The sequence below is a fragment of the Pseudoalteromonas sp. NSLLW218 genome, from assembly GCF_015864775.1.
Lineage (GTDB): Bacteria > Pseudomonadota > Gammaproteobacteria > Enterobacterales > Alteromonadaceae > Pseudoalteromonas.
The window spans coordinates 287,416-345,086 of record NZ_JADYWO010000001.1 but is presented as its reverse complement, the minus strand read 5'-3'; the positions used below and the strand labels follow the sequence as shown (position 1 = coordinate 345,086).

General features: G+C 39.6%; 58 protein-coding genes and 1 other RNA gene (2 of these 59 only partly in view). 25 read left to right on the top strand and 34 right to left on the bottom strand.

What is annotated here, in order from left to right:
• The 3 genes from I6E80_RS01550 to queG form a co-directional block, all read left to right on the top strand.
• A protein-coding gene (locus I6E80_RS01550; protein ID WP_197184606.1) for a glycerophosphodiester phosphodiesterase family protein crosses the window boundary here: on the top strand, positions 1-455 show its 3' portion. It extends 250 nt beyond the left edge of the window; only the last 455 of its 705 coding nucleotides appear in the window; the start codon falls outside the window, past its left edge; the stop codon is at positions 453-455.
• A gap of 45 nt (positions 456-500) precedes the next feature.
• Positions 501-1,721 carry a methyl-accepting chemotaxis protein gene (locus I6E80_RS01545; RefSeq protein ID WP_197184605.1) on the top strand — a complete coding sequence of 407 codons (1,221 nt, stop codon included), beginning with the start codon at positions 501-503 and terminating at the stop codon, positions 1,719-1,721.
• Between the two features lie 66 nt (positions 1,722-1,787).
• Positions 1,788-2,921, top strand: a complete 1,134-nt coding sequence (gene queG / locus I6E80_RS01540; protein ID WP_197184604.1) for a tRNA epoxyqueuosine(34) reductase QueG — start codon at positions 1,788-1,790, stop codon at positions 2,919-2,921.
• A 46-nt stretch (positions 2,922-2,967) separates the two neighbouring features.
• On the opposite strand, the gene I6E80_RS01535 is transcribed toward queG, so the two are convergent.
• From I6E80_RS01535 to I6E80_RS01525, 3 genes are all read right to left on the bottom strand, one after another.
• Positions 2,968-4,095: a PleD family two-component system response regulator gene (locus I6E80_RS01535; protein ID WP_170071702.1), complete on the bottom strand. Its 1,128-nt coding sequence runs from the start codon at positions 4,093-4,095 to the stop codon at positions 2,968-2,970.
• Between the two features lie 54 nt (positions 4,096-4,149).
• Positions 4,150-6,144: an ATP-binding protein gene (locus I6E80_RS01530; protein WP_197184603.1), complete on the bottom strand. Its 1,995-nt coding sequence runs from the start codon at positions 6,142-6,144 to the stop codon at positions 4,150-4,152.
• Between the two features lie 119 nt (positions 6,145-6,263).
• The gene (locus tag I6E80_RS01525) at positions 6,264-6,752 is read right to left on the bottom strand and encodes a GNAT family N-acetyltransferase (protein WP_170071700.1); all 489 of its coding nucleotides are present in this window, start codon (positions 6,750-6,752) and stop codon (positions 6,264-6,266) included.
• 81 nt (positions 6,753-6,833) lie between these two features.
• Here I6E80_RS01525 and I6E80_RS01520 point away from each other — a divergent pair, with 81 nt between their 5' ends.
• The 6 genes from I6E80_RS01520 (at position 6,834) to I6E80_RS01495 (ending at position 12,290) form a co-directional block, all read left to right on the top strand.
• Complete coding sequence (locus I6E80_RS01520; protein WP_170071699.1) at positions 6,834-7,409, top strand: glutathione peroxidase; 576 nt, start codon at positions 6,834-6,836, stop codon at positions 7,407-7,409.
• A gap of 86 nt (positions 7,410-7,495) precedes the next feature.
• Positions 7,496-7,777, top strand: a complete 282-nt coding sequence (locus tag I6E80_RS01515) for a peptidylprolyl isomerase (RefSeq protein ID WP_002958009.1) — start codon at positions 7,496-7,498, stop codon at positions 7,775-7,777.
• Between the two features lie 64 nt (positions 7,778-7,841).
• Entirely contained in the window at positions 7,842-8,420 is a 579-nt protein-coding gene (locus I6E80_RS01510) for a glutathione S-transferase family protein (RefSeq protein WP_197184602.1), read from the top strand.
• 17 nt (positions 8,421-8,437) lie between these two features.
• Entirely contained in the window at positions 8,438-8,788 is a 351-nt protein-coding gene (locus I6E80_RS01505) for a DUF2750 domain-containing protein (protein ID WP_024599302.1), read from the top strand.
• Between the two features lie 99 nt (positions 8,789-8,887).
• Positions 8,888-9,568, top strand: coding sequence for a hypothetical protein (locus I6E80_RS01500; protein ID WP_024599301.1), 681 nt, complete (start codon positions 8,888-8,890; stop codon positions 9,566-9,568).
• A 148-nt stretch (positions 9,569-9,716) separates the two neighbouring features.
• Entirely contained in the window at positions 9,717-12,290 is a 2,574-nt protein-coding gene (locus I6E80_RS01495) for a M1 family metallopeptidase (RefSeq protein WP_197184601.1), read from the top strand.
• Positions 12,291-12,365: 75 nt separating this feature from the next.
• Here I6E80_RS01495 and I6E80_RS01490 read toward each other — a convergent pair whose 3' ends face one another.
• Positions 12,366-12,731 (bottom strand): hypothetical protein, encoded by a 366-nt coding sequence (locus I6E80_RS01490; RefSeq protein WP_007579906.1) that lies wholly within the window; start codon positions 12,729-12,731, stop codon positions 12,366-12,368.
• A gap of 76 nt (positions 12,732-12,807) precedes the next feature.
• A complete protein-coding gene (locus tag I6E80_RS01485) occupies positions 12,808-13,683 on the bottom strand; it encodes a hypothetical protein (RefSeq protein ID WP_170071697.1) in 876 nt (291 codons plus the stop codon).
• 157 nt (positions 13,684-13,840) lie between these two features.
• On the opposite strand from I6E80_RS01485, the gene I6E80_RS01480 reads away from it, so the two are divergent.
• The 3 genes from I6E80_RS01480 to yjjG all read left to right on the top strand — a co-directional run bounded on the left by I6E80_RS01480 (position 13,841) and on the right by yjjG (position 16,036).
• Positions 13,841-14,740: a phosphoribulokinase gene (locus I6E80_RS01480; protein ID WP_024599298.1), complete on the top strand. Its 900-nt coding sequence runs from the start codon at positions 13,841-13,843 to the stop codon at positions 14,738-14,740.
• 62 nt (positions 14,741-14,802) lie between these two features.
• Positions 14,803-15,348, top strand: a complete 546-nt coding sequence (yjjX, locus tag I6E80_RS01475; RefSeq protein WP_170071696.1) for an inosine/xanthosine triphosphatase — start codon at positions 14,803-14,805, stop codon at positions 15,346-15,348.
• A gap of 13 nt (positions 15,349-15,361) precedes the next feature.
• Complete coding sequence (gene yjjG / locus I6E80_RS01470; protein WP_197184600.1) at positions 15,362-16,036, top strand: pyrimidine 5'-nucleotidase; 675 nt, start codon at positions 15,362-15,364, stop codon at positions 16,034-16,036.
• 81 nt (positions 16,037-16,117) lie between these two features.
• Here yjjG and lpxC read toward each other — a convergent pair whose 3' ends face one another.
• The 16 genes from lpxC to mraZ form a co-directional block, all read right to left on the bottom strand.
• A complete protein-coding gene (lpxC, locus tag I6E80_RS01465; RefSeq protein ID WP_024599295.1) occupies positions 16,118-17,029 on the bottom strand; it encodes a UDP-3-O-acyl-N-acetylglucosamine deacetylase in 912 nt (303 codons plus the stop codon).
• A 106-nt stretch (positions 17,030-17,135) separates the two neighbouring features.
• Entirely contained in the window at positions 17,136-18,383 is a 1,248-nt protein-coding gene (ftsZ, locus tag I6E80_RS01460; protein WP_024599294.1) for a cell division protein FtsZ, read from the bottom strand.
• Between the two features lie 21 nt (positions 18,384-18,404).
• Positions 18,405-19,637, bottom strand: a complete 1,233-nt coding sequence (ftsA, locus tag I6E80_RS01455; protein ID WP_007582937.1) for a cell division protein FtsA — start codon at positions 19,635-19,637, stop codon at positions 18,405-18,407.
• A complete protein-coding gene (locus tag I6E80_RS01450) occupies positions 19,634-20,413 on the bottom strand; it encodes a cell division protein FtsQ/DivIB (RefSeq protein ID WP_197184599.1) in 780 nt (259 codons plus the stop codon). Before I6E80_RS01450 ends, ftsA begins: the two co-directional genes overlap by 4 nt.
• A gap of 1 nt (position 20,414) precedes the next feature.
• Positions 20,415-21,335 carry a D-alanine--D-alanine ligase gene (locus I6E80_RS01445; RefSeq protein WP_076923701.1) on the bottom strand — a complete coding sequence of 307 codons (921 nt, stop codon included), beginning with the start codon at positions 21,333-21,335 and terminating at the stop codon, positions 20,415-20,417.
• Positions 21,332-22,783: a UDP-N-acetylmuramate--L-alanine ligase gene (murC, locus tag I6E80_RS01440; RefSeq protein ID WP_024599291.1), complete on the bottom strand. Its 1,452-nt coding sequence runs from the start codon at positions 22,781-22,783 to the stop codon at positions 21,332-21,334. Before murC ends, I6E80_RS01445 begins: the two co-directional genes overlap by 4 nt.
• Positions 22,784-23,860, bottom strand: a complete 1,077-nt coding sequence (gene murG / locus I6E80_RS01435; RefSeq protein ID WP_197184598.1) for an undecaprenyldiphospho-muramoylpentapeptide beta-N-acetylglucosaminyltransferase — start codon at positions 23,858-23,860, stop codon at positions 22,784-22,786. It lies immediately after the preceding gene.
• Positions 23,857-25,032: a cell division protein FtsW gene (gene ftsW / locus I6E80_RS01430; RefSeq protein WP_024599289.1), complete on the bottom strand. Its 1,176-nt coding sequence runs from the start codon at positions 25,030-25,032 to the stop codon at positions 23,857-23,859. The genes murG and ftsW overlap by 4 nt, the downstream gene beginning before the upstream one ends.
• The gene (murD, locus tag I6E80_RS01425) at positions 25,029-26,363 is read right to left on the bottom strand and encodes a UDP-N-acetylmuramoyl-L-alanine--D-glutamate ligase (RefSeq protein WP_197184597.1); all 1,335 of its coding nucleotides are present in this window, start codon (positions 26,361-26,363) and stop codon (positions 25,029-25,031) included. Before murD ends, ftsW begins: the two co-directional genes overlap by 4 nt.
• Positions 26,364-27,446 (bottom strand): phospho-N-acetylmuramoyl-pentapeptide-transferase, encoded by a 1,083-nt coding sequence (gene mraY, locus I6E80_RS01420; protein ID WP_024599287.1) that lies wholly within the window; start codon positions 27,444-27,446, stop codon positions 26,364-26,366.
• Positions 27,446-28,828, bottom strand: coding sequence for a UDP-N-acetylmuramoyl-tripeptide--D-alanyl-D-alanine ligase (gene murF, locus I6E80_RS01415; RefSeq protein ID WP_197184596.1), 1,383 nt, complete (start codon positions 28,826-28,828; stop codon positions 27,446-27,448). The genes mraY and murF overlap by 1 nt, the downstream gene beginning before the upstream one ends.
• The gene (murE, locus tag I6E80_RS01410) at positions 28,825-30,303 is read right to left on the bottom strand and encodes a UDP-N-acetylmuramoyl-L-alanyl-D-glutamate--2,6-diaminopimelate ligase (RefSeq protein ID WP_197184595.1); all 1,479 of its coding nucleotides are present in this window, start codon (positions 30,301-30,303) and stop codon (positions 28,825-28,827) included. Before murE ends, murF begins: the two co-directional genes overlap by 4 nt.
• The gene (locus tag I6E80_RS01405) at positions 30,296-32,113 is read right to left on the bottom strand and encodes a penicillin-binding transpeptidase domain-containing protein (RefSeq protein WP_170071690.1); all 1,818 of its coding nucleotides are present in this window, start codon (positions 32,111-32,113) and stop codon (positions 30,296-30,298) included. The genes murE and I6E80_RS01405 overlap by 8 nt, the downstream gene beginning before the upstream one ends.
• Positions 32,110-32,436 (bottom strand): cell division protein FtsL, encoded by a 327-nt coding sequence (ftsL, locus tag I6E80_RS01400; RefSeq protein WP_007582915.1) that lies wholly within the window; start codon positions 32,434-32,436, stop codon positions 32,110-32,112. The genes I6E80_RS01405 and ftsL overlap by 4 nt, the downstream gene beginning before the upstream one ends.
• Positions 32,433-33,371, bottom strand: coding sequence for a 16S rRNA (cytosine(1402)-N(4))-methyltransferase RsmH (rsmH, locus tag I6E80_RS01395; RefSeq protein ID WP_076923708.1), 939 nt, complete (start codon positions 33,369-33,371; stop codon positions 32,433-32,435). Before rsmH ends, ftsL begins: the two co-directional genes overlap by 4 nt.
• Positions 33,372-33,399: 28 nt before the next feature.
• Positions 33,400-33,858 (bottom strand): division/cell wall cluster transcriptional repressor MraZ, encoded by a 459-nt coding sequence (mraZ, locus tag I6E80_RS01390; protein WP_007582904.1) that lies wholly within the window; start codon positions 33,856-33,858, stop codon positions 33,400-33,402.
• A gap of 498 nt (positions 33,859-34,356) precedes the next feature.
• Between mraZ and I6E80_RS01385 the strand changes: the two genes are divergently transcribed.
• Genes I6E80_RS01385 through I6E80_RS01375 form a run of 3 tightly spaced genes read left to right on the top strand, consistent with a single transcriptional unit; the run spans position 34,357 to position 35,401 of the window.
• A complete protein-coding gene (locus tag I6E80_RS01385; RefSeq protein WP_010554292.1) occupies positions 34,357-34,695 on the top strand; it encodes a hypothetical protein in 339 nt (112 codons plus the stop codon).
• Positions 34,696-34,701: 6 nt separating this feature from the next.
• Positions 34,702-35,148, top strand: a complete 447-nt coding sequence (locus I6E80_RS01380; protein ID WP_024590208.1) for a hypothetical protein — start codon at positions 34,702-34,704, stop codon at positions 35,146-35,148.
• Between the two features lie 10 nt (positions 35,149-35,158).
• Positions 35,159-35,401 (top strand): hypothetical protein, encoded by a 243-nt coding sequence (locus tag I6E80_RS01375; RefSeq protein ID WP_024599282.1) that lies wholly within the window; start codon positions 35,159-35,161, stop codon positions 35,399-35,401.
• Between the two features lie 3 nt (positions 35,402-35,404).
• Here I6E80_RS01375 and I6E80_RS01370 read toward each other — a convergent pair whose 3' ends face one another.
• Complete coding sequence (locus I6E80_RS01370; protein WP_197184594.1) at positions 35,405-36,379, bottom strand: glutathione S-transferase family protein; 975 nt, start codon at positions 36,377-36,379, stop codon at positions 35,405-35,407.
• A gap of 21 nt (positions 36,380-36,400) precedes the next feature.
• Positions 36,401-37,243 carry a pirin family protein gene (locus tag I6E80_RS01365; protein ID WP_197184593.1) on the bottom strand — a complete coding sequence of 281 codons (843 nt, stop codon included), beginning with the start codon at positions 37,241-37,243 and terminating at the stop codon, positions 36,401-36,403.
• Between the two features lie 201 nt (positions 37,244-37,444).
• On the opposite strand from I6E80_RS01365, the gene I6E80_RS01360 reads away from it, so the two are divergent.
• Complete coding sequence (locus I6E80_RS01360) at positions 37,445-40,549, top strand: EAL domain-containing protein (protein ID WP_197184592.1); 3,105 nt, start codon at positions 37,445-37,447, stop codon at positions 40,547-40,549.
• Positions 40,550-40,638: 89 nt separating this feature from the next.
• Positions 40,639-41,526, top strand: coding sequence for a LysR family transcriptional regulator (locus I6E80_RS01355; protein WP_197184591.1), 888 nt, complete (start codon positions 40,639-40,641; stop codon positions 41,524-41,526).
• Between the two features lie 3 nt (positions 41,527-41,529).
• Here the strand turns inward: I6E80_RS01355 and I6E80_RS01350 are convergent, their stop codons facing one another.
• Complete coding sequence (locus I6E80_RS01350) at positions 41,530-42,483, bottom strand: YihY/virulence factor BrkB family protein (RefSeq protein ID WP_024599277.1); 954 nt, start codon at positions 42,481-42,483, stop codon at positions 41,530-41,532.
• Positions 42,484-42,600: 117 nt separating this feature from the next.
• On the opposite strand from I6E80_RS01350, the gene I6E80_RS01345 reads away from it, so the two are divergent.
• Positions 42,601-43,680, top strand: coding sequence for a mechanosensitive ion channel family protein (locus tag I6E80_RS01345; RefSeq protein ID WP_197184590.1), 1,080 nt, complete (start codon positions 42,601-42,603; stop codon positions 43,678-43,680).
• Between the two features lie 75 nt (positions 43,681-43,755).
• Here the strand turns inward: I6E80_RS01345 and rnpB are convergent.
• Together rnpB and rsmI are read right to left on the bottom strand one after the other, a co-directional pair.
• Positions 43,756-44,121, bottom strand: an RNA gene (gene rnpB, locus I6E80_RS01340) — RNase P RNA component class A.
• 41 nt (positions 44,122-44,162) lie between these two features.
• The gene (gene rsmI / locus I6E80_RS01335; protein WP_010554279.1) at positions 44,163-45,020 is read right to left on the bottom strand and encodes a 16S rRNA (cytidine(1402)-2'-O)-methyltransferase; all 858 of its coding nucleotides are present in this window, start codon (positions 45,018-45,020) and stop codon (positions 44,163-44,165) included.
• A 62-nt stretch (positions 45,021-45,082) separates the two neighbouring features.
• Here rsmI and I6E80_RS01330 point away from each other — a divergent pair, with 62 nt between their 5' ends.
• The 4 genes from I6E80_RS01330 to dolP are packed head-to-tail and all read left to right on the top strand — an operon-like array spanning position 45,083 to position 48,541.
• The gene (locus I6E80_RS01330; protein ID WP_197184589.1) at positions 45,083-46,960 is read left to right on the top strand and encodes a penicillin-binding protein activator; all 1,878 of its coding nucleotides are present in this window, start codon (positions 45,083-45,085) and stop codon (positions 46,958-46,960) included.
• Positions 46,961-46,984: 24 nt separating this feature from the next.
• Positions 46,985-47,356, top strand: coding sequence for a YraN family protein (locus I6E80_RS01325; RefSeq protein ID WP_024599272.1), 372 nt, complete (start codon positions 46,985-46,987; stop codon positions 47,354-47,356).
• 32 nt (positions 47,357-47,388) lie between these two features.
• A complete protein-coding gene (locus I6E80_RS01320; protein ID WP_002957968.1) occupies positions 47,389-47,982 on the top strand; it encodes an SIS domain-containing protein in 594 nt (197 codons plus the stop codon).
• Complete coding sequence (dolP, locus tag I6E80_RS01315; RefSeq protein WP_197184588.1) at positions 47,975-48,541, top strand: division/outer membrane stress-associated lipid-binding lipoprotein; 567 nt, start codon at positions 47,975-47,977, stop codon at positions 48,539-48,541. Before I6E80_RS01320 ends, dolP begins: the two co-directional genes overlap by 8 nt.
• A 58-nt stretch (positions 48,542-48,599) precedes the next feature.
• Here dolP and I6E80_RS01310 read toward each other — a convergent pair whose 3' ends face one another.
• The 8 genes from I6E80_RS01310 to zapE all read right to left on the bottom strand — a co-directional run bounded on the left by I6E80_RS01310 (position 48,600) and on the right by zapE (position 55,130).
• Positions 48,600-49,037 (bottom strand): ClpXP protease specificity-enhancing factor, encoded by a 438-nt coding sequence (locus tag I6E80_RS01310; protein ID WP_076923713.1) that lies wholly within the window; start codon positions 49,035-49,037, stop codon positions 48,600-48,602.
• Complete coding sequence (gene sspA / locus I6E80_RS01305; protein ID WP_002957965.1) at positions 49,037-49,663, bottom strand: stringent starvation protein SspA; 627 nt, start codon at positions 49,661-49,663, stop codon at positions 49,037-49,039. The genes I6E80_RS01310 and sspA overlap by 1 nt, the downstream gene beginning before the upstream one ends.
• A gap of 80 nt (positions 49,664-49,743) precedes the next feature.
• A complete protein-coding gene (locus tag I6E80_RS01300; RefSeq protein ID WP_024599270.1) occupies positions 49,744-50,493 on the bottom strand; it encodes a cytochrome c1 in 750 nt (249 codons plus the stop codon).
• On the bottom strand, positions 50,490-51,755 hold the full coding sequence (locus I6E80_RS01295) for a cytochrome b N-terminal domain-containing protein (protein ID WP_007378320.1): 1,266 nt from the start codon (positions 51,753-51,755) through the stop codon (positions 50,490-50,492). The genes I6E80_RS01300 and I6E80_RS01295 overlap by 4 nt, the downstream gene beginning before the upstream one ends.
• Positions 51,755-52,345: a ubiquinol-cytochrome c reductase iron-sulfur subunit gene (gene petA, locus I6E80_RS01290; RefSeq protein ID WP_024599269.1), complete on the bottom strand. Its 591-nt coding sequence runs from the start codon at positions 52,343-52,345 to the stop codon at positions 51,755-51,757. The genes I6E80_RS01295 and petA overlap by 1 nt, the downstream gene beginning before the upstream one ends.
• 581 nt (positions 52,346-52,926) lie before the next feature.
• Positions 52,927-53,319, bottom strand: coding sequence for a 30S ribosomal protein S9 (gene rpsI / locus I6E80_RS01285; RefSeq protein ID WP_024599268.1), 393 nt, complete (start codon positions 53,317-53,319; stop codon positions 52,927-52,929).
• Between the two features lie 8 nt (positions 53,320-53,327).
• Complete coding sequence (gene rplM, locus I6E80_RS01280; protein ID WP_007378318.1) at positions 53,328-53,756, bottom strand: 50S ribosomal protein L13; 429 nt, start codon at positions 53,754-53,756, stop codon at positions 53,328-53,330.
• Between the two features lie 285 nt (positions 53,757-54,041).
• Positions 54,042-55,130, bottom strand: coding sequence for a cell division protein ZapE (gene zapE / locus I6E80_RS01275; RefSeq protein WP_076923714.1), 1,089 nt, complete (start codon positions 55,128-55,130; stop codon positions 54,042-54,044).
• A gap of 135 nt (positions 55,131-55,265) precedes the next feature.
• On the opposite strand from zapE, the gene I6E80_RS01270 reads away from it, so the two are divergent.
• The 3 genes from I6E80_RS01270 to I6E80_RS01260 form a co-directional block, all read left to right on the top strand.
• Positions 55,266-55,709 carry a YhcB family protein gene (locus I6E80_RS01270; RefSeq protein WP_197184587.1) on the top strand — a complete coding sequence of 148 codons (444 nt, stop codon included), beginning with the start codon at positions 55,266-55,268 and terminating at the stop codon, positions 55,707-55,709.
• Between the two features lie 131 nt (positions 55,710-55,840).
• Complete coding sequence (locus tag I6E80_RS01265) at positions 55,841-57,193, top strand: Do family serine endopeptidase (RefSeq protein ID WP_197184586.1); 1,353 nt, start codon at positions 55,841-55,843, stop codon at positions 57,191-57,193.
• Positions 57,194-57,295: 102 nt separating this feature from the next.
• A protein-coding gene (locus I6E80_RS01260) for a trypsin-like peptidase domain-containing protein (RefSeq protein ID WP_170071682.1) crosses the window boundary here: on the top strand, positions 57,296-57,671 show its 5' portion. It continues 707 nt past the right edge of the window; 376 of the gene's 1,083 nt are visible here — the first part of the coding sequence; it begins with the start codon at positions 57,296-57,298; its stop codon lies beyond the right edge, outside the window.

Genomic DNA, 57,671 nt, shown 5'->3' with positions numbered 1-57,671 from the left:
AACAGTTATTTGATTGGAATAATAATAAATCTTTATTGAATATTGAGCTTAAACATACGTTTGAACTGGAGAGGTTTGCAGTTCAACTTGAGAGAAACATTAAAGCTAACAAAATATCGAAAGCCAATATTTTAGTATCATCGTTTGATCATCATCAACTACAGTGGCTTAAAAACAGGCTACCATGGCTTAAAATAGGCGCCCTTACTTCTTCTATTCCAATTAACTATGCAAAGTTTGCAAGTGACTTAAACGCTTATAGCGTGCATGCAGATAAAATCTTTATAAATAAGGCTTTTGCAGATGATGCAAAAAAAAGAGGCCTAAAGATTTATGCTTATACGGTCGATAGAGAACAAGATATAGCGCTAATGCTTGAGTATGGCATAGACGGAATTTTTACAAATTACCCAGCGCGAACCAAAGCTTACTTGTTGTCGTTACAAAAAAGCTAACTTACATCTCCCTAACTAAAATAAAAATCGTAGGGTTTAAGCATAATGAGTAGTTTTATGAAGATTTATAACTATATAGAGCAAACATTCTTTTTTACGTTAACGCGTAAAATAGTCGGTAATTTAAGTTTTGTATTATTGTTCCAAGCAATTACGTTATTTTGGCTGCATCAGAGCTTAAGCGAACAACAGCAAAGTACAGGGCTATTTTGGCTGCTTACGCTTGTTATTATATCTGGTTTTATTTTTACTCTTTTTTATATGCGTTTTTTAATTGTTCGCCCTGTTAGTGCTATGCGCGATACTTTGATAAAAATAAATCAGCAAGATGCAGATTTAGCAGCAAAGCTTCCCCACTTTTCATATGACGAATTTAAAGATTTAAGCACGCAGTACAATATGTTTACTGCCCATTTAAGTGAGTTACTCAGCACAACATACAACAGCGCTCAAGCCAGCGCACACAGTAATACACAAGTCACCCAATCAATGCAAAATACTGAGCAATCAAGTGAGCAACAAATACAATTAAGCCACAGTATTATTAACGCCAGTATGCAAATAACCCAAAGCTTACAAAACATTGTGAATAATACAGATAACGTGCATAACGTTAATAATGAGCACCTTAACTTCGTAAAACTCTCTGCATCAGAGCTCGCTGCTTTAGTGGAACAGGTTAAACTTATTACTAATATGCTGGGTAGCTTTTCAAATACAATTGCGGGACTGAAAGAAAACAGTGAAAACATTCGTAGTATTTTAAAAATGGTTGAAGAGTTTTCTGATCAAACTAACTTATTAGCCCTTAATGCCGCAATAGAAGCAGCTAGAGCGGGTGAAGCTGGTAGAGGGTTTGCCGTAGTTGCAGACGAAGTGCGTACACTTTCAATAAAAGTGAGTGGCGCAACTAGGCAAATAAGTGACTTTATTACTCAAATGAATGATTTAGTAAACGAGACGAATAAAGAGTCAGAGCAATTAATTACCCACTCCAATAACGCACAAAGCTCAATTAATGCCACTTGTGATGGTTTTACTAAAATGCTGAGTGAATTTGAGCACAACCAACAACAGTTACAACAAATAGCTAACGCGGTGCATATGCTTGAAGATACTCAAACCGATACTCACCAATCGGTAGAACAAATTGTAGCGCTAGGTGAGCAAGCTAAACTGCAAATAGATACAGCCCTTAGCGATTGCCAACAATCTCAACAGTTAAGCTTACAAACCCAACAACAGTTAAAGCGCTTTGTGCGCTAAGAAGCGTTTTCGGGCTCAGAGAAATATGGTAAATTACGCAGCTATTAATTTAAGTGTGTGAAGTGTGTGAGCAACCCTACCCCAGACTATGAAAAATTAGCCCTGCAAATAAAAACCTGGGGGCAAGAGCTTGGTTTTAGCGAAGTAGGTATTACTGATATTGACCTATCTAAGTACGAAGCCCAACTGCAACGTTGGCTTGATGCTGGCTACCATGGCTCGATGGATTATATGGCTGCTCACGGTATGAAACGCGCTCGCCCTGCTGAATTAGTACCAGGTACGCAGCGTGTAGTCTCTGTAAAAATGAACTACCTCCCACCTGATGCAGGCTTTGCGAAAACCTTAAAAAATAAAGAAAAAGCATACATCAGCCGCTATGCTCTGGGTCGTGATTACCATAAATTAATGCGTAATCGTTTAAAAAAACTAGGTCAAAAAATAGAACAAGAAATTGGCGAATATGGCTTTAGGCCTTTTGTCGATTCAGCTCCTGTACTTGAACGTCAACTCGCCGAAAAAGCCGGTTTAGGTTGGCGTGGTAAGCATTCGTTGTTAATTAATCAAGAAGCGGGATCGTGGTTTTTTTTAGGCGAGCTATTTATTGATTTACCCCTACCAATAGATGCAGAGAACACCTTTGAGGGATGCGGTAAATGCGTTGCTTGTATTACGCTTTGCCCAACAGGTGCAATTGTAGAGCCTTACGTTGTTGATGCACGTAAATGCATATCGTACTTAACGATAGAACACCAAGGACCCATACCCGAACAATACCGAACTTTATTAGGCAACCGCATTTATGGCTGTGATGATTGCCAGTTGGTATGCCCTTGGAATCGTTATGGACAAATAACGGATGAAAATGACTTTCATCCCCGTACTCAATTAAAAAATAAAGATTTACTTGCGCTGTTTGCTTGGGATGAGCCTACATTTTTAAAAAATACCGAAGGCAGCCCTATTCGTCGCATAGGTCACGAACGTTGGTTACGTAATATAGCGGTCGGTTTAGGTAATGCAGAGTTTAGTCCGGCTATTATTCATGCCTTACAGGATAAAAGCCAAATATGCAGCGAGCTTGTTTTAGAACATATTGAATGGGCGCTTACTCAACAAAACGATAAGCAACGATTACAAATTCGTAAAACAGCCAGATTAATCAGAATAGTAGAAAAAGGCTTACCCAGAGATGCATAATGCAGTTGGTGTAAGCCTTAAAGTAACATTATTTAATTAAGTATATTTAGCTCTTTAAAAGCAATGACAGATCTTGCTCAATTTCAGCAAAAGCTGCTTTTACCTGTATGACAGACTCTTCTCTGGCTACTGAGTTTTGGATAGTTTCATCTACTTTTTTATAAATAAACACCTCCTGGTCTTCATCTAATCCCATTGTTGGGATACGCTCTTCAAGCTCTTCTTGTAACTGTTTAAACACTTTTTCGTTGTTTTGACGGTTGTCATTCAATAAGCTAATTAAGCCATGAAACTTACTATGGACTGTACTTGCTACGGCATTAAGTTTTGCTTGTTGTGCTTCAAGCATTTTCTTAGTCGTGATGGCGCGTAGTTGCTGCTCGGTTACACTGACAATAAAACACACGTGATCGCGTATACGCCCGTGCTTATCGGGGTCGTGATCAGGCATATTTAAAATAAGTAAGCTAATCAATTCATAGTTAACTAAAATTCGATGCGAAAATTCATGTAAGCGACCTTTGTTTTTAAGCATTTCAAATAGCTCCACCACAATAGGTGAGCACACGCCATTTAGTGCAAAATGACTAATTTCATTATTTTCTCTAAACTCAACATTACTTTGTAAATCAAAAGACTGCAGGCAATCAATCAACGCTTTGCCTAGTTCTTGAGGATCGTTAATAAAGCCTATATTTTCAACGTAGTTAACTATTTGCCCCATCTCACTGCTGTTAGCCATGGCATTAAATGCAGTAGATGTAGCATCTTCAACTTGCTTTTCAAGGCTTTGTTTTTCAACGAGTACTTGGTTTAAATTTTTAAGCTTTGATTTAAGTTCGTCATGCCCAAAGGGTTTTACAATGTAATCTTCTGCGCCAACCGAGTAGCCTTCCATTCGCTCTTCAACTGTGCCTCGAGCAGATACAAACATAACAATTATGTGTGCTGTATTTGGATTTGCTTTAAGTGCCTTACATACTTCATAACCATTCATTTGCGGCATACTTACATCGAGTAATATAACCTGAGGCATATAACCTTCAACCATGTTTAAACACTCAGGGCCACTCGTTGCTACTTGTAATTCAAAATCAAGTTCCTCTAAAATTTCCTCAATAATTTCAAGGTTAAAGGGTTCGTCATCAACGGCAAGTATTTTAGTTAAGGCCATAATTTATCATCCATTCAAATTCTCAAAAAAGTTACTTGGCTTGCCAAAAAACAATTAATTACTGTGCTGTATTAATTGATCTTCAGCCAAATGCTCGTCTAGATTTATTTCTAGTGGCACTTGTATAGATATAGTGGCACCACCATTTTCGTTGTTACGTGCAGTGATCTCACCTTGGTGTAAAGATACAAACTCTCTACACAAGGCAAGACCGAGTCCTGTACCACCAGCACCGCTATTTGTTTTACTGCTTTGTACAAACTTAGTAAAAATATGCTCTAGTTCATCTTCAGGTATACCGACCCCATTATCGGTAACCTCTATAGTAGCAAGCTTATTATCTGACTCTAAATTTACCCGTATTTTACTTTTTGGTTCGCTAAATTTAAGTGCATTACCTAATACGTTTCGAAGTAACTGATTTATTTGCTCTTCATCACATTGCACAATTACAGGTAATGGCTGCGCGGTAAATACAATCTCAATTTCTTTTTCCATTGCCGTACCAGATACATCATCAATACTTGTTTTAATGATGTTCGATAAATTATATGGACGAGGATTAAATGGAAACTTACCCACATCTAGCTTAGATAGGTCGAGTAAATTATTTAGTAGCGACAGTAAACGCTCGCCACTACTCTCTATGCGAGATAGGTATTTAATGAGTTTTTCTTTTGCAAAATCTCCAGCATCTAATTTACTTAGACCAAAACGAGAAAAGCTTAAAATAGAGTGCATTGGTGTACGAAGTTCATGCGACATATTTGCTAAAAACTCTGATTTACTTAAGTTTGCAGCCTCAGCCACATTTTTAGCGTGCTCGAGTTGTGAAGTACGTGCTCTTACTTGCTCTTCAAGGATATCTTTTGCTTCAAGTAGTAAGTCTTCCTTTTGCTTGAGATGAGTTACATTTTTAAATATTACGGCAAGTGCTATTTCGCCATGGTGATCTATCTCATTAAAAGATCCCACCAACGGTATATATCCCCCTGCTGTTTTAGATAAACGTAAGTCGCAGCTAAATTGGCGATTACTATTTAATGTCGAAATTTTATCTTTAATACCTAACGTTGAATCATCATCTAAAAAGTTAAATACTGACTTACCTTCGAGTTCATTAAACGGTAAATTAAATAGTTTTAAACAAGCATCATTAGCTTCTATTACCCTACCGCATTTCTCAAACAACATAATTGCATCGGGCGTATGCTTATAAATAACCTGGAGTAGACTGTCTTTTTCAATCAGGGCATCAACTGTATCTTGTAGCCTTTCAACAAGTTCTGCGTTATGGCGTTTTAATAACTCTGTTTGCCATAATTTATGTATTGATTGTAATAGTGAGCTGTCGTTCAGTGGCTTAATAAGTACGTCTTCCACACCTTGACGAATAGCTTCAATCATCGAAACTTGATCGGGACGTGAGGTAAATAGTAAGCAGCGACAATGTGGTTGCGTTACTTTTAAGTTTGAAAAAATTTCTAAACCTGTTCCGTCATCTAAAACAAAATCGCTTATCAGTATATCGATTTGCTTTTCTTTAGTAATTTCTAAAGCTTCTGCGGAGGTGGTTGCTGTATGAGTCTCTATATGAGCGCCGATTAAGCTATTTTTCATTTTTTCGAGGCGTTCAGGAACATGATCGACGAGTAAAATAGCGGGTAATTGCAAAATATGATTAGAGCCTAATTCTAGTAGGCTCTCTAAAAGAGAAGTAATTTCTTTATTAGAAAAAAACGGGTAGATCACTGTTGCGTCAGGCGCAGCATGATTTAGCTCACTAAATGCAGTTAGTTGCTCACCACTTTCAGCTTTTGGAGCAAGTAACATAAAACGCTCTTGCGCTACTTCACTAACAAGGGGTTTTATAGAATCAACAGGCACACCATGGGCAACAACAACTAAGTCGTAGTCGCCTATATTGGTATACATGTCTAGCATGCTGAAATGAATTAATTCGACTTCACATCCTATTAATTCTAAAAGCACTTTCACACGCATTGCGATGACACTGCTACTATCAACAATTAATATTTTTCGAATCATCAAGCTACACTTCAAATTAATAAACTTAATATGTTAATAGCGTAGTCTATTTTTATTTAATTGGCATAAACCCTTCGTCTTATTTTGTAAAAAAATATTACAACATTATGAAAAATAATTTATTCCAGATGTTTTCCAAAAATAGTAAGGCTGTACGCCTTATCATCCATTATTGCAACACTTGGCAACTCGCCCCATATTGCAAAATCAAAATGTTTAAACAATTTAACACTCGGTAAGTTATGACTAAAAATAAAACCGAGTAATACCTTAATATTTAGTTGCTTAGCTTGTGTTTGGGCAAATATCATTAACTTTTTACCAAGCCCTTTACCTTGTGCTTTACTGGTAATATAAATGCTCATTTCTACTGTGCCATCGTAAGCAGGACGGCCATAAAACGATTTATAGCTCACCCAAGCAAGTACTTGGTTATTTTCGCAATAAACGTAAATAGGCCTTTTATCGTTATGGCTATTAAACCAGTCACGTTTTTCGTCAACGGTCACTTCTTCGGTATCTGCAGTTACCATTCGCCCTGCAATAGTTTCGTTGTAAATGGCTACAATTTCTTTAAGGTCATTAATAGTTGCTAAACGGATTGTCATAGGTCATTTGAGGGTTGATCAATTTGTTCCATATTAGCGTATGATTATCCAATCAAACAATCGTAAATTTTAGGTAATGTAATGCTAAAAAAAATTATAATAGGATTAATGGCTTTATTTATTAATGCTTCACTCCAAGCTGAAACATCATCAACTATTAACCAAACCTCTGCCCAAGACTGTCAAGATTTTACTAATGTAGATATGCGAAAGCTTCGCTCAAAAGAATCGATTAACTTGTGCAAATTCAAAAATAAGCCTTTATTGATAGTAAACACGGCGAGTAATTGTGGGTTTACGCCTCAATTTAAAGGCCTTGAAGCATTATATCAACAATACAAAGATCAAGGTTTAGTCGTATTAGGGTTCCCCTCTGATGACTTTTTTCAAGAAGAAGATAATGAAAAAGAAACAGCAAAAGTATGCTTTGTAAACTATGGTGTAACTTTTCCCATGTTTGCCACCAGCAAAGTTCGTGGTAGCGAAGCAAATCCAATTTTTAAATATTTGAATGAGCAAACTAGCTCTCCAAATTGGAACTTTTATAAATACTTAGTGTCTGCTGATCGTAAAACAATTTTACGGTTTAACAGTAAAGTGGCACCTAACTCAGAGCAAATGATTACTGCAATTGAAACTGTGTTTTCTAATAAATAAGTTTATACTGGTACAATTAGTTGAAACTAACTAGAATGACATTTCAATTCGGTTAAAAAAACACCACATTATATTCGGGAGATTTTATGACAGTAGCAAGCGCACGACACATACTTGTAGACAGTGAAGCACAATGCTTAGACTTAAAAACAAAAATTGAGCAAGGCGAAGACTTTGCTGAATTAGCAAAAGCACATTCTAATTGTCCTTCAGGTCAAGATGGCGGTGCTCTTGGTGAGTTTGGCCCTGGTATGATGGTTCCAGAGTTTGATAAAGTTGTATTTTCTGCGCCAATTAATCAAGTACAAGGCCCTGTACAAACTCAATTTGGTTATCATTTACTTGAAGTTACTAGCCGTTCAGAATAAATTTAACTGTACTGTAAGTAACATTTGATAAAAGCCGCTTATGCGGCTTTTTTATGGAGTAATTATGCAATTAATTGGTTCTGTACCTTCACCTTACGTACGCCGAATTAGAATTTGGGCGCAAGAAAACGACTGCAAGCTAGAACTTGTAAGTTTAGACATATTTTCTGATCAAGACCGCCCTACCATGGCCAGTAAAAACCCGGCTCGAAAAATCCCGATTTTGGTAGATGGTGACTTAACACTTAGCGACTCTAATTCTATATTGCGTTATTTACTTGAAAAAACAGGTCAGCCAAAACTAACGTGGCCTCAAGAGCACTTACTTACAACTATAAATGCCTGTAACGATTCGTTAGTAGAAATGGTTTTATGTAAACGTTCTGGATTTGACACCAAAAGCGATAAATTATTTTTTAATCTGCAAAACGAACGTATTGAGCAAACATTGAGCTTTTTGAATTCTCATTTAAGCGATGAAGAATTTAAAGGCTGTGAATACCTCAACATCAGTTTATACTGCCTGCTTGATTGGATTTGCTTTCGCGAATTGGCTGACTTTAGTCAGCATTCAGCGCTTGTTGCTTTTCATAAGCAATATGATGAGCGCCAAGCAGCAATAGACACTAATCCTCGTCACTAATTTAAAAGGGTAAACACATGAGCGATATCGAAATTGAATCACAACTAGTTAGCTTCGTAGAAAAAGTACGTGTTAGCGAAGTAATTTGGGCACTTGGTGCAGAAGATAATGGCTTTGTAGTGTGCGATTCTAACCAATTTGACGAAACTGACGTACTACTGCTTTGGGAAAGTGAAGCAGCAGCTAAAGCACAGTGTAAAGAAGAGTGGAAAGATTACAGCCCAGTAGAAATCAACCTTGATGAATTTTTAGATGCATGGGTTGAAGACTTAAATGAAGATAATGCACTTGTTGGTATTAACTGGAATGATGACCAAGTATGTGCAGAAATTGAGCCTACAGGTTTAGCTCGCGCATTGAGTGAATAATACTTTATACGCTTTGCGTTAAAAGCGAATAAAACCCGACTAGCATCTATTGCTAGTTGGGTATAAAATAAAACACATCATTATTTTCAAGGTATTACGTTGAAAACCCATCTTGGTCGCCGCCCCTTTTCCGCCATGGAATTGCACACCCTTTATAATGGATATATATACGGTGATTTTAAAGTTGCACGAGAGCAACCAAAACACTGGCACTTTTGGCTCCCTTTAATTGCATATTATAGCGGTGCTTATAGCGATGAGATTGGTTACTTAACGCTTGATGATCTGTCTCTTGAAAAAAATGTCTTATGTTTTAATTTTTATACCCACGGTAAAATTAAACCTCGTTTAGTTCCAGTACATCAAGCTCTTATAAATGCTGGATTTAATGAATATATAACATTCATCAAATCGCAAAACCAACACCGATTAATGTTCGACTTACCCGCTAAAACTGGCAGGTACAGTGAAAAAGTACGTATTTGGTTTTCAGGTGAAGGTGAGCGAGCCGGTTACCTGCAAAAATGTGATATACCAAACGTAGATCAACTCGGTATGAAAACAGCAATAAGCAGTCTTCGTCTTAACTTTGAGCAACAAGTGCGTATATACGCCCTGCAAGCTAACTCTAAAGACACATTTAATTATTTAATGGGCTTTAACGAGTATCCACATGATGTGTTTAGCGATACTCACTTATTAAATACCGTTGTCCAACAAATACGTATTATTAACTCACACCTGCATTGGCAGCGTTTTATAACACGCGAAAGCCACTGACAAACTTTGTTACTATTTCCCTTTAAAGTCACCGTTATAATCAATTACTCTATTTAAAAAAACTGTTAGGATATCTAACCCCCTAATTATATGAGCATAAAAAAGCCTATTTAGGGTAGTTTCTAACAACAACAATCTAGGGATCACTATGTTTCTTAAAAGCCTCTTAACAGTGAGCGTTGCTTTGGCAATGGGTGCTGCAAACGCTAACGAATTCGTTATTGAAAAACTCGCAAAACCAAGTTCACAACAGGTCTCGTTAACACTCGACCCGAGCCAAGATACATTCACAGGGATGACTGAGATTTCCCTAGAAGTACTAAAGCCAACAAAATATATTGAGTTAAATGGCGTAGCTTACGCTGTTAAAATGGCGCAACTGCTTGGTGATGAAAACTGTGATTTAAACAATGAAATGCTTAAAACAGGTAAAGTTAAATTTAGCTGTGATGAACAAATTCAACCAGGTAAATACACACTTAAAGTTGATTTTTCAGCGCCATATAACCGTCAAAGTGTTGGTTTATACAAAACATTAGACCAAGGCACACCTTACTTATTTACTCAATTTGAAATGAGTGATGCACGCCGTGCATTTCCTGTTTTTGACGAGCCAAGTTACAAAATTCCATTTCAGTTAACGATTACTGCGCCTACATCACAAAAAGTATATTCAAATACGCCAGAACTAAAAACAACGGTTGATGGCGATATGACCACACACTTTTTTGATAAAACACCGCCAATCCCTTCATACCTAGTGGCAATGGCCGTTGGCCCATTTGAAGAATTAGAAATTAAAGGCATGCCAATTCCTGGTCGTGTAATTACGCCACAAGGTAAAATTCACTTAGCCCAATACGCAAAAGAAAATATGCCAAAAGTACTAGGCGCACTTGAAGCGTATTTTGGTATTCCTTACGTTTACAAAAAATTAGACTCAGTAGCGGTACCAGAATTTCCATTTGGCGCAATGGAAAACTCAGGCTTAGTTACCTACAGAGAAGATATTTTATTGGTTGATTTAGCTGCCGCAACACGTAGTAAAAAACAACGTAATGTATCTATTATTGCTCACGAACTTGCTCACCAATGGTACGGTAACTTAGTAACCATGAAATGGTGGAATGACTTATGGTTAAACGAAGCGTTTGCTAGCTGGATGGCTGCAAAAATTACTAAGCAGCTTAACCCTGAGTTTGAATCGCACCTAGACTTGCCACAAAATAACGTGATGGCACTTGATGCACGTTTAAGCACTAAGCCTATTCGTAAGCCAATTAAAACCGAAGCCGACATTATGGATGGTTTAGGTCTTGCTTACAGTAAAGGCAGCTCAGTACTTGCTATGGTTGAAAACTGGATTGGCGAAGATGCATTTCAAAAAGGTATTCAAAGCTACTTAAAAGAGTTTTCGTACAAAAATGCTGAAGCGGCTGATTTATGGGAAGCACTAGGCAAAGCATCAAACAAAGATGTAGCAAGCGTTTTAAAATCGTTTATTGAGCAATCCTCTTTCCCACTAGTTAAAGTGACTCAACAAGGTAGCAAAGTAACTATTTCACAAAGCCGCTTTGTAAATGCAGGTGTGGATGCGCCAGAGCAGCTATGGAATGTACCGGTTGCAATTAAGTATGGTGCTGGCGATAAAGTAAAAACAGCAAACGTATTACTTAATAAACAAAGCCAAACGCTAGACTTAGACTTTGAACCAGAGTGGATTTATCCTGACCAAGGTGCATTAGGCTACTACCGCTGGGTAATGGATGACGCACAATTTAGCGCACTTGTTAAAAAGGCGCCAAGCGTACTGAGTGACCGTGAACGCTTAGCGTTGTTATCGGCTACTGATGCACTACTTGACGCTGGTGTTATATCTGCTGCTAAGTTAATGCAAACACTTGAAGTGTTCGTAAGCGATAGCCACCCTCGCGTAGCAAATACCGCACTAGGTTACTTAGTATCGCAACAACGTACTTTTAAAGACGATAGCAATAAAGACCTATGGCCTGAATTTATTCGTAATGCAGTAACGCCTGCAGCTAAAAAATATGGCCTAGAAGCTAAAGCGGGAGAAGATGGAGCTATTGCACAACTTCGTGCAGCCGTTGTATCACGCTTAGGTTTTGATGGTGAAGATCAAAACGTCATCAAAAAGGCAAAAGAACAAACACAAGTTTATTTAAATGATCCACAAAAAGTAGATCCTTATTTAGCGGGTACGTACTTAACTCTTGCTGCTTTTCATGGTGACAAAGCGCTGCTTGATCAGTTCATGACAACGTTTAAAACCACAAAAGATCCACAAGTACGCACTAACATGCTTGCTGCAATGGGCTTTTTTGGCAAACCTGAGTTACAAAAAGCGGTATTAGCTTATAGCTTAACGGATGAAGTAACGGCATCTGACATGCGCACTATTTTGTCAGGTCAAAGTTATACAGATGAGCGCCAAGCGTTATTTATTGACTGGGTTTACAATAACTACGATAAAGTAACAGCAAGCTTACCGCCGTTCTTTATTCCTAACTTACCGTACTTTACAACTGCAAGCTGTAATGCAGAAAGCCTAGCTAAAACAAAAGTATTTTTTAACGAAAAAGTAGCTGATGTAGCAGGTTACGCTCGTACATTAAGTAAGCTTGAAGAAAGCACAAACGATTGTATTGCGCTTAAAACACGCGAACTTGAATCGGTTAATAGCTTCTTAAAAAGTAAGTAACTCTTAGTTATTAAGCTATAAAAATACAAAAGCCGCTGAATATAAATTCAGCGGCTTTTTACGTTTTATATAAAATTAGTTACCAATAATCATAGTTAGCTTGGCTATAAAGTCTTTTGCTGCTTGCTCAGAATTTATTTTAAATGCCACGCCATAGTGAATAGGTTGGGCGCTTTTAAAAATACGCGTAGGAAAGCGTGTCATCTCGCTGCTATGAAAGTACCCTTGAGCACGCGTTACGCCATCAATATCACTAAAATCATCACTAAACACTTCAAATGCGGGGCGAATTACTATTTTACCCTTGCCACTTTCGCTGTGGGTATAAAATGCTTCTTTAGAGTTTACTAACATGTACTCTGCAATATTTTTAATCTTAAAATTACTTCTACACTGTAATTTAATAAGCTGTTCTGTCAGCTCGTCTGCACTATAAGCCACGTGTAATCCCTATTAGTTAAATTTACGCATTAGATTAACGCATACACACAATAAAATCTGAATTTATTTGTCTACTTTACTTCGTTATATCACATACAAAAGCGAGTTTTTCATTGTTGAAACTCATTCTTGTTATATTTGTTTCGCAGTAAGTGCTTAAATTAAGCCATTGCGATACTTCGTCACTGCCCTCAAGCTTGCGTTGATAAACGCGGTTCTTAATTGCGTAAGCGATAGTTGCATCATCTTTCAAAATAAAATCTTGTACTTGAGCCGGCAATCTTAGTAAGTCTTCAACTTGTTTATCTTGTGGATTAAAACTCGCTAAAATGTGTTGCTCGTTTTTAGTGTAACTAAATAAAAATGTAGCCGTCGCGTTATTATAAATAAGTGTTCGGCCAATATTGCTGGCAGCTATCTTTCCCTTTGCTTCTTCAACTGATGTATATTGAAGGGTATGAGGCTTTCCTAAAATAAACATCACTAAATCATTTTGAACGCCCCAAGCATGGTATCCAACAGGCTCAATCCAATCAAAAATACGACTCGGCGCATCTTCGTTGTTACGTGGGTATTGCCACAACTTTTGTTTACCATCTGCCTCAACAACAATCGCTGATACTGCATCACCACTAGGCATAACAGTTGGTGAATATTCGCTTACGGGAGAGTTACTGATATTAGTTACTTGTTTTGATGTTAAGTCATAATAAGCAATATCGGTTTGGCTCTGCCCATCTGTAATAACCTCATGAGTAAAATATAAACCGTCGCTTGTTAAGTATGGTTGGTTGTTATAACTATTTTTATCACTCACTATACTAACTTGTACCCCATAAGGCGTATTTAAATCAGCAAGTAATACTTGGCTTTTTGGCATGCTAGCCTGCGCCATAATTGGGCTAAGCGCTGCTATAGAAAATACCCCAAGTAATGGTTTAATAAGTTTCATGCTTTCTCTCGTTTTAATTTTAAGCACCTCATGATAACGTTATTTGCTGATGACGTCACTTGAGCTAAGTCAGTCAACTCTTAAGATACCCAAACGACTTAAAATAATGTTAAGTTTAGTCTGGTTATAAAACCTGGTCCTAAAAAAGAGAATTAACATGTCAGCTAAAAATCCTATTATTGCGATTACGGGTTCGTCTGGTGCGGGTACAACCACCACAACCAATGCAATTAAACATATTTTCCGTAGCCTTAATATTGAAGCGGCTTTTATCGAAGGAGATAGCTTTCATCGTTACACTCGCCCTGAAATGGATAAAAAAGTACGTGAAGCACAACAAGAAAATAAACACATTAGTTACTTTGGCCGAGAAGCAAATGATTTTGGCTCTTTAGAAGCGTTGTTTGAAAACTATAGTGAAACAGGCCAAGGTAAGTTACGCCGTTATTTACACACTTTTGATGAAGCCGTTCCATACAATCAATTACCGGGTACATTTACCCCTTGGCAAGACCTTGATAGCAATACCGATATTTTGTTTTATGAAGGATTGCACGGCGGCGTAGTTGATCAAGATGTAGACGTTGCAAAGCATGTTGATTTATTAATAGGCATGGTGCCTATTATTAACCTTGAATGGATTCAAAAATTAATACGCGACACATCCGAACGCGGCCATTCTCGCGAAGCGGTTATGGGTTCAATTGTGCGCAGTATGGATGACTATATAAATCATATTACCCCGCAATTTTCTCGTACCCATATTAATTTTCAGCGAGTGCCTACTGTCGATACCTCAAATCCATTTAGCGCCAAAGATATTCCATCACTCGATGAAAGTTTTGTAGTTATTCGCTTTAGAGGAATTGATGATGTTGATTTTCCTTATTATTTACGCATGATCGAAGGCAGCTTTATGTCTCGTATAAATACACTTGTAGTACCAGGCGGTAAAATGGGCTTAGCTATGGAGCTTGTGCTTACCCCATTGATTAAAGATATTATTTTGAAAAAGCGTGCACTGGAAAATCTAGCTCCTCTCGATTTGCCTATTTAACTCCTCTTCTAAGATTGAGCCAACTCACGTACACTGCTGATTTTACTCAAGGTGAGATCAGCATGTCACAACAATTAAAAATTATTGTCGGTTCTAAAAATCCTGTAAAAATAAATGCCGCTAAACATATTTTTACTATGTATTTTCCACAATGTATCATTGATTGTGAAGGTGTGAATGCTCCCTCAGGCGTGCCCGATCAGCCTATTGGCGAAGACGAAACACGTATTGGCGCGCAAAACCGCGTAAATTATTGCAAAGAGTACCACCAAGCTCACTATTACGTTGCAATGGAGGGCGGTGCTGAGCAATTTAGCTATGGTGCAGCAACCTTTGCTTACGTAGTTATTGATAATGCGTTAAATCAAGTTGTAGGGCGTAGCAGCAACCTTCCTCTACCCCAAGTGCTTTATAATGCTTTACTTAAAGGTGAAGAACTTGGCGATGTAATGGACAAAGCATTTAATACCACCAACGTTAAACAAAAAGGTGGCGCTATTGGTCTGCTTACAAACAATCATGCCACTCGGGAAAGTACCTACACGCAAGCACTCACTTTAGCTATGGCGCCTTTTTTACACCCTGAGCTATACAGCCAAACAAATTAATTTAGGAAGTTTAATGAAGTACAACTATGTATTGTTTGATGCAGACGAAACCTTATTTAGGTTTGATATTTTAGCGGGCATGACTCGCATGTTTAAAGCTTACAACGTAGATTTTAGCCAAGACGATTATATTCATTATCAAAAAACCAATAAGCAGCTGTGGGTTGATTATCAAGATGGCACTATTAGCGCAGATTACTTACAAGTAACTCGCTTTAATGAATGGGCTGCAAAGCTAAATGTGCCAGCAAAAGAGCTAAATGATGCTTTTTTAGATTCTATGGCGCAAATTTGCGAGCCATTACCTGGTGCTATTGAGCTTTTAAATAAACTTAAGCCGCATGCTAAGTTAGGTATTATAACTAACGGATTTGCCCGCTTGCAAACCGTACGCCTTGAGCATACTGGCTTAAAAGATATGTTTGAATGGTTAGTTATATCTGAGCTTGTAGGTATAGCAAAACCGAATAAAGCGATTTTCGAGCACACATTTGAGCTAATGGGTAACCCAGATAAATGCGAGATACTTATGGTAGGTGATACAGCGGCAAGTGACATACTTGGCGGCAACAATGCTGGTATTGATACTTGCTGGTTACAGCACCCTGGTGAGCGATTAGCCGACGGAATAAAGCCAACCTATACAGTAACTAATTTAAATCAGTTACAAACTCTTTTAGAGTTATAATAAAGTAAATTTCACGCAAAAAGAATGACGCTAATAAGCGTCATTTTTTATAACTGTTTTTCGAGCTTCGCTATAACGCTTTTAAGCGTGGGCTAACTCAAGACCGGGTGCAGGCATCGTCACAGGCGTTTCAAATGTTGCCCACTCCCATGCTGACTCTGTTGCCATAATTTTACGAAGTAATTTATTATTTAAATCATGACCTGACTTAAATGCAGTTACTTTACCTAAAAGGTTATGGCCTGTCATAAACATGTCACCAACACAGTCTAATATCTTGTGCTTAACGAACTCGTCGCTATAACGTAAACCGTTAGGATTTAAAACTTTGAATTCATCAAGTACAACTGCACTATCCATGCTCCCACCTAGCGCTAGGTTGTTTGCATGCATGTATTCAATATCTTTCATAAATCCAAAAGTACGCGCACGGCTAATTTCTTCAATAAAGCTTTGCGTTGTTATATCCAACCCAATACGTTGGCGACTTTCATTGATAGCAGGGTGGTTAAATGCAATCTCAAAGTCGATATGAAAACCATCATATGGTTCAACTTCAGCCCATTTACCATCTTCTTCAATGCGTACTTTTTCTTTAATACGGATAAAGCGTTTAGCAACGTTTTGCTCTTCAATTCCGCCTTTTTGTAACAAATATATGAATGGTAATGCACTACCATCCATAATCGGCACTTCTGAGCTATCTAATTCTACAATTAAATTATCAATCCCCATTGCAGCCACGGCTGCAATAAGATGCTCAGTAGTCGATAAGCGAACACCATCTTTGTTAATTAAACAGGTACACAGCTGCGTATCACCAACGGCTTCAGGTGTTGTTTCAAAATCAACAACCGGATCAAGGTCGACACGACGAAATACAATCCCAGTATTTGCGCTCGCAGGTCGGAGAGTTATTGTGACCTTCTCACCTTTATGAAGTCCAATTCCTATGGCTTTGACTACTTCTGCAATCGTACGCTGTTTAATCATAGGTATGCTCACTTTTAAATCAGTTACAGTTATATGGCGGATTTTAACATAAATCCTTTTGCCTTTCAATATTCGTACATATTTCAAACAAAAGTATTGTTAAATGTTAATCAGCCTGCTTACGTAAAAAAGCGGGGATATCAAAATAATCACCACCTTCTGATTTATCCGCTTTTTTACTGTTTTGCGCTGAAGAGCTTGATGCACTGCTTGAGCTCGTTGAAGGCGCTTTTTCTTTACTTTGCGTTTGCGCTTTAGCAGTGTTTTCTTCAGTGTTTGTATCTTGGCTTGCAAAGCTTGGTACGTACATACTGCTCGTTTGGTTTGATGTGCTTGCAACATCAGAACCTGATGCTTTTTTAAAGCCGTTATCAACAATACCAAACTGTGGACGACGATCGCCGCCTAAGCCAGTTGCAACAACCGTTACACGTAGCTCATCAGTCATTTCTGGGTCGATTACCGCACCAACAACAACCGTTGCGTTTTCTGACGCAAGTGCTTTAACGTGATTACCAACAATTTCAAATTCTTCAATCGCAATGTCCATACCTGCGGTAATATTAACTAAGATACCTTTAGCACCTGTTAAATCAACGTCTTCTAGTAGTGGGCTTGAGATAGCCGCTTCTGCTGCTTCTTGTGCACGATCAGGACCTGACGCAGACGCCGTTCCCATCATTGCAGTACCCATTGCAGACATTACAGTTCTAACATCGGCGAAATCCACGTTAATTAAACCAGAACGTGTAATTAGCTCTGCTATACCTTGTACCGCACCAAATAATACGTCATTAGCTTTAGCGAAGGCATCTAGAAGTGTAGTCCCTTTTCCTAAAACTTTAAGCAATTTATTGTTCGGAATTGTAATAAGTGAATCTACAATTTCTGACAATTCATTAATGCCTTGTTCAGCGGCTGCTGCACGTTTTTTACCTTCAAAATCAAAAGGACGTGTTACAACTGCAACAGTTAAAATACCTAGCTCTTTTGCTATTTTAGCAACTACCGGTGCTGCACCAGTACCTGTACCACCGCCCATACCTGCTGCAATAAAGACCATATCGGCGCCTTCAAGGCTGGCACGAATTGTATCTGCATCTTCTTCAGCCGACTTACGGCCTACTTCAGGGTTTGCGCCCGCACCCAACCCAGAGGTTATTTGCGTGCCTAGCTGAACTGTAATATCGGCTGCAGAGTTACGTAATGCTTGCGCATCAGTATTAGCGGCTATAAAACGCACGCCTTCTATTTGTTGTTTTACCATGTGCTCAACAGCGTTACCGCCACCACCGCCCACGCCGATTACTTTTATTACAGCTTCTTCGCTGTGTTGTTCCATTATATCAAACATGTTTACTCTCCGACTTGAGTCTTAAAACTCGCCTTGGAACCATTTAGTAATGCGGTTCCACCAATTATTGTTATCCTCTGCTTTCGACTTTTGTGCATTCATCGATTGCATGGTACGACCGTATTGTAACAAACCAACAGCGGTTGCGTACGAAGGATCATCTACATAGTCTGTCAAACCAACCATCCCGATTGGTTTGCCTATTCTTACTGGCATTTGGAAGATGTCTTCTGCCACTTCCATCGCGCCAGTCATTTTAGCAGTTCCGCCTGTAATAACGAGACCTGCCGCAATTTGGTCTTCTAAGCCTGAACGACGAATTTCTTCCATCGCAAGCTCAAATAATTCTCTAAAACGAGGCTCTACCACCTCAGATAATGTATGGCGCGACATTAACCTTGCTGGTCGTCCGCCTACACTTGGTACTTCAATTGTGTCTTCGCTACTGGCCATTTGGCTACTAGCACATGCGTATTGTACTTTGAGTGACTCGGCATGTGATATAGGTGTGCGAAATATTTTTGCAATATCACCAGTAACTTGGTTACCGGCCACTGGAATAACCGCAGAGTGACGAAGTGCGCCATTAATATAAATGGTGATATCCATAGTGCCGCCACCAATATCAAGTACCGCAACACCTAGCTCTTTTTCGTCATCTGTTAGTACAGAATAACAAGACGCTAATGCAGTAAAGATAAGCTGATCGACTTCAAGACCACAGCGCTCTACGCATTTCTCGATATTTTTTGCCATATCGTTTGAGCACGTAATAATGTGTGCACGCGCTTCCATACGAACACCGCTCATGCCTAATGGGTTTTTAATCCCCTCTTGCATGTCGATGCTGTACTCTTGCGGTAATGCATGCAGCATTTTACGCTCTGCCGAAATAGGCACAGAACGCGCAATATGAATTACATTTTCAATGTCTTCGTCAGTGACTTCGGTGTTATTAATTGCCACCACGCCACTTTCGTTTTGGCACTGTATGTGTTTGCCAGAAATCCCCAAATACACAGAGCTAATACGACAATCAGCCATTAACTCGGCTTCGTCTATTGCTCGGCGAATAGACTCAGACACTAAGTTTAAATCGTTAACGCCGCCTTTATCCATACCATGAGATACTTGGCTGCCCACACCAACAATGCTGAGCTTGTTATCTGCGGTGATTTCACCTACCGTGGCAACCACTTTCGAGGTGCCAACGTCTAACCCTATTACTAGGTTTCTTTCTGCTGACTTAGTCATGCCTTACTCTTATTTTGTAATTGTTCTTCTTGCACTGGCTTAAAGCTTACTGCAAGGCCGGTATCATACCGTAAATCTATTGTATCTACTTGTGCATCTGCACGTTGTTCCATTCGTGGGTAGACGTCTATAAAACGTTGCACACGCTTGGCTTTATCTTTACGTCCTAAATTTAAACGTATTCCGTTATCTAGCCATAATTGCCACGAAAAGCGCTCCGACAATGCCAAACTTGTTAACGTTAAGCCGTTAACTTTTAGCATTTCATCAAATTGCTTAAAAGCAATCCACGCCTCTTCTTCGCTGCCTTCTGGGCCGTATAACTGCGGTAAGTCATCATCTAACTTATCGCTGCTGGCTTGAAATGCTTGGCCACTTTGGTTGAGCAATAAGTCGCTATTCCAATGTGCTACTACTTCATGTTCAACTACATATACTTGTATAGTATCAGGCCATTGCTTACGTACCGAAGCGGTAGCAACCCAGGGCAAGTCTTGAACTAGCTGCTGCACATGCTTAACATCAAGTTCAAAAAAACTACTTAAATCGGCTTTTTTAATCGCTTTTATAATTGCCGTTTCATCTGTGTATTTAGGCAGCCCTTGCACTGTAAGGTGCTTAATTTGAGCATCTTTGTTTTCAACTAACCAATCCGATACACCTGTCGTAATTTGCACTAAGCCAACTACAACAATGAGAAAAAAGCTCACACCAAAAATCAGAGACCAATTAAGCTTCAGTTTGATTTCTTGAGCTTTTTCTAAAAGGGGATGCATATTAAAGCGTTTGCTCTAAAATGCGAACAACTAATTGTTCAAAAGTTGCCCCATTCGCTTTTGCAGCCATTGGTACTAACGATTTTTCAGTCATGCCTGGTACTGTATTTACTTCAAGGAGATAAAAATTACCCTGCTCGTCTTGCATCGCATCAACACGGCCCCAGCCGCTTGCACCCACTAAATCAAAAGCATCTAGTGAGATAGCTTGTAAGTACTTAGTATCTTGCTCTGACAAATCTGCAGGGCAATGATACTGCGTAGTATTTGATTGATACTTAGCTTGGTAGTCGTAAAAACCATTTGGTGTCGTCATTTCAATGACTGGTTGTACTTCGTCGCCAAGCACTGTGATTGTAAACTCACGTCCCGTGATCCACTGCTCTACAAGCACTTGGTTATCAAACTTAAATGCATTAGCTAATGCATCTTCAAGTTCTTGTACTGTACTTGCTTGTGCCATACCTATACTTGAGCCTTCGTGCGATGGCTTAACCATTACCTTTTTAAACTCACCCATAATAGCTGCAGCATCAAAGCCTTTTTTGGCATCAACTACGGCATAAGGTGCGGTGCTTAATCCCGCTGATTTAAATAAGTGTTTACAACGTACTTTATCCATAGCAAGTGCTGAACCTAGTACATTACTGCCCGTGTAAGGCAAGTTCATAAATTCAAGCGCACCTTGTACAGTTCCGTCTTCGCCACCACGCCCATGCAAAGCAATAAAAACACGCTCTACATTTAATTCTTTTAATTCCCACAAAGAACGACTTTGTGGGTCAAATGCAATTGCATCAATACCACTATTTTGCAGTGCATTTAAAACAGCTTGACCCGATCGTAAAGACACTTCACGTTCTGCTGAGTTACCACCTAGCAGTACCGCTACTTTACCAAATTGTGTGTTTACCTGAGTCATACTTCACCTTGCTTAAGTTTTTCTATCGACATACCCGTCGCAGCTAATGTTTTAACTAACTGACCTATATTACCAGCGCCTTGAGTTAATACTAAATCATTATTTTGTAAATTTGCGGCCAAAACGCCAGCAAGTTCTGCATTTGTTGCTACATGCAGCGGCTCTTTGCCACGTTGACGAAGGCTACGGCATAAGCTTTTGCTGTCTGCGCCAACAATTGGATCTTCACCAGCGCTATACACATCAAGCAATAGCAACTGATCTACATCAGCAAGTACTTTTACAAAATCTTCGTATAAATCACGTGTACGAGAAAACCTATGAGGTTGATATACCATTACTAAACGCTTATCTGGCCATCCTTCACGTACTGCTGCAATTGTTGCTGCAACTTCTGAAGGGTGATGCCCGTAATCATCAACTAACATCACATTGCCACGCTCGTTTTCAAATTCACCATAGTGTTGAAAACGACGACCAATACCCTCAAACTTCTGCAGCGCTTCTAAAATTGCATGGTTCGCAATGTTTTGATCTTTTGCCACAGCAATTGCAGCGGTTGCATTGAGTGCGTTATGTCTACCTGGCATATTCAACGTGGCAGTTAAACACTCACCTTGCTTGTTAGTTACTGTAAATGTGCATGTATTAGCTGATTGGCTAAAGTCGCTCATGCGGTAATCAGCATCCTTCGATTCACCATACGTGATAACTGGGCGACCAAAACGCGGAATAAGTTCAGCAGCAACTTCAGAGTCAATACATACAACGGCTAAACCATAAAACGGCAAGTTATGAATAAAATCCACATAGGTGTCTTTCATCTTTTCAAGACTGCCACCGTAAGTATCCATGTGATCTTCTTCGATATTTGTGATCACCGATACCATTGGCTGTAAGTGTAAAAACGACGCATCGCTTTCATCTGCTTCTGCAATTAAAAAATCGCTTTTACCTACTTTTGCGTTACTACCTGCGCTATTTAACAAGCCACCAATGATAAACGTTGGATCAAGGCCTGCTTGTCCATAAATGCTTGCAATTAAGCTCGTTGTCGTTGTTTTACCATGCGTACCCGCAATGGCTATGCCGTGACGAAAACGCATTAGTTCAGCAAGCATTTCTGCACGGCGTACAACCGGAACTCTTGCGGCTTTAGCTGCGATAATTTCAGGGTTTGTTTCATCAATCGCGCTTGAAACAACCACTACATTGGCATCTTTCACGTTATTTTCATGATGGCCAATAAATACTTCAGCACCGGCTTTAATTAAACGATCTGTCATAGCGCTATGAGCAATGTCAGAACCTGTAATACGGTAGCCTTCAAATGCGAGTACTTCAGCAATCCCGCCCATACCAGCTCCACCAATACCGATAAAGTGGATGGTTTCTATTCGGCGCATTGCTGGGCGTGTATGCTTTTCTTGTACTGATATCTCTTTCACTTATTTTCTCTTATTTGTTACTTGCTCACAGTGCGTAGCTACGCTTGCTGTGGCATCTAAAATGGCTTGTTTTTTTGCATTTGTAGCCATTTCAGTAATTAATGAAGGTTGGGCTAAATACGGGCTTAATAGTTCAACAATTGATTGTTTATTAAACTGTTCTTGCGGCATTAATAATGCCCCATTCGCCATTACCAAATACTGTGCATTCGCTGTTTGGTGGTCGTCCACCGCATGAGGAAACGGGACAAAAACAGCCATTTTACCTGCCGCTGCGATTTCGCTAACAGTTAACGCACCTGCACGACAAACAACAATATCAGCCCAGCTATATGCTGCGTCCATATCATCAATAAATTCAGCTATTTTTGTATTACCGCCCGCTAAACCATGCTCTTTATAAGCTGCTTTTACAGTGGGCAAATGACCTTTACCTGTTTGATGCCACACATTTATTGGAGCTGTATTACTAAGGCCTTTAAATGCTTCTGGTAGCGTCTGATTAAGCACTTGTGCACCAAGCGACCCACCAACCACTAAAATATTAATAGGGCTTGATACATCGCGTTTGACTATATCCATTACACTTTGACGTACTGGATTACCTACTAGCTCAGCTTGTCCTTGTGCAAACGCACTTGGAAATGCTGCTAATACGCGTGTAGCAAACTTAGCAAGCCATTTATTGCTCATACCGGCTACAGCATTTTGCTCGTGAATAACCAGCGGGATACCTAAACTTTTTGCTGCAATTCCCGTTGGACCCGTAACATAACCGCCCATTGCAAGTACTACATCCGGGCGCTGTTCTTTCAATACCTTACGCGCTTGCAATATTGCATTAAGTACCATGAATGGGGCTTTAATGAGACGTTTTAACCCATTGCCACGAACACCTTTAACATTAATGAAATCAATATCAATGCCATGCTTAGGAACAACACTTGCTTCCATTCGATCAGGAGTGCCAATCCAGCTGACTTGCCAGCCCTGCTGCTTTAAATAATCGGCCACTGCAATGCCAGGAAAAATATGCCCGCCAGTTCCACCAGCCACTACTACTAATTTTTTACTCATCGCTTACCTCCGCGTGAGGTGGCTTGTTTGGTTGCCATTTTGGTTTCAAAATCTACGCGCAATAAAATACCCGTGGCAATCGTCATAATTAATAAGCTTGAGCCGCCATAAGAAATAAACGGCAGGGTTAAACCCTTCGTTGGTAAAATACCCGCACTTGCACCTACATTCACCATGGTTTGAAATGCAAACCAAATACCAATGGCAAATGAAAAGTAGCCTTCGTATTCCTTACCGCATTTAAGCGCTTGTTGACCTATTAATAAGGCTCTAAATACTAAAGTAGCTAATACCGTTAAAATACTTACAACGCCTATTAAGCCGAGCTCTTCACCTATAACGGCAAAAATAAAATCGTTATGCGCTTCAGGTAAATATTGTAGTTTTTGTACGCTGTTACCTAAGCCTTGACCAAACCAACCACCTTGGCTATACGCCATTAGTGATTGCACCAACTGATAACCTTTACCAAAAGGATCATCCCAAGGGTCTAAAAAGCCTACAACACGCGCCATTCGATATGGTTCAACAATAATTAGTAATACAACCAGACCCACGCCCGTTAAAATAAGTACAAAAAACTGCCATAATTTAGCACCAGCTAAAAACAGCAAGCCAACCGTTGTTACAAACATAACAACTACTGTGCCTAAATCGGGCTGTAGTAAAATAAGTAATGCATACACTGCAAATACTGCTATTGGCTTTGCAAAACCTTTAATATTTTCTTGTACTTCTTCGCGTTTTCTTACTAAGTAGCCAGCTATATAACTAAAAAAGTATAACTTAGCGGCCTCAGCAACCTGAAAACCAACAGGTCCAATAGGTATCCATCGTTTAGCGCCGTTCACTTCACGACCAATAATCAATACTGCTATTAATAGCACCATACCCAGTATTAATAGGTAAGGGTTTGAACGTTTCCACCACTCCATTGGCACGCAAACGCTTATCCAAAAAAGTACAAAAGCCATCGCCAAAAACATGCTGTGGCGAATGGTAATATGGTACGGGTCATCAAATAGTCGCTCTGCGGTGGGCATTGATGCACTGGTTACCATGATAAAACCAACACCAATTAGCATTATTACGCAGTATAATAGCGGCACATCGTATAACTGCCCTGAAGGCTTAGGTGTTAACGCATCTCTTATATCGGCAAAAGCAATCATGATTGCCCTGCCATTACACACTGAACGAAGTCATCACCGCGTTGCATATAGTTGTTATACATATCAATGCTGGCACATGCGGGTGCCAATAAAACAATATTGCCTGTACTACTAAGCACTTTGGCCAAAGCAACGGCTTCTTCCATATTGTTAGTTAAATAACTCTTGTTGGTAATCGCAGCTAAATCACTTGCATCTTTGCCAAAACAAATTAATGCTTTTACATGCTGTTTTATATAAGGTTTAAGCGCATTTAAATCAGCGCCTTTAGCATCGCCACCAGCAATCACAATCAGGTTTTCACCGTCACTTGCTAAACTATCTATTGCAGCAATGGTTGCTCCAACATTGGTAGCCTTTGAATCGTTAAAATACTTTACACCGTTAAGCTCAGCTATAAATTGGCAGCGATGAGCCAATCCATTAAATTGACCTAACGCATTTTTATATTGCTCTTTGCTTACTTCAAACGAGCTTAAGAGCGCCATTACTGCAAGCGTATTTAAATAATTGTGCTTACCCACTACCGCAAGCGTATCGACAGGTAAAAAGGCATCGCCTTTAAGCATAAAATGAGTTTCGCCATTGTGCTGCGCTAAATGGTAATCACCTTGTTGAGCACCAAAGCTAATTAGAGGAGCCGTTCCGCGCTCAACAGGACGTGTTTGAATGTCGTCTGCATTGACAACAATAAGCTCTGCGAACTTATAAATACTAAGCTTTGAGTCTATATAAGCTTGGTAACTGTCATAGCGGTCAAGATGATCTTCAGACACATTTAATACCGTTGCACTTACTGGTTTTAAACTCGTTGTGGTATCTAACTGAAAACTCGATAACTCAAGTACATACACATCAAAATCATCATTGAGTAAATCAAGTACCGCTGTGCCAATATTCCCACCCAAAGCAACTTTATAACCGGCTTCTTTTAACACTTCATAAGCGAGCGTAACCACGGTTGACTTACCGTTAGAGCCCGTTACTGCAACGACAGGTTTTGTATTAATGCGCGCAAATAACTCAACGTCACCAATCACTTCAACACCTGCGTTAATTGCATTTGCAACAGCTGGTATTTTTAAGCTAAGCCCAGGGCTTATAATAATCATATCGCTTGAACAAAGCTCTGCGTCATCCAAATTACCAAAGTGGGTATCTAGAGTTGGCGCGTGCTCTTTTAACCAATCAATCCCCGGCGGGGTTGCTCGGCTATCAACGACCTTGGGGGCAAGGCCATGAGATAATAGAAAACGCACAATGCCCAGACCGGTTACACCGAGTCCGAGCACTGTTATTTGTTTGTTTTTTATCTCGTTTAAATACTGCATTTATCGAATCTTTAAAGTAGCTAAGCCAGTAAGCACTAGCACAACAGAAATAATCCAAAAGCGCACAATAACGCGAGGCTCTGGCCAACCTTTTAATTCGTAATGATGGTGAATTGGCGCCATTCTAAAAATGCGTTGTCCCCGTAATTTATACGACCCCACTTGTAATATTACCGATAGCGCTTCCATTACAAATACACCGCCCATAATAATAAGCAGTAACTCTTGGCGTACTAAAACAGCAATAATACCTAATGCGCCACCAAGTGCTAATGAGCCAACATCGCCCATAAATACTTGTGCTGGGTAAGTGTTAAACCATAAAAAGCCAAGCCCTGCGCCTACAATGGCAGTACACACAACCACAAGCTCACTCGCTAGCGGTAAATGTGGAATATGTAAGTAAGCCGAAAAGTTAATATTACCTGTTAAGTAAGCAATAATTGCCAATGCCGCAGCCACCAAAATAATTGGCACAATCGCCAAGCCATCTAAGCCATCGGTCAGGTTTACCGCGTTTGATGTACCTACTATCGCAAAATACGTAAGTACGATATAAAACAAACCTAATTGCGGTAACACGTCTTTAAAAAATGGAACAACAAGTGATGTTTCAGATGCTTGTGCACTGGTAAAGTACAAAGCAGTAGCAACAACTAATGCAATGACCGACTGCCAAAAGTACTTCCACTTAGCAATTAAACCTTTTGGATCTTTACGAATAACTTTACGGTAATCATCAACAAAGCCAACAATACCTAAAGAGCCAATTACAAACAGTGTTGCCCATACGTATTTATTTGATAAATCGGCCCAAAGTAGCGTGCTGGTAAAAATAGCCGCTAAAATAAGTAAACCGCCCATAGTCGGCGTACCCGACTTAGACAAATGCGATTGCGGACCATCGTCACGAACTGTTTGGCCTATTTGCATACGTTGCAAACCACGAATTAACTTAGGCCCTAAATAAAGAGACATAATTAGCGCAGTTAAAATACCTAAAATGGCACGTAGCGTTAAATACGAAAAAACATGAAAACCACTAAAATACTGTGTTAAATACTCTGCCAGCCAAACTAACATTATGATACTCCATTGATGGCTTGTTGCTGGCCATTAACTAAATCGGTTACTAATAATTCCATGCGAGAACTGCGCGATCCTTTCACTACTATTGTTGTTTTAGTATTCACTTTATTAATACTGTCTTGAATTTTTTGCTGCATCTGTTCGCGACTCGAAAAGTGACGATTAGGGAGTTCAAACACATCACTTGCGTATTTACTTAATACACCTAATGTAAATAACTCATCAATCCCTTGCTCAAGTGCGTACTCGCCAACTTCTTGATGGTACTTACGTGCATCTTCACCTAGCTCCCCCATGTCTCCGAGTGCTAAAATGCGGTGACCTTGCATATCACTTAACAAGTCAATCGCAGCCTTTACCGACTTAACATTGGCATTATAGGTATCATCAACCACGGTGAGTAAATCAGACACTTCAATTAAATTAACGCGCCCTTTTACATCACCCATTGTGGCAAGTGCATTGGCTATTTCTTCAAGGGTTACATCAAATTCACTAGTCAGTGCAGCAGCGATAAGTGCATTACTAATATTGTGCTTACCAGGTAGCGCTAAAGTAACAGGTACTTGCTTGTTTTTAGTGCAAAGCGTAAAGCTTGCACGCGCATTGGCATCAAGCGTGATGTTCTCTGCCCAAATATCTAGCTTTTCGGTTGTAGAAAAACGTTTAACATTACGTCCTTCAAGCTTATCTAACCAATACTGGCTAAATTCACTATCGCAGTTAACAATAGCAACGCCGTCATCTTTTAGGCCGTCAAAAATCTCACCTTTAGCTTTTGCAACCCCCATTAAACTACCAAAACCTTCTAAGTGAGCTGCTGCAACATTGCATACAACGGCTACATCTGGTTTTGTCATTGCAGTGGTGTAAGCAATTTCACCTAAGTGATTTGCACCTAGCTCAATTACTGCAAAACGATGTTGAGGCTCTAAGCGCAATAACGTAAGTGGGACGCCAATATCGTTATTAAAATTACCTTTAGTAGCTAATACATCACCGTGAACCGACAAAATTGCCGCACACATTTCTTTTACAGTTGTTTTGCCTACACTACCTGTAATTGCAATTGTTTTAGGCGCCACTTGCGCCATAACAGCAGTGCCAATTACACCAAGTGCAATACGAGTATCGCTCACTATAAATTGTGGAATATCTACATCTACTTTATGCTGAACAACAACGCCAATCGCGCCTTTTTGTTTAGCCTCAGTTATAAATTTATGACCATCAAAATTTGGCCCTTTCAGTGCTAAAAACACTTCGCCATCGCACACTGTACGAGTATCAGTATTTATATTAAGTACGCGTTGATTATCACCTTGATAATCGGTTGTTAGCACATTAGCTAACCAATCAAAATCCATTGGGATCATTGTGTTATCCCTCTTACTGCTTTTTTTAGTTGTTCTTGTACATACCGGCGATCGCAAAAGTCGATTCGCGTATCACCTATAATTTGATAATCTTCGTGGCCTTTACCTGCAATCAAAATAACGTCATCAGCTGTAGCGTTTTCTATAGCAAAACGAATTGCAGTCGCTCTATCAGCCTCTAAATGTGCATTTTGAGGATGGGTTAAACCGGCTGCTACATCTGCAATAATGTCATCAGGGTTTTCTGAGCGAGGGTTATCACTGGTAATAATAACTTTATTAGCGTTTTGCTCTGCGGCTTGCGCCATCAATGCACGCTTTCCTTTATCTCTGTCGCCACCACAACCAAATACACAACTTACACCACCTGGCACATGTTGCTGCAATGCTTGTAATGCAAGTGCAAGTGCATCGGGTGTATGTGCGTAATCAACAACACACGTTGGCATGCCTGCTTGGCTAAATGCTTGCATTCGCCCAGCTACTGGCTGTAACTGCGCACAACCTGAAACTAATTGCTCAAGCGGATAACCAAGCCCTAGTAATGTAGCGATCGCGGCCGTTAAGTTATATAAGTTGAATTCGCCAAACAGAGGCGATTTAATCGATATATCACCCCAACTAGTCGATAACTGCGCCGAAATACCGTCACTTGAATATTCAACATTAGAAAAATAAACGTACTGAGCATTCTTAGGGGCTAAGTTTTTGCGGCCATAACAAACTAGGTTATTAAAGTCATACTTTTCAAGCCATTGCTCAGCTTGAGCATCATCTTGATTAAGCACTACAACTTGCGGTTCAAAATCACGGAAAAGCATTAGTTTCGCATCACCGTAACTTGCCATATCACCATGGTAATCTAAGTGATCGCGCGAAAGATTAGTAAACACAGCCGCTTTAAACGCGCATTTAGCAACGCGCTGCTGCACTAACCCATGAGATGACACTTCCATAGCTACCAGCTTTTTATGCTGCGAATTTAAATCGCTCAAAATATGCTGTAAATCAACCGTTGAAGGTGTGGTATTAATCAGTGGAATTAAGTTATCAGGATGACCATAACCTAAAGTGCCTATAATAGCCGACTCAGTACTACAAAATTGTGCTAAGTGGGCAATCATAGCTGTGGTCGTCGATTTCCCATTTGTACCTGTGACACCAATTAAATCAAGAGCCTGACTTGGCTGGTTATAAAAGCGACTTGCTAATTCTGGAAGCTTTTTATCAAGCTCCGAAACTAAATATAGTGGCTCAAAACTTGTTTCAAATTCACATAATCTGTCAGCAATAATTGCTGTTGCGCCATTTTCAATTGCTTTACTAATAAATTGTCCGCCATCAAGTGCATGGCCTTTAATTGCAACAAATACATCACCTGGCGTTACTTCACGACTATCTAGGCGTAAATGTTTTACCAGTTGCGAGGGCGCATCTATTTCGATGTATTTTAAAATATCCTTTAAATCACGCATCGTTATCTTTACCTTGTACGTATGCAACCTCTTCCTTGTCAGGCGCTACGTTTAATATTCTTAATGCGTTAGAGATGATTTCTGCAAATGCAGGGCCAGCGGTGGCACCTCCATAGTACACATCACCACCTGGTTCATTAATCATAACTACCACGGCTAAACGAGGATTACTTGCCGGCGCTACACCTGCAAAATAACCTACATATTCATCACCATAACCACCTGCTACGGCTTTTTTAGATGTACCTGTTTTACCAGCTGCACGATACCCATCAACTTTTATGTTGCGAGCAGTACCGTCTTTTTCAAATACACTTTCCATCATGTGCACTACGGCTTCTACGTCTTTTTGTTTAAAAATACGTTCGCCTTCAGGTATATTATCTTGCTTTAAAATAGTCAGAGGTCGGTTAACCCCGCCAGCACCTAACATGGTATAAAAACGTGCCATTTGCGCTGTACTTACCGAAATCGCATAACCAAACGATAAAGTCGCAATTTCAAAGTCAGACCAACGGCGATTTGGATAAAACAAACCGCTGCTTTCACCTACCATTCCAGTGCCAGTATCACTGCCAAAGCCTACTTTTTGGTATAAGCCAACAAGGTAATCTTTAGGCACTAACTGAGTAACCTTCGCAACTCCCATGTTTGAGGAGTACTTTAATATTTCGCGCAGTGTTAGTTCGCCGTGATTACGAGTATCTCTAACTAAACTACCACCTAAACGCATCCAACCTGGGTAGGTATCAATCGTGTCATCTGCCTGAATGGCGCCGTAGTCTAGCCCAGCCAAAATGGCTAGAGGCTTAACAGTTGAGCCTGGTTCAAACAAATCTGTAATTGCGCGGTTACGACGCTTATGAGGTGCAGCATCGCTTAAGTTGTTTGGATTAAATGAAGGGCTATTTACCATTGCCAGTACTTCACCGGTTTTAACATCAACTACCATAGCTGAGCCCGATGTGGCTTTATAAGTCAATACAGCTGATTTTACAGCCTTGTATGCAATAGCTTGAATTCGTTGATCAATACTTAGTTCTATACTTTCTGGCTCTACACGTTCACGCTCGTCAAGTACTTCTACCTCACGCCCTTGTGCGTCTTTACGAATGGTACGGCGGCCTTCCTCGCCCGTTAAAGCGTTTTCGTATAGCTTTTCAATGCCTTCAATGCCTTTGCCATCGATATTGGTAAAACCAATAACATGCGCGGTAACTTCACCTGCAGGGTAGTAGCGTTTAGATTCATCTAATAAATGGATACCAGGGAGGCGTAAATCACCAATATAATTTGCTACAGCAGGAGTAACTTGGCGCTTTAAATACACAAAGCGACGCGAAGGATCGTTTAAAAGTCGAGAATTAATCTTTTTAGGATCAATCCGCAGCACATCTGCAAGCTCACGCCAGCGTAAATCGTTTTTATAATAAAGTGCAGTACGCTTATCAAGCTCAGCAGTGTTTTCAGTTAAAGATAAGTGATCTTCGCCGCTTTTGCGTGCTTGTTTGATTACTTTAGAAACAAGCGATTTATGTAATGCTTTAGGATCAGCATATACACTTACCACAGGCACACTTACCGCTAATTCTTTACCATTGCGGTCAAAAATCATTCCACGTTGCACATGCAGTTTTTCAACACGTACCGTGCGCTTATCACTTTCTGAACGGGCTTTATCGGGTTCTATCACTTGTAAATAAGCAGCGCGAGATACGAGTGTTACAAACACCATAAACACAACTGTACACACCAGCATAAAGCGCCATGTGATTAAATTAGTGACTGGTTTTTTGCCTCTATTTCTCATTGTACTATTATTACCTGCTCATCTTGACTCGTAGGTCGTTTCATTTTTAATTGTGATATAGCAACTTCTTCAATGCGTGCATGTTGCGAATAAAATTCTTCTTCAACAAGTAAGTAGCGCCACTCTAAATCGAGTTCATCACGTTCTTGTAATAATTGATCTTGCTTAATAAGTTGCCCACGAGCTAAATGTGTTGTTTGCACAACAGCTAAACTAGAAGCGAATATCACAACCAACAAGGCCGAGGTTAGCTTGTTAGCACCTAGGCCTTTTAATATTTCAAAGAATAAATTGGGTTGACGATAGCTCGCTTTTTTACTCATCCCAACCTCTGTGCAATCCTAAGTACAGAACTACGAGAACGTGGATTACGTTCTACTTCAACAGTACTTGGCTTAATAGCCTTACCCACTGCTTTTAACGTCAGGTTTTTATTTATTTGTGCATCAGTTAAAGGCAGACCTCTGGGTAACACTTCTCCCCTACTCTGTTTTCTAATAAACTGTTTTACAATACGATCCTCTAGTGAGTGAAACGAAATCACCACTAAACGACCGCCTGGCTTTAGCACTTTAACTGCAGACTGTAGCGCTGTTTGAATCTCTTCAAGCTCGCTATTAATGTAAATACGAATCGCCTGAAAAGTACGTGTTGCAGGGTGCTTAAACTTATCTTTTACCGGTACTGCTTCATCAACAAGGTCAGCAAGTTGCTTTGTTGTTGTAATTGGCGTGTGCTCACGAACTTCGAGTACTTTGTGTGCAATGCGTTTACCAAACTTTTCTTCGCCCAGTTTTTTAATTACGTGGGTAATATCATCTAACTCGGCTTCTGCTAACCACTGTGCTGCACTACGGCCTGTTGTTGGGTCCATGCGCATATCAAGTGGCCCATCTTTCATGAAACTAAAGCCACGCGCAGCGTCATCAAGTTGTGGCGACGAAACACCAATGTCTAATAAAATGCCATCCACTTTACCAATTAGATCGTTCTGCTCAGCTACTTCGTATAAATTTGAAAAACGAGTATGTGCAATCGCAAAACGTGGATCATCAGCAAATTTTTCGGCTGATTTTATCGCTTGTGGATCTTGGTCAATTGCTTGCAGGCGACCTTCATCACCAAGGCGTGCTAAAATTTGTCCAGAGTGGCCGCCACGTCCAAACGTACCATCCATGTATATACCGTCTGGCTTAATTGCGAGGGCATCGATGGTTTCGTCCATTAATACGGATACGTGTTCAAATTGCGCTGTCATTAGCTATTATTTGCCTTTTTTTGTGCTGTTAGAGTGTAAAATTATCTAAATCTTGGTTAGGCTCAAAATCGCCAAGTCTTTCAAGCTCGGTATCTTGCTGCATTTGTTCGTGCCAACGCGCCTCATCCCAAATTTCAAATTTATTCATCAAACCAACTAGCATGATTTTTTTGCCAAGTGATGCATGAGCCCGCAGTGACGGCGCAAGCAAAATTCGACCATTTTTATCAAGTTGATATTCAGTAGCATTCCCGAGCAACATACGCTGCATTCGACGGGCTCGTGGGTTCATATTGGAGATTTTAGCTAAACGGCTTTCTATTTCGAGCCACTCAGCCAGCGGATACAACCATAAACACGGCTCATTTAATGCGACGGTACAAATAACCGTTCCCTGATCTTCAGACAATAGAGATTCTCGGTACTTAGTCGGTACCGCAAAACGCCCCTTATCATCCAAACTCAGTGAACTCGCGCCACGAAACATAAAAAACCTACTTTAAAATTGTTTTATTCAACTTTTGTTTATTTTTATCCAGTGTGATCCACTAAAAACCACTTTTTACCACAGTGCTCCAGTTTAGGGCTTGACAAGCCATTTTGTCAAGTAAGCTGACCAGCTTTAGTGAGTCCCAAAGCTAGAAAAAATAAGGGTTCAAGCGAAGCGTTTGAATTATGTGGGAAAAAGTGGGATTGTGATGAAAAAAATATCTATTCTGTTTTTTATAACTTTCTGTTTACACGCTTTGCTTACTGAATAACCAATGAATATTTACAACTTTTTAAGCATTTTTACTCCCTTTGTAAAATTTACCTAACCGTGTAGTAATAGTTACTGTTTGCTTTAAATTATCAAATGTGAAAAAGCTACACGCAAACAACAAAAGATAACATATTCAATAACTTAAAATAAAAAACAGTTTTGGTTTAATCATTGCATTATCTAAATCACTATTTAAATTTTTTAACTTATTAAGGATTGATTATGGCTACTGCAACAAATACGAAACCAAACACAACTTCAGATGTTAAGCCTGACGTTAAACTAACAAATACTGAATCACCTCTTACAGAGAAAGCAACATCAGCGGCACACGATGCTGTAGATGCACTTTCTAGCAAAGCAGCAACAGCTGAAAGCAGTGTTCGTAAAGGCGCTTCAAGCTCAGCAGAAGCATTAAGTGAAAAACAACTTATTGCACGCGAAAAGTTAAGTGAATGTACAGCTAAAACTCGTGCATTTGCTTCTGAAAACCCATTAGCAACAGCGGGTATTGCTTTTGCTGCGGGTATGCTGATTACATCACTATTTCGTCGTAAGTAATTAGTGATGAATAACCCACAAACAAGCGCAGCCAAGGATGGTGAAGCGCAAAACCAAACTACTGAGCAGCAGAGCCAAAAGGACGATTGGCAAGATCATATCGCAAAGCTTTTAGAGTACTCTAAGCAGCTCAAGGATGATTACCAAACTCAAGGAAAGATCACCCATCAGCTTGCTAAGGCTGAATGGCGGTTGTCGCTCAGATCGCTTGCATTGATCACTATATTTTTAGGCTGTTTTGCCAGTGGTTTGGTTTTGTTGTGGGCAGGATTTTTGGGTGCTGTTGGATACGGTGTATATGATCTTTTTGGGTCAGTATGGCTGAGTATTGCAACAGCTACATTGCTGCAAGTTGCTTGTTTAGCATGGCTTTGGAAAAATACGGTTTACCTAAGCAATAAAATTGGCTTTAGTAAAACACTTAAAAGCTTAAAACAGCTGTTTAACTTATAAGGAAATTACTATGTTAGTTAACTACTTAATTAAAGCACCTAATGAAAACGTTGATGCTCTTAGTAAGCAAATGCATACGCGCAGTGAGCTGAAACGCCAACATCATGCAGCGTTTCAATATAGGCTAAAGCGTTTTGCCGCAACTAAAGTGGGACTGACAAGTGCCTTTTTAGCCGGTGCAGCTGTACAAGCAGGAAAAGGCGAAACCAGCTTTGTAAGAAAATACGGCTGGCTTGTTAGGCTATTTGCTTAAACATTAAACATTTCTACCGTGATCGGATAAGTAATCAATATTTGGGCCACTTGGCACAATTTGTGTTGGATTGATCATTGTATGGCTAAAATAGTAATGACGTTTAATGTGGTAAAAATCAACCGTCTCTGCCACACCTTCAACTTGATATAAATCTCTAAGGTATCCGCTCAAAGCTGGGTAGCTTTCAATTGTCCGCAAATTACACTTAAAGTGACCAACATACACACTATCAAACCGAATGAGCGTGGTGAACAATCGCCAATCAGCTTCTGTGAGTTCATTTGTGGCTAAATAACGCTGCTTGCTCAGTATCCCCTCTACTTTATCGAGCGCTTTAAAAACATCATTAAATGCCTCTTTATAAGCATCCTGAGTTGTTGCAAAACCCGTACGATATACACCATTATTTATATTTGGATAAATCAGCGCGTTTAATTCGTCAATTTTTGGTTGCAGCGCCTCAGGGTAGTAGTCATCGTTATTACCTGTTAACCCATTAAACGCACTATTGAACATACGTATAATATCGGCAGACTCATTACTGACAATTTTATTGAGCTTTTTATCCCACAATACGGGTACGGTGACTCGCCCGGAGTACTTTGAGTTACTTTTTGTATACACTTGATGTAAGTAGTTACTATTAAATAAAGCATCGCCAGTACTGTGGTTTTTCGTATCAAATTCCCAGCCACTATCAAGCATATCAGGGCTAACAACCGATACCGTAACTAACTCTTCCAACCCCTTTAACGCTCTAAATATAAGTGTTCGGTGAGCCCAAGGACATGCTAGCGATACATATAAATGATACCTGTTCGCTTGTGCTTTAAAACCTGCGTCACCGGTTATTCCAGCACTGCCATCAGCAGTAATCCAATGGCGTAACTGCGCAGCTTCGCGTTCAAACTTACCATTACTTGAATCAGTGTCGTACCATTTATCTTGCCATTGACCGTTAACTAATAATCCCATAAAACTCTCCTAAAAATACTGTTAAATTTTGCCAAACTTGCCATTTTTATAATCATGTACCGCTTGCTGTACTTCATCTTGCGTCGTCATTACAAACGGCCCCATATGAGCAATTGGTTGATTAAGTGGATCGCCAGCTAAAATCAATACACCAGCGCCGTGCTCAGAGCTAATATTAATATCACTGCCTGGTTCTAAAATAAGTAACTTACCCGCTGGTATTATTTGATTGTCGCTCATTATTAGTGAGCCGCTATGAATATAAAGCATTACTTTTTGTTGGCTAAGAGGCTCTAAATCCATGCTTTTACCAGCAGGTAATGTAATATCAGCGAGCGCAGCATTGGCAGCTAAACTTTGCAGAGTGCTTGTAAGTGTTTCACTTTCGAACTGCCACGATCCCGCAAGTGCTTTTAACGTCACACCTTGTGTATTTGTAAAACTCGGAGCTGGGTTTTTAGTCGTATCTTGATAACGTGAATCACGCATTTTTTGTGCGCTTGGCATATTGATCCAAATTTGAAAGCCATGCAGACCATCAACAGCATCAGCGAGTGGCATTTCACTGTGCATGACGCCGCGCCCTGTACTCATCCATTGCACATCGCCTGCTTTAATTGCTTCTCTGTTACCCATTTGGTCACGATGTTCAAAGCCACCTTTTAGAATATAAGTAAACGTTTCAATACCTCGGTGCGGATGCTCAGGAAAGCCTCCCATATACTCTTTTTTGTCGTCTGACTTAAGTTCATCAATCATTAAAAATGGATCTAAGTATTTACCATCAAACCCAGGTATACGGCTAATGTTCACGCCATCACCATCTTGAGTTGCATAAGCTGTCAGTATTTTTAATATTTTCATTTTTTAATTCACTCTAAAGCATAAGTTTATGAGGCTATTAAATCATTCATTAAACAAAACAACTATGTCTTTAAATCGACCTTAACATTCCAAAAAATAGAACTATAATGATTCATTGGTTATATTTTCAACCTTATAATTACTATGGTTATTTGGAGTGAATTTGGCTACAATTGTTATTGCAAAATACAAAACTAAGGAATGGTTATTTTTACTTATTCTCTCAAACATCAGCTTTATCGTTTGCTTATACTGTTAAGTATTCCAGGCACTGCTGTAATTATTTTTACACTGCTGCTTGAGCGCGATCACTCTATTGAGCAAAGTGAAAAAAAAGTAGAAAACATTGCTAAGCAATTAATTTTACAGCAAAAGCATTTAGTCGATGATATTAACCGGTTAGCGCGTTACTTAGCTAAAGAGGAAAGTAAGAAAGAAAATCTAGCAACGTCCTGCCCTAATTATTTTAATCAATTTAGAGCTATATACGCGCACGTTGCCAATATCGGGATTGTAAATCCAAATGGCATTGTTATATGCACAACAAGCGGGTTAGCCAAAAAAATAAATATTGCCGATCGGGCGTATTTTCAAAACGCCTTAAAAAGCAACCAATTGTCGGTAGGTTATTTTCAGCACGACCGAAGCCTGCAAAAAAACACCCTTAATTTTGCGTTACCTATTATTAATAAAAAAAATGTAATACAGGGCGTTGTAGTTATCGTTGTTGCGCTAGACTGGTGGAATAATGCATTTAATGACATTGAACTTCCGCCGGGCTCTATTGCTGCAATTGCTGATTCTAACGGAAAAATTTTAGCGCGTTATCCTCCTACAACAGCCACGCTTGGCGATAATATCGCACAGACTTTATTAGCAACTGATTCTTCGATTGATACTGAGGCATCAACAAAAATAAAATCTATTGAAGGTGAAGCCCGAATGCTTCATCACTCTGTTATTTATAGCGATCCGAGTAACAACAGCTTAAATATACATATCGCACTTCCTGTCACGCATGCTTTAAAACAAATAAATAATAACTTTTTTATAGCGATTGGTGTGTTTATTTTATCGCTACTGATACTGTCTTTAATTGCACGAAAACTACTTAAAACAAGTATTATCGACCCAATTAATAATCTAACAAATGCAACAAATGTGCTAGCTAAGGGCGAAATGCCCGCACAAAATATACAGCCCAATAATCCCGAACTAAATACTCTTTATCAGCATTTTAAATCAATGGCGCAAACTAGGTTAACAGCCGAGGCTAATTTAAAAAACAAGCATGACGAGCTTACTAGCTTGCTTAATACTCTGCCTGATAGTTACGTTAGAATTAACATCCATGGCGATATTCTCAACATAACGGGGCAATTTAAGCCCCAAGTAAACCCAAATAGCACTGCCGCACCTCATTTATCATCAATACTTTCACACAGCAATGTTCAGCTTTTATTATCGCAGTTATCTAAACTTGATGTTTCGAGCAATTTAGAATTCACACTCGAAAAATCAGATCCTAAACGCAGCTTTGAAGCGCGTATTAGTGCTATGCAAAGCAAAAATGAATACGTTGTTGTACTACGTGATATAACACAGCGAAAAGTAAATGAAGAAGCACTCCACCTTGCCTCACTAGTGTATAACAACAGTAGTGAAGGTATGGCAATCACCGATCCAACAGGTATTATATTTGATGTGAATCCTGCATTTAGTAAAACGACCTTATATAGTAAAGAAGACGTTATTGGGCGGTCCTCTTCAATTCTTTCATCAGGAAAACATGATAAGAAATTTTACAATAAAATGTGGTCAGAGTTACAGCAAACTGGCCGTTGGCAAGGCGAGGTTATTAACCGTAAAAAGAGCGGGCAGTTGTACTCTGAGTGGCTCACAATCGATACGGTTTATGATGAAAATAATGCACCAATTCGTCGAATCGCGATATTCACAGACCTCACAGAGAAAAAACAAGCTGATGAAACTATTTGGCGACAAGCTCACTTTGATCACTTAACAGACTTGCCAAATCGTTTAGAGTTAAAAGAGCGATTAAATAAACGATTTTCAAATGTTGTTACTCCAGATAATCAATTGATTGTCATGCTTTTAGATATTGATCACTTTAAAGATATTAATGACACTTTGGGCCATCACTATGGCGACAACTTATTAAAACTCGTATCACAACGCATAGTACAGTCGGCAAAGAATGCTGACTTTGTGGCTAGGATTGGTGGTGATGAGTTTGTTATTGTGTTCAATCAAATTAAAAGTACGCGCCATATTAATCAAATCGCGAGTAATATTTTACTTAGCTTATCGTCAGCTTTAAATCTTGAAAACGAAGAGTTATTTATTAGTGCAAGCATAGGTATTGCATGCGCCCCAAATGATGGTAAAAATACTGAACAGCTTTTAAAAGCAGCCGACCAGGCTATGTATAAAGCAAAGAGTAATGGTCGTAATTGTTTTGAGTTTTTTTCTGCTGACATGCGCGAATATGCACATGCTCGCATGGTGCTATTAAAAGACTTACGAAGTGCCATTGAACTTGAACAGTTTAAGTTATTTTATCAACCTATTGTTGCTTTAAATGATTTACATATTCATAAAGCTGAAGCGCTGATACGTTGGCAACATCCTGAAAAAGGGCTAATCAGCCCTATCGCATTTATTCCACTTGCTGAAGAAACCAGGCAAATAAATGCAATTGGCCAATTTGTATTTGCCCAAGCCCTTCAAACACTTAACGATATAAAAACACTAACCGATGATACTTTTCAAATAAGTGTAAATGTATCGCCAGTGCAATTATCCACGCCAGAGAGTGGCATAGATGAATGGTACGATATGCTAAAAGCAGCAAAACTACCTGCTTCGTCAATTGTCGCAGAAATAACTGAAGGCTTAATGGTTAATCCTGAAGCGCTAACACAAAGACGCCTAAAAGAAATCGTGAAATCAGGAATGCAGCTAGCTCTTGATGATTTTGGCACTGGATATTCATCGCTCGCTTACCTACAAGAAATGGACACCGACTATTTAAAAATAGATAAGCGTTTTGTCGATAATATTCAAATAGGCAGCCAAGAACTTGCATTGTGTGAAGCCATAATCGTTATGGCGCATCAGTTGGGCTTAAAAGTAATCGCCGAAGGAATTGAAACTAAATTACAAATGCAGCTATTACTGGAAGCTGGATGCGATTACGGACAAGGTTATTTGTTTTCAAAACCTTTAAATAAAAGCAGTTTTATGGCACTTCTAGCGGATAAAAAAGTAGCTTTGTTAAAATAAATAGACAAAAAATAACTGTTACGCAATAAATAATGCGTCTGCGCGGTCAAGTTAAGCAATCAGATATAAAGTAGTAACAGGATTTTAAAATGGCAAAAGCAACATTAGAGCAATGGCGAATGTTTAAAGCTGTTGTAGATCATGGCGGGTTCGCAGGCGCAAGCGCAGCTGTACATAAAAGTCAGTCAACCGTACACCATGCAGTGCAAAAACTTGAAGCCGCCTTGCAAATTAAGTTGCTTGAAGTAAAAGGTCGTAAAGCATTTTTAACCGATAGCGGTAAGCTTATTTTACGCAGAGCTGAATTTTTAATTGAAGAAGCAACTAAAATAGAATCGGTAGCAACTACGCTTAGCGAAGGCGTAGAGAGCACATTAAAAATAGCCGTTGATGAAGTGTTCCCACACGCTATTTTATACCAGGCACTTGCTAAAACGAGTGAGCTTTACCCTCTTTTAAAAATTGATTTAGTAGAAAGCGTGCTAACCGGTGCAAACGAATTACTACATAACTCAGTAGTTGATTTAGCCATTTCATCAATTCCTATTTATGGAATTAGCTGCAGTACGCTATGCGATATAGAGTTTATAGCGGTTGCGCATAAAGACCATATATTACAACAGCATAGTGAACAACTCAACTTTCGAGACTTAAAGTTACATAGACAAATAGTAGTTCGCGATTCAGCAACCCACACCAGTCACAATGAAGGCTGGTTAGGTGCTGATATGCGCTGGACAGTGAGCCATTTACGCAACTCTATTGATATGGTTAGTCAAAATTTAGGTTACGCTTGGCTGCCAAAAACACAAATTGCACATTTAATTGAAGATAAAACGCTCATCGCGCTTAATTTAGATCAAGGTACAACCCGTACTCTTAATTTATATTTAATGTGCAACGACAACGACAGGCTTGGCCCTGCAGCACAAGAATTTAAAGAGCAAATTACTGCACTTACTAATTTAGCTAGCTAATAGCTATTCGTTTTTTACATCGAGGTGATCTGCTACATAGGCGCCTCGCTGCCCACGCTCTTTAGCTGGGCCTATAGTACTGTCTTTACCTGTTTGCTGTTCAGTTGCAGCATTAATAACAGCACCTAATGTGATTATATAAGCGCTGATATACAACCACATCAACATGATCACTACACCACCTAGTGAGCCGTAAGTTTCGTTGTAACTAGAAAAACGCGACACATAAAAAGAAAAACCTATAGATGCCAAAATCCACAGCACGGTTGCAATAGACGATCCCATCGTGATCCAACGCCATTTAGCGGGTTTACGATGCGGGGCATAACGATATAAAAGTACTAATGCAAAATTAAAGGTAAAAGCCAGTAATGGCCAAGAGATAAGTTTAATTAATAAATCTATACTTTCTTTTAGCCCCACCAAGTTTAGTACGATGGGTAAAATACCAATAATTAATAATGCAAAAATTGCGACAACAATCGCTCCTACTGAAAATAAAAAACGCACTAATTGAGCTTGAAAAAATGAGCGTTTTTCATATTCACGATAACTAATATTACACGCAGTTATAAGTGCTTGGCTGCCCTTTGAACTACTCCAAATGGTAAGTATGAGCGTACCGATTGCACTTAAGCTCAAGCTTGCACTTGATGTTTTAGCAAGGCTAGAAACCTGAGATAAAATTAGTTCACTGGTGCTTGGTGGAAGCAAAGTAACTATTTTACTTAAGTGCTCACTAATATCTGTTGGGGATGAAAAGTACGCATACACTGATACCATCGCCGCAATGGCTGGAAAAATAGCAAGTAACGCATAAAATGCCACACCCGCCGCCACTATAGATAAATTATCTTCGCTCATTTGCTTAAAAATACGTTTAACAATATCCCACCAGCCTATAAAAGGGATATGTGCAGGCTGCTCTGCTTCCTGTCCTCGTTTAGCTTCTTTCATTCTAAACCTCAATATTTATATTACGTTACTACAGCAAAATATTTGCCAAGTTATAAGCGTTTGGTATCAAACTTGCTAATATTTATCTATAAATGACTCAAACACGGAAGATAAGCCATGCTCGGCACCCTAAAAAGTAGTGTAGCGCTAGATAATACAGCACCAATGACTGAAGTAATCACAGTCGATACACTTTCGTGGAATTACTTTTATGAGCAAGCCGTGCAATTACTTCACGTAACAGCGCAAATATTACCCACTCTTTTACTCGGGGTCATACTTTTAGTACTCAGTTACTTAATTTCAGGACCTCTTTCTCGATTACTTATAAAGCCTATTGACTACATGACTGACAGCAAGCTTGTTCACCTAGTTGTAAGACGCAGTATAAGCACTTTAATTATTTTATTCGGCGTATATTTATTTTTACGTTTAGCTGGGCTCACTCAGTTTGCTGTTGCGATTATGAGTGGTACCGGATTAATAGGTTTAATACTTGGCTTTGCTTTTAGAGACATAGCAGAGAACTTTATTGCTAGTTTATTACTGAGTGTACAAAGACCTTTTAAAATTGATGATGTAATTGAAGTAGATGGCCGATTAGGTATTGTTAAAAAAGTAACCGCAAGAGCAACCACGCTTGTTGATTACGATGGCAATCATATTCAAATACCCAATGCGACGGTATATAAAAATACCATTAAAAACCTGACTGCCAATCCGAAAATGCGCGGGAAAGTAGAAATTGGTATTGGCTATGATAACGATATACGCAGCGCGCAAACTCTTGCCCTAGATATTGCGAATCAACAAAATGCGGTACTTAGCGACCCGCCCGCGCAGGTTTTAATAAAAAACTTAGGCTCATCAACAATTAACTTTGTTTTGTATTTTTGGGTTAATAGCGAGCAGCACAGCCCATTAAAAGTAGGCTCTCAACTTATGCGCGAATTAGTCAATGAGTTCACAAAACAAAACATCAGTATGCCAGATGACGCACGAGAAAGAATTATACTCACCGACCCTAGTGAAAGTGTTTCTAGTTTAGAGGAAAAACAACCATCGCAAATACAAAACGGAAAGAATGAAACTGTTGAGCAAACTAAAAGACTTGATGATGTCAGCAGTGATACCGACGAAATACGCGAACAAGCAGAGCAATCAAGAGACCCAGAACAAGGGAAAAATATTATTTAAGGATACTTAAATTGTATTTAAGTAAAATTGAGACACAAAAAAGCCCGCAGTGTTAACTGCGGGCTTTTTATTGAATGAGTGAGTCAGCCTATAAGCCGGGTTTTGTCCTTTCCGAAGAAAGTGATAATCATTCGTCTAGGCCATAAATCGCTCTATGGCTCAAGCAACCTACCCGGTTCCAACGTGGGCCACGCCATAAGGAACCCTATTTGGTCTTGCTCCGAGTGGAGTTTACCTTGCAACCGACTATTACTAGCGGCCCGGTGCGCTCTTACCGCACCCTTTCACCCTTACCAACCCGAAGATTGGCGGTCTCCTCTCTGCTGCACTTGTCGTGGGCTCACGCCCCCCAGCCGTTAGCTGGCACTCTGCCCTATGGAGCCCGGACTTTCCTCCCCCTGATCATTTTCGTCACAGGCAGCGATCATCTTGGCTGACTCGGCGCGCAGTATACATGAGGCTAATACCAAGCGCAGTAAAATTTACTCTTTTTCTTCAATAATTGTTTTGTATAAAGCGTTTTTCTTCATTCCAAAGTATTCAGCAACCACACCACAGGCCTTTTTCATTGGCATTTCACTCTCAAGCAGTGCCAGCATTTTGCGCGCTTCAGGCGGAACATCGTCTATTTGCTTTGGTTTACCTGGAAGCATCAGCACTATTTCGCCGCGCTGCTTGGTAGGATCATCGGTTAAAAACTGTTTAAGCTCACTTACACTACCGTTAAAAAATGTTTCAAAGGTTTTGGTTAGCTCTTTAGCAAATACAACTTGTTGCTCATCGCCAAGGGCTAGTGCTAAATCATCAAGGCTTGCCATAATACGGTGCGTACTTTCGTACATTATGCTGGTGATACCTGAGTTAACAGCTTCGGTAAAAAAGTCTTGGCGAGCTTTGCTTTTAGCTGGCGTAAAACCAATAAACTGAAAACGGTCGGTTGGTAAGCCTGAACAACATACGGCTGTAATTGCAGCACATGCACCTGGAACAGGTGTAACATGAGCGCCTTGTTCGCGGCATAAGTTTACAACTGCATAACCTGGGTCACTAATAAGCGGTGTACCAGCATCCGATACTAAAGCAATATTTAAACCTTGATTTAGTTGATCGATAATTTGCTGTGCTTTTTGTTTCTCATTGTGGTCATGTAATGCGAACGTTTTAGCCTTAATACCAAAGTGGCTAAGTAGCTTGCCGGTATGGCGAGTGTCTTCAGCAGCTATTAAGTCAACTTGCGATAATGTCGCAATGGCACGGTGACTTAAGTCGTCATAATTGCCAATTGGGGTGGCAACAATGTAAAGAGTGCCAATTTTCTGTGAATTCTCCTCATTTAACATTGAGGTCTCCTGCGTCAGTCAGTAATATAAGCAAATCGCGTTAACGTATTGGGAAATCATTTGTGCGACTTAAACTAGTTAGTCTATTAATTATATTGTCAGGGTTATCGGCGTGTAGCACAACCGAAAAACCAACTAAAAACAGCGATAACGTAAGTAACCGCTCTAATGCACTTCAAAATCAGGCGACCAGTGCGCAATCTATCTACCAATTGGCGCAAAACCGCCAAGGTGCCGATAAAATACAATTACTTTATAGTGCACGTGATGCTGCAATTAGTGAGCAAAACTGGCCTTTATTAGAGGCAATTGGAAATGAGCTTGAATTAACAGCAAGTGTTGATCAAATTCAAAACCGTCTTTATATTGCATTTGCACAAAAACAACAGAATAAAAATGATCAAGCCTTAGTGATTTTACAATCGCTAGACGGACAACTTACTCAACCTGAACATTTTGCATGGCATCAGTTTTTAACTGCCACTATTTACGCATCACAAAATTTTCCTAAAAAAGCAGCGCCCTACTTTTTTAGAGCCTCTGAAACAGCAGCAAAAAATAACATTGAAATCCCTCAACTGAATCAAAATCTGTGGGATAACTTAAAACAACTCTCTTCATATGCGCTTGAGCGCTTTAACCGTGGTTCGGTTATTCAGCAAGGCTGGACTAACCTAGCGTTATATCATCAAGTATATGCAGGCAGCGGTGTAGAATTAGATCAAGCAATCAATAATTGGCGAAGACGCTATATTGGGCACCCCGCTTTTACTGTTTTACCTAAACAAGATGAAATGCTTACTGAGTTTGCACCTCTAAATATAGAACGCTTAGTTGTATTGTTTCCACAGTCAGGACCTAACGAACGCTTAGGTGATGCTCTAAAAGCCGGCGTGTTAGCAGCACTTGATACTCAAAATATCAACGACACTATTTTTATTGATGAAAACTTAAGTACAGAAGAAATTACAGCACAGCTTGAAGAAATAAAGCCTGACTTTGTAATTGGCCCACTACTTAAAGCAAATATAGACAAACTAGCTAATGCGCAAACGCTTATCGATACGCCAGTACTACATTTGAACACCTTTGACGGTGAACGAATTTCACTTCAACATTATTACTTTGCACTAAATCCTGAGCACGAAGTAGAACAAGCCCTAGAGCACTTTTTAGCAATGGGTTACCAAAAGCCGATGCTACTAGCGCCTAATAACGCTAACGGACAACGTCTTGTTGATTATTTTAACTTACAGTGGCAACGCTATAGCGAAACTAAGCCGCAAATAGGCTTTTATAACGATAAAAAAGATATGCCAAATACGATTACTAGCTTGCTGGAAGTAGATAAATCAAAAGAGCGCATAAAAACGGTTAAGGCATTATTTAGACAAGAAGTAGAAAATGAAACGCGCTCACGCAGTGATATTGATGTTATTTATATTTTAGGTGATGCAATAGAAACACGCTTAATTAAACCTTATCTTGATGTAAACGTAAGTACTTTTGCAGATCGTATTCCACTTTACGCCAGCTCTAAGAGCCACAGTAAACAAATTGATAGTACTGACAAAGGCGACTTAGACGGCCTATACTTCACTGAATTGCCGTGGATGCTCGATTCGCAAATTAAACAACATAATTTACGCCAGCAGTATGATTCGTTATGGCCAGAACAAGTAGATATTAGCCAACGCTTATTTGCAATGGCATACGATGCAGTATCTGTATTACCTGATATTAGGCAGTTAAGCGTAATGCCAGGTAATCAATACAGTGGCCTAAGCGGTAAATTATCAGTTAATACAAGCGGTCATATAGAACGTATGCTCGACTGGGCTCAATATACAAATCGTCGTATTAAATCTGTGCAATTAAAAACGCAGCGTCCTGTGCCATTGTTTATGCAATCAGCAAGTGAGATGCAAACTATAAATTAAACTTAATTAAGTTGAGGGGGCGACATGTCGTGGTTTAAGGAGCTGTGGCACAATAGTCGCGAAAAAGGCCAGTATTATGAGCTTGAAGCGCAAAAATACTTAGTTACTCAAGGGTTAACGCCTATTGAACGCAATTATTACTGCCCCTTTGGTGAGCTTGATGTCATTATGAAAGAAGGTAACACCCTTGTATTTGTTGAGGTTAAGTTTCGTAAAAACAATGCTCGTGGCGGCGCAAACTATGCGCTTAGCCCACAAAAGCAAGCTCGATTAAAACGTAGTATTTATCATTACTTAGCAGCTAAAAATTTGACTAACCAAGCGCTAAGAATTGATTATGTAGCCATTACAGGAGAAGCATCTCCTAATATTAATTGGCTGAAAAATGTATTTTAAACACAAATACAAAGATAAATTATTGGTAGGCTATGCAAGATACAATTAAAGAAATTTTTACAGAGAGCATTCAAGTTCAAATCGCTGCGGGTGAAGTACTACCGAGTGCGCTTGAGTCAGCTGCATTTACTATTGCACAAAGTCTGATCAACGGAAATAAACTCATTTGCTGCGGTACTGCAAATTGCCACATGCTCGCCCAGCATATGGCCGGTGTATTGGTCAATCATTATGAAACCGAACGTCCTTGCTTACCTGCAATTGCTCTATCGCAAGAAAACGTTAACCTTGGACAAAGTACTCAGGTAGACGATCACGATACATTTGCTCGTCAAGTCCGTGCTTTTGCCCAGCAAGGCGATTTATTGTTGGTACTGGCTATAAACGGTAACGAAAAGCATGTTATTTCTGCCGTTGAAGCTGCACTAACTAAAGATATGAAGGTCATAGTTATGGTTGGTGATGATGGTGGTGAGTTGGTAGGCCTACTTGGTCCTAACGATGTTGAAATTAGATCTCCATCTAAACGCCCTAGCCGCATTATCGAATCCCATTTAGTGAACTTACATTGTTTAAGCGAACTTGTTGATTTAACGCTTTTCCCTCAGGATGAAAATTATGTTTAAACGCTCTCTTATTGTTTTAGGTACTGTTGTATTACTTCAAGGCTGCGCAGCAGCTGTTGTTGCAGGTACAGCCAGTGCAGTAACTGCAGCGAACGACCGCCGTACCATTGGTTCACAAATTGATGATAACAATATTGAAATAAAAGCCAGTATTGCACTTAGTGAAGTAGAAGGTCTTGAAAAGTTCGCTAATATAAGCGCTGTAAGCGTTAATGGTATTGTTTTACTTGTTGGCCAAGTAGCAAATGAAGAAATGAGAAACGAAGCGCAGCGCACCATTGAAGGCGTTTCAGGCATTCGTAAAATACATAACCAAATTCGTATTGGTTCAAATATTGGCATTACTACACAAACTCACGACTCTTGGCTTACTTCTAAAGTAAAAGGCCAGCTTCTAACAGCAAAAAACATTAGTAGTAATAATATTAAAGTGGTTACAGAAAACGCTGAAGTATTTTTAATGGGTTTAGTATCTGACTCTGAGTCAACTCAAGCTGTAAATATTGCCCGTAATGTATCTGGCGTAGAGCGCGTAGTTAAAGTGTTTGAATACCTATAAATACAAAATACAGACATAAAAAAACCGCTAATTAGCGGTTTTTTTTGGCATTTACTTATTATTTAATAACGCGTAAATGAGAGCCTTTTTTCTTCTCAGGCTTTTCTGGTGATGTTTCATCAGTAAACTCAGCTGATGACTCAACACTTTCAAGCTCTGGCACAAAATCGTCTTCGTCCTCTAAAAACTCATCTGCGGTAAAGACTGTTCCTTCGCCATTTTCACGCGCGTATATTGCAAGCACAGCACCTAGAGGTACATACACTTGCATTGGCTGACCACCAAAGCGCGCATTGAAGCTAAGTTGGGTTAAGTCTAACGAAAACTGTGTGACCGCTGATGGACTTATGTTTAAAACAATTTGTCCGTCTTGAACAAATTGTGTTGGCACTTGTACATTTGCAAATCCAGCGTCTACCACTAAATGCGGTGTACACTCGTTATCGACTATCCAATCAAAAAAAGCACGTAATAAATAAGGACGATTAGGCGTCATTATAAACGGATCTCACGCTCAGCTTCAGTTAAAGAGGCTTGGAATGACTCACGTTCAAATAAACGGATCATGTACTCTTTAAGCTCTTTAGAACCTGCACCATTAAGCTCAATACCAAACTCTGGTAAACGCCACAATAGTGGAGCTAAATAACAATCTACTAAGCTAAACTCTTCACTCATAAAGTAAGGTGCTTCGCTAAAAATAGGTGCTACAGCAAGTAATGCTTCTGTTAGCTCTTTACGAGCTTGAGCCGCATCTGATGTGTTGTTACTGATTTTGTCAGCTAGGCTGTACCAGTCAGTATCAATACGATGCATCATTAAACGGCTACGACCACGCATTACCGGGTAAACAGGCATTAGTGGAGGATGAGGAAAACGTTCATCAAGGTATTCCATGATGATGTTTGCCTGATATAAACCAAGCTCACGGTCAATCAGTGTTGGCACTGTACCGTAAGGGTTAATTTCGTGAAGTGCTTCTGGCAAGTTATCTTTTTCAGCCAAATGAATATCTACACTTACACCTTTTTCCGCAAGTACAATACGTACTTGGTGGCTATACATACAGTTAGCACCAGAAAAAAGGGTCATTACAGGGCGCTTATTGGCAGCTACGGCCATGCCTATACCTCCATTAAATAACTAAAACAGCAAAAGGGGCTTAAGCCCCTATTGCAAAATTACCTTTAAAAATGTTCAACCTAATGAACATCTCTCCAGTATTCTTTCTTAAGCATAAATGCCAAGATAAACAGGATGATTAAAAATCCTATTACCTTAATACCTAGCGCTTCCGATTCAAGACGTGAAGGTTCACCCACGTATTCAAGGAAGTTCGTTAAATCACGAGCAGCTTGGTCGTATTCATCTACACTTAATTCACCCGTACCATCTGTTTCAGTAGCAATAACTTTGGTCACTGTGTGTCCATGTTCTTCTACTTCTTTAGTAATAGGCGTTGGTAAACCTTGTAGTTCTTGAAGAACATGAGGCATACCTACTAATGGGAAAACAATATTGTTAACCCCAAACGGGCGAGATTCATCTTTATAAAACGATTTTAAGTACGTGTAAATATAATCTGGTGATTTTACACGCGCAATTAGAGTTAAATCCGGCGGAGCCGCACCAAACCATTTTGCTGCATCGTCTTTTGTAATCGCGTTAGTAATATGGCTACCTACTTTAGAACCGTCAAAAATCAACTGTTCTAAACCAACTTCTGTTGGGATACCTATATCACGAAAAGTGCGTTCATAACGTTGATACTGCATTTGGTGACAACCAAGACAGTAGTTCATGAACAACTTTGCACCGCGCTGTAAAGATGCTTGATCAGTAAGGTCGTTATTCGCCTCCATTAAAGGAACCGACGGACCCGCTGCCATAACCATGTTAGGTAACAAGTTTACTGATAAAGCAAATAAACCAATAAGTAGCTTCTTCATCATTTCGTTAACCTCTCTGGCAATGGCTTAGTTTTTTCGTTCTTACTGTATACAAATAACAGTACGAAGAACATAAAGTAAGTCACAGTACAGATTTGAGAAATAATCGTTTTCAGATCAGTTTGAGGAGTTGCACCCACCCAACCTAAAAGAACGAAAGTAACAACAAAACCTGCAATGTTCCATTTATGGAAACCACAACGGTAACGAACCGATTTAACTCTACCACGGTCTACCCAAGGTAGTAACGCAAGTACCACAATTGATGCACCCATCGCCGCAACACCGATTAACTTATCAGGGATTGCACGTAAGATTGCATAGAATGGCGTAAAGTACCAAACCGGGAAAATATGCTCAGGTGTTTTAAGTGGGTTAGCTGCCTCGAAGTTAGGACCTTCTAAAAAGAAGCCATTCATCGCTGGCATAAAGAACACAACCCAACAAAACAATATTAAGAAACCAACCACACCCACAATATCTTTAACTGTGTAGTAAGGGTGGAACGGTATCGCATCAACAATATCTTTCTTGTCAGTGTAATACTCGTGAAATTTAAATTTAGGCTTATCTTCTTCAGCTACTGAGCCTTTCTTACGTTTAATCTCAATACCTTCAGGGTTGTTTGAACCCACTTCGTGTAGAGCAACAATGTGTAAGAAAACTAAGATTACAATAACCAGTGGTAGTGCAATTACATGTAATGCAAAGAAGCGGTTAAGCGTTGCACCAGATATAACGTAGTCACCACGTATCCAAAGTGTTAAGTCATCACCAATAACCGGAATAGCCCCGAATAAAGAGATGATTACCTGTGCGCCCCAGAACGACATTTGTCCCCATGGTAATAAATACCCCATGAATGCTTCAGCCATTAGCGCTAAGAAAATAAACATACCAAATAACCACAGTAACTCACGTGGTTTTTGATAAGAACCGTAGATCATGCCACGGAACATATGCATATATACAACGATGAAAAACGCCGATGCACCTGTCGAGTGCAAATAACGTAATAACCAGCCATATTCTACATCACGCATGATGTACTCTACCGAGGCGAATGCGCCCTCAGCAGATGGAACAAAGTTCATCGTTAACCAAATACCTGTAAGGATTTGATTTACTAGTACTAACATGGCTAGAGAGCCAAAAAAGTACCAGAAGTTAAAGTTTTTAGGTGCTGGATACTGTGCAATGTGCATGTTCCAAACACGTGTCATTGGGATTCGGTCGTCTATCCAACCAATAATCTTACCAAACATTAGGCTACCCCTCTTTCTTCGCCCACTAAAATAGTGGTTTCATCTAGAAAAGTATAAGGTGGTATTTCTAAGTTTAATGGTGCAGGTACCGATTGAAATACACGGCCAGCCATATCAAATTTAGAACCGTGGCACGGGCAGTAGAAACCGTCATCAGTCCCTTCTACTTTTTCACCAAAGTTACCTTGTAAAAAGCCTGGCGAACATCCTAAATGCGTACAAATACCTACAGCCAGAAAGATTTCTGGACGTAATGAACGGTAATCATTTGTTGATGATTCTAATTGTTGTGGCTCTTGCGATTGTGGATCACGAAGTTGACCTTCATGTTCTTTCATCTGCTCAAGCATTTTTGGGGTACGTGATACAACCCATACAGGTTTACCACGCCACTCGACACGTATTAATTGTCCCGGTTCAAGTTTGCTGATATCTACTTCTACAGGCGCACCCGCAGATTTAGCTCGCTCACTTGGATTCCAAGACGCAATAAAAGGAACAGCAGCCCCAGCCGCACCAACACCACCTACAACAGAGGTAGCTATGGTTAAAAAGCGACGTCGGCCATTGTCTACAGGCGCATTGCTCATCCACTTATCTCCACTATGATTCTCAACACTTGCTATATTGAGAACATCAGTTACAGCAGGTTAATTATTCGAAATTTTTAAAATAGAAGCGATCATAATTAAAACCCTTGATTAAAACAAGGTTATTCAAAGCCCCATGCTCGAATAAACCTGACTTGATCAAAAATTTGATTAAGCTAGCTCGAGAATAAAGCCGAACGACTATAATAACGCTTCTGTAAAAACAATATACTGACCAAGATCAACATCACTAAGAGGAAACAGTAAAAACTGTACATAGTGTTGTTAAACCGCTCATTTTACTTACCGGACAATTGTAGCAAAAAATTCCACCAATTAACTGATGGATTTAAACTAATTACGATAATTATTTAACTTTTTTGCAGCTATCTGAGTATTTTTTAACTTTCGTTCGATTAATACGCAGTTATTAATAAATTTGATCATCATTAATTGCTGCAATCACCTTGTATGGCAGTCGCAATAAACAAATTTATAGTAAATTGAAAATGTAAACATTTTGATTTGAAAACAAAAAACCCAGCATAAGCTGGGTTTTTGAATTCTTGATAACGTATAGATTAACGTTTTGAGAACTGTGGACGCTTACGCGCTTTCTTAAGACCCACTTTCTTACGTTCAACTTTACGTGCATCACGTGTAACAAAACCTGCTTTACGAAGTTGTGGACGTAATGATTCGTCAAACTCCATAAGTGCACGAGTGATACCGTGACGGATAGCACCAGCTTGACCAGTTGTACCACCACCGGCAACGGTGATGTAAAGGTCAAATTTTTCAGTCATATCAACTAGCTCAAGAGCTTGATGAACAACCATGCGTGCTGTTTCGCGACCAAAATACTCTTCAAGAGAGCGTTTGTTGATTACGATGTTACCAGTGCCTGGGCGTAAGAATACGCGAGCACTTGAACTTTTACGACGACCTGTACCGTAGTATTGATTTGCCATGATGGTGCTCCTTAAATGTCTAGAACCTGAGGCTGTTGTGCAGCATGGTTGTGCTCAGTACCTGTGTAAACTTTAAGTTTACGGTACATAGCGCGGCCTAAAGGACCACGTGGCAACATGCCCTTAACAGCCTTCTCGATGATCATTTCAGGCTTTGCAGCTTGAAGTTTATCAAAAGTAGTAGACTTAAGACCACCTGGAAAACCAGAGTGTGAATAGTACACTTTGTTTTTGAATTTGTTACCAGTTACAGTAACTTTTTCAGCGTTGATAACGATGATGTAATCACCAGTATCTACGTGCGGTGTATATTCAACTTTATGCTTACCGCGTAGGCGATGAGCGATTTCAGTAGCGATGCGACCTAAAGTTTTACCTTCAGCGTCAACTACGTACCAGTCACGTTTTACTGTTTCTGGTTTAGCAACAAACGTTTTCATTTATAAAAATCCAATGTTTTTCAATTAAAACCACAAGTAGTTAATATTAACTACTGCTCTAAGTTTGCTATAACCCCTTCGAGTTTTAGACTTTTGCGCCGCTCACAAGTGGCTAGACTATATGAGGGCATAGAACGCAACGTGGCAGACGCGGGAGTATACCAGCACTTAAAACACATTGCTACTCGCCGGTTGTTTTTTCCACAAGAAATTTCATAAATAAGAAGTACTATATACATACCTCTTATTTTTAATGGCTAACCTATTACACTTTTGCCTACTTTTTTAGACCAAATGCTCTCTAGCTAAATACTCTAAAGATTGCATTTCTTGCAAACGGCTTATACAGCGCTTAAATTCAAAGTTTAAATTACCTTGAGTATAAAGTTCGGTAATAGGTTTTTCAGCCGATATAATTAAAGTTACGTGACGCTCATAAAATTCATCCACTAAAGCAATAAAACGCCTAGCGGCATCATCATTAGTCTGCCCAAGCTGTTTTACGTTAGAAATAATAACCGTATTATATAAGCGGCTAATTTCCATGTAATCAACCTGACTACGAGGCGTTTCGCATAACTCACTAAACTCAAACATCACAACGCATTTAGCTACTTTTCGCGTTTTGATTTTTCGCCCTTCTATTTCTATCGGCTCATCTAATTGTCCAGGCTCTGGTGATAACTTGTCGAAGTATTCAAATAGGTTTTTATCTGCATCTTCATCTAACGGACTATGAAAAATTTCGGCTTGCTCTAAGGTACGTAATCGATAATCAATACCTGAATCTACATTAACTATCTCTGTATTAAGCTTAACCAGTTCTATAGCAGGAACAAAGCGTGCACGCTGCAGGCCATTTCTGTAAAGCTCATCAGGCACTATATTAGAGGTAGCAACAAGTACTATACCCCGTGCAAATAGCGCTTCCATTAACCCACCTAGCAGCATGGCATCGGTAATGTCTTGAACAAAAAACTCATCAAAGCATATTATGTCTGTTTCTGCTTTGAAAATGTCGGCTATTTTTTCTAATGGATTAGCCGTATTATTTAATTTCTTAAGCTCATTATGCACTCGGTGCATAAACCGATGAAAATGCACGCGCATTTTACGTGTGCCCGGTAGTGATTCGTAAAAAGTGTCAACTAAATAAGTTTTACCACGCCCTACTCCACCCCAAAAGTACAAACCTTTTATAGGCGCTGGTTCATCTTTGCTGAATAACTTAGCAAAAAAACCTTTTGGTGCAGGCTTTGCCTGAGTTAAGTCATCGTACAGACGTTGTAAATGGCGCACAGCATTTTCTTGTGCTGCGTCGTGTACAAAGTCATCTCGCTTCAAGTCTTGTTGGTATGTTTGCCAAGGAGTCATATCTATTTACAGTTAAAACACAGTTTAATTTGCAAAGTATATTAACACGCATCATAACTCGGGGTATATTACACTTAGTATGATTTATAATTGAATCAAGCATTCGTTAGTTATTTTCCCAAAGGGGTAGTTTTTATGGGCACAGTTATGTGGGTAGGTTTGGTTGCTATTGTTGCTGTAGTAGCATTTTTTATTGGTGCATTTGTTACTAAAAAACAGTTCAAACAAGATGAATTAAAAGAACAGGCTGAGCAAGCTGAAAACGCATTAGAGCAGTATCGCCAAGATGTCGCTGATCATTTAGCAAATACGGGTAAGCTCGTAAATAAAATGAAAGAAAACTATGACCAATTGCTTAGTCACGTTGAAGAAACAAACCAGCTTCTTCTAGAAGATAGAAATAAAGCACCAGCGGAACCATTCTTTTCAAAAGAAACCACTGAGCAATTACAGGCGTCTTTAAAAGAACGTAGTTCAGATCGCTCTTCAGCCGCAGCGCAACCCGCTGATTATGTATCGGGTGAATCTGGTTTATTTGCAGGTCAAAATAAAGTTTCAGAACATTCTAAAGCATCTTGATGAACTTTTTTTAGACCCCATAGTCTTTAGATATAACAGCTTTGTTGTTTTATCTTAACAAACCAAAAAGGGCTGCTGTAAAGTAGCCCTTTTTGGTTTTTGCTTTACCTTAAGTGGAGTTATCCCTGACTATGAAAATGAAATTATCACTTATCAGCGCAGCTATTCTATCTACAAGCTTATTAATGAGTCCTGTAGCGTCTTATGCAAAAATGCCAATTGCAGTAAATGGTCAACAACTACCTACTCTTGCTCCCATGCTAGAGCAAATATCTCCTGGTGTTATAAGTATCCAAGTTTCAGGCTCTAAAGAAGTACGCCGCCGTGCAGATCCACTCGAATACTTCTTTGGACAACAGCAGCCCCGCAGTCAAAAACGCCAATTTAGTGGTTTAGGCTCAGGGGTAATTATTAATGCCGATGAAGGCTATGTGGTAACTAACAATCATGTTATTCAAGATGCTGAAAAAATGGTAGTTACTCTCGAAGATGGCCGTGAATTTGAAGCGACTAAGATTGGTACTGATACAGAATCTGATATCGCTCTTTTACAAATAGACGCTGATGACTTAACTGAAATAAAACTCGCAAACTCAGATAGTTTACGAGTGGGTGACTTTGCAGTCGCGATTGGTAATCCATTTGGACTTAGCCATACAGTAACATCAGGTATTGTTAGTGCACTTGGCCGTAGTGGTTTAAACATTGAAGGTTACGAAGATTTCATTCAAACCGATGCTGCTATTAACCAAGGTAACTCTGGCGGTGCATTAGTTAACTTAAATGGTGAGTTGATTGGTATTAATACAGCTATTTTAGGTGCTTCTGGCGGCAACGTGGGTATTGGTTTTGCCATTCCATCTAATATGATGAAAAATCTAGTTGATCAAATTATTGAACACGGTGAAGTACGTCGAGGCTCGCTAGGTATTTCTGGTCGCCCACTTGATGCAGGACTTGCAAAAGCACAGCAACTTGATGTCAAACAAGGTGCTTATGTAATGCAAGTAATGGACGACACAGCCGCAAGTAAAGCAGGTATTGAAGCTGGTGATGTTATTGTTAGCATTAACGGTGGCGATATTAGCGGGTTCCACGAACTTCGCAGCAAAATTGCTACGCTCGGTGAAGGCCGCGAGATAAAATTAGGCATTTACCGCGATGGTAAAATTAAAACAGTAAAAGTAACCCTTGATGGCGCATCTGGTGTTACAGCGACAGGCGAAGAACTACACCCCGCATTCCAAGGTGCAGAGCTCGAAAACGTGCAAAAAAATAGCAATAAAGGTGTTGAGATTACTTCTGTAGATCCTCGCTCACCTTCTGCCCGTGTTGGCCTTGAAGAAGGTGATATTATTATGCAAGTGAATCGTCAACGAGTGGAAACGATTCGCGACATGAATAAAATCATCGACAGTACAAAAGGTAATATAGTACTTGGCGTTCAACGTGGTCGTGAGTCTATATTTATTTTAATTCAGTAATAAATAGCACTATTAATGTAATAAAAATAACAGTGGCACTTGCCGCTGTTATTTTTTTTATGTCATCATAAAGAGATTGCTCACTTACATAATAAGAAAATCGTGCTGAAACTAATAAAATTTATTCTTCCCCCTTTATTTGCAGGCCTAAGTATTGCTTTTTTAGTGGTTTTTTTCAGCCCTAATATGCGAGCGGCTTTACTTCCAAATGTTCCCCTGCCAAGCGCTATGAGTGCGAGTCATCTGAGTTTTTCTGATGCAGTTAAACGAGCAGCTCCTTCTGTGGTTACTATTTTTTCAGAAAGCATTTCCAAAGAACCCCGTTATAAAAGAAAAAACACAGTACAAGAGCTAGGCTCTGGCGTCATCATGTCGCAAGACGGTTATATTCTTACTAACTACCATGTTGTTAATAACGCAGATCAAATTATGGTTATTCTAACCGATGGTCGACGCTTTTTTGATGTGCAGCTAATTG

What these genes read in the sequence shown, in the direction of transcription:
- I6E80_RS01300 (WP_024599270.1), bottom strand. Translation starts at nt 50,493, where the DNA reads ATGATGAAGAAGCTACTTATTGGTTTATTTGCTTTATCAGTAAACTTG.
- zapE (WP_076923714.1), bottom strand. Translation starts at nt 55,130, where the DNA reads ATGACTCCTTGGCAAACATACCAACAAGACTTGAAGCGAGATGACTTT.
- murG (WP_197184598.1), bottom strand. Translation starts at nt 23,860, where the DNA reads ATGAGTAAAAAATTAGTAGTAGTGGCTGGTGGAACTGGCGGGCATATT.
- ftsL (WP_007582915.1), bottom strand. Translation starts at nt 32,436, where the DNA reads ATGAGTAAAAAAGCGAGCTATCGTCAACCCAATTTATTCTTTGAAATA.
- lpxC (WP_024599295.1), bottom strand. Translation starts at nt 17,029, where the DNA reads ATGATTAAACAGCGTACGATTGCAGAAGTAGTCAAAGCCATAGGAATT.
- I6E80_RS01535 (WP_170071702.1), bottom strand. Translation starts at nt 4,095, where the DNA reads ATGGCCTTAACTAAAATACTTGCCGTTGATGACGAACCCTTTAACCTT.
- yjjX (WP_170071696.1), top strand. Translation starts at nt 14,803, where the DNA reads ATGTCACAACAATTAAAAATTATTGTCGGTTCTAAAAATCCTGTAAAA.
- rsmH (WP_076923708.1), bottom strand. Translation starts at nt 33,371, where the DNA reads ATGACAGCGCAATTTGAACACGTATCCGTATTAATGGACGAAACCATC.
- I6E80_RS01405 (WP_170071690.1), bottom strand. Translation starts at nt 32,113, where the DNA reads ATGAGAAATAGAGGCAAAAAACCAGTCACTAATTTAATCACATGGCGC.
- I6E80_RS01480 (WP_024599298.1), top strand. Translation starts at nt 13,841, where the DNA reads ATGTCAGCTAAAAATCCTATTATTGCGATTACGGGTTCGTCTGGTGCG.
- ftsZ (WP_024599294.1), bottom strand. Translation starts at nt 18,383, where the DNA reads ATGTTTGATATAATGGAACAACACAGCGAAGAAGCTGTAATAAAAGTA.
- I6E80_RS01310 (WP_076923713.1), bottom strand. Translation starts at nt 49,037, where the DNA reads ATGACGCCTAATCGTCCTTATTTATTACGTGCTTTTTTTGATTGGATA.
- I6E80_RS01365 (WP_197184593.1), bottom strand. Translation starts at nt 37,243, where the DNA reads ATGAAAATATTAAAAATACTGACAGCTTATGCAACTCAAGATGGTGAT.
- rsmI (WP_010554279.1), bottom strand. Translation starts at nt 45,020, where the DNA reads ATGTTAAATGAGGAGAATTCACAGAAAATTGGCACTCTTTACATTGTT.
- murD (WP_197184597.1), bottom strand. Translation starts at nt 26,363, where the DNA reads ATGCAGTATTTAAACGAGATAAAAAACAAACAAATAACAGTGCTCGGA.
- I6E80_RS01495 (WP_197184601.1), top strand. Translation starts at nt 9,717, where the DNA reads ATGTTTCTTAAAAGCCTCTTAACAGTGAGCGTTGCTTTGGCAATGGGT.
- I6E80_RS01375 (WP_024599282.1), top strand. Translation starts at nt 35,159, where the DNA reads ATGTTAGTTAACTACTTAATTAAAGCACCTAATGAAAACGTTGATGCT.
- petA (WP_024599269.1), bottom strand. Translation starts at nt 52,345, where the DNA reads ATGAGCAATGCGCCTGTAGACAATGGCCGACGTCGCTTTTTAACCATA.
- I6E80_RS01320 (WP_002957968.1), top strand. Translation starts at nt 47,389, where the DNA reads ATGCAAGATACAATTAAAGAAATTTTTACAGAGAGCATTCAAGTTCAA.
- I6E80_RS01325 (WP_024599272.1), top strand. Translation starts at nt 46,985, where the DNA reads ATGTCGTGGTTTAAGGAGCTGTGGCACAATAGTCGCGAAAAAGGCCAG.
- I6E80_RS01525 (WP_170071700.1), bottom strand. Translation starts at nt 6,752, where the DNA reads ATGACAATCCGTTTAGCAACTATTAATGACCTTAAAGAAATTGTAGCC.
- I6E80_RS01380 (WP_024590208.1), top strand. Translation starts at nt 34,702, where the DNA reads ATGAATAACCCACAAACAAGCGCAGCCAAGGATGGTGAAGCGCAAAAC.
- I6E80_RS01270 (WP_197184587.1), top strand. Translation starts at nt 55,266, where the DNA reads ATGGGCACAGTTATGTGGGTAGGTTTGGTTGCTATTGTTGCTGTAGTA.
- I6E80_RS01505 (WP_024599302.1), top strand. Translation starts at nt 8,438, where the DNA reads ATGAGCGATATCGAAATTGAATCACAACTAGTTAGCTTCGTAGAAAAA.
- I6E80_RS01295 (WP_007378320.1), bottom strand. Translation starts at nt 51,755, where the DNA reads ATGTTTGGTAAGATTATTGGTTGGATAGACGACCGAATCCCAATGACA.
- I6E80_RS01485 (WP_170071697.1), bottom strand. Translation starts at nt 13,683, where the DNA reads ATGAAACTTATTAAACCATTACTTGGGGTATTTTCTATAGCAGCGCTT.
- I6E80_RS01360 (WP_197184592.1), top strand. Translation starts at nt 37,445, where the DNA reads ATGGTTATTTTTACTTATTCTCTCAAACATCAGCTTTATCGTTTGCTT.
- I6E80_RS01520 (WP_170071699.1), top strand. Translation starts at nt 6,834, where the DNA reads ATGCTAAAAAAAATTATAATAGGATTAATGGCTTTATTTATTAATGCT.
- I6E80_RS01370 (WP_197184594.1), bottom strand. Translation starts at nt 36,379, where the DNA reads ATGGGATTATTAGTTAACGGTCAATGGCAAGATAAATGGTACGACACT.
- I6E80_RS01355 (WP_197184591.1), top strand. Translation starts at nt 40,639, where the DNA reads ATGGCAAAAGCAACATTAGAGCAATGGCGAATGTTTAAAGCTGTTGTA.
- I6E80_RS01515 (WP_002958009.1), top strand. Translation starts at nt 7,496, where the DNA reads ATGACAGTAGCAAGCGCACGACACATACTTGTAGACAGTGAAGCACAA.
- murE (WP_197184595.1), bottom strand. Translation starts at nt 30,303, where the DNA reads ATGCGTGATTTAAAGGATATTTTAAAATACATCGAAATAGATGCGCCC.
- mraZ (WP_007582904.1), bottom strand. Translation starts at nt 33,858, where the DNA reads ATGTTTCGTGGCGCGAGTTCACTGAGTTTGGATGATAAGGGGCGTTTT.
- dolP (WP_197184588.1), top strand. Translation starts at nt 47,975, where the DNA reads ATGTTTAAACGCTCTCTTATTGTTTTAGGTACTGTTGTATTACTTCAA.
- ftsW (WP_024599289.1), bottom strand. Translation starts at nt 25,032, where the DNA reads ATGATTGCTTTTGCCGATATAAGAGATGCGTTAACACCTAAGCCTTCA.
- rplM (WP_007378318.1), bottom strand. Translation starts at nt 53,756, where the DNA reads ATGAAAACGTTTGTTGCTAAACCAGAAACAGTAAAACGTGACTGGTAC.
- I6E80_RS01545 (WP_197184605.1), top strand. Translation starts at nt 501, where the DNA reads ATGAGTAGTTTTATGAAGATTTATAACTATATAGAGCAAACATTCTTT.
- yjjG (WP_197184600.1), top strand. Translation starts at nt 15,362, where the DNA reads ATGAAGTACAACTATGTATTGTTTGATGCAGACGAAACCTTATTTAGG.
- I6E80_RS01445 (WP_076923701.1), bottom strand. Translation starts at nt 21,335, where the DNA reads ATGACTCAGGTAAACACACAATTTGGTAAAGTAGCGGTACTGCTAGGT.
- murF (WP_197184596.1), bottom strand. Translation starts at nt 28,828, where the DNA reads ATGATCCCAATGGATTTTGATTGGTTAGCTAATGTGCTAACAACCGAT.
- ftsA (WP_007582937.1), bottom strand. Translation starts at nt 19,637, where the DNA reads ATGACTAAGTCAGCAGAAAGAAACCTAGTAATAGGGTTAGACGTTGGC.
- mraY (WP_024599287.1), bottom strand. Translation starts at nt 27,446, where the DNA reads ATGTTAGTTTGGCTGGCAGAGTATTTAACACAGTATTTTAGTGGTTTT.
- I6E80_RS01530 (WP_197184603.1), bottom strand. Translation starts at nt 6,144, where the DNA reads ATGATTCGAAAAATATTAATTGTTGATAGTAGCAGTGTCATCGCAATG.
- I6E80_RS01450 (WP_197184599.1), bottom strand. Translation starts at nt 20,413, where the DNA reads ATGCATCCCCTTTTAGAAAAAGCTCAAGAAATCAAACTGAAGCTTAAT.
- I6E80_RS01385 (WP_010554292.1), top strand. Translation starts at nt 34,357, where the DNA reads ATGGCTACTGCAACAAATACGAAACCAAACACAACTTCAGATGTTAAG.
- I6E80_RS01265 (WP_197184586.1), top strand. Translation starts at nt 55,841, where the DNA reads ATGAAAATGAAATTATCACTTATCAGCGCAGCTATTCTATCTACAAGC.
- I6E80_RS01510 (WP_197184602.1), top strand. Translation starts at nt 7,842, where the DNA reads ATGCAATTAATTGGTTCTGTACCTTCACCTTACGTACGCCGAATTAGA.
- sspA (WP_002957965.1), bottom strand. Translation starts at nt 49,663, where the DNA reads ATGGCCGTAGCTGCCAATAAGCGCCCTGTAATGACCCTTTTTTCTGGT.
- I6E80_RS01350 (WP_024599277.1), bottom strand. Translation starts at nt 42,483, where the DNA reads ATGAAAGAAGCTAAACGAGGACAGGAAGCAGAGCAGCCTGCACATATC.
- I6E80_RS01345 (WP_197184590.1), top strand. Translation starts at nt 42,601, where the DNA reads ATGCTCGGCACCCTAAAAAGTAGTGTAGCGCTAGATAATACAGCACCA.